This is a genomic window from Corallococcus sp. AB038B (genome assembly GCF_003668955.1).
Taxonomy (GTDB): domain Bacteria; phylum Myxococcota; class Myxococcia; order Myxococcales; family Myxococcaceae; genus Corallococcus; species Corallococcus exiguus.
Map to the genome: position 1 here is coordinate 264,006 of NZ_RAWO01000012.1, position 40,525 is coordinate 304,530.

A 40,525-nucleotide genomic window follows, 5' to 3' on the forward strand; every position below is an offset into this window, starting at 1 on the left:
CATGCTTCTCGTCGAAGCGGAAGCGCTGGCCCATGACGATGGCCGCGTCCGCGAGGCTGTGGTCCTCGCGCGTTTCGTCCTGGCGGTAGAGCAGGTCCACCAGCAGGCCGTCGCGCAGGCCGCGGTTGACGACGCTGACGGACTCCACGCCCAGGTGGCGCGCGACGCCCTCCAGGATGACGGCGCCAGAGACGATGATGTCCGCTCGGCGCGGGTCGAAGCGCTTGCGGCGGCGCTCCGGCGGCATCTTCGCCAGGGCCTCCACGGTCTGGGTGAGCTGTCGCACGGTGGCATTGCCTCCGTTCTCCGCGGCGGCGAAGCCGACCACGGCGCCAATGGTGCCGGACGAGCCCAGCGCCACGCGGGGCAGGGCGGGGAGCTTCTCCGGGAGCGTCTTGTGGAGCGTCTCCTCCACGAAGCTGCGCATCAGCCGCAGCTGCTTGGGCGTCACGGCGCGCGCGGTGTCGAACACCTCCGTGAGGCGCACGGAGCCCAGGGAGAGGCTCCAGAGCTCGTCGGGCTTCTCGCCGGTGGCGATGGCCACCTCCGTGCTGCCTCCGCCGATGTCCACGAGGAGCGAGCGGGTGTTGGCGGGCTTCCTGTGCAGCACGCCCAGGCAGATGAGGCGGGCCTCCTCCTTGCCGCTGACGACCTCCAGCTCCAGGCCGGCCTCCTCGTGCACGCGGCGCACGATGTCCTGCTGGTTGCGGGCCTCGCGCAGGGCGCTGGTGGCGACGGCGCGCACCTGGGCCTTGTGACGGCGGCAGAGGGCGGCGTAGCGGCGCAGGGTGGACAGGAGGCGGTCGGCCGTCTCCGGGGGCATCTCGCCGGTGGTGAAGACGCCTTCGCCGGGGCGGATGGGGTCTCGCTCCTGGTGGAGGGTTTCAAGCGAGCCCTCGGCGTCCGGGCGGGCCAGCTCCAGGCGCACGGCGTTGGTGCCCACATCGATGGCGGCGAGGACGGGAGTCGGGGAGGGACGGGCGGGAAGGGCCATGGGCTCGCGGGCGAAAACGCCTGAAGGGGCACGGTCCTTCCGGGCCGTGCCCCTCAAGGTGGGGGCGGTTCCTAGCGTAGCCGTGTGACAACCGCGTGGCGTTGATGAAGATGGGGTTTCAGGGGGGCGAGGCGCCGGATTCATCCAGGGCGCCGTCGGCGCGGATGCGGCGGGAGCGCTCCTGGAGCTCGCGCCAGTTGGCCTCGTACTGATCGCGGGCCGTCTTCCAGACATGCCCGCGCGCGTTGCGCAGGTTCTTGAGCAGCTCGCCGGAGTTCTTCAGGCCGCGCGTGATGAAGTCGAGCTCCTCGCGGGTGAGGAGCGAGTCCTCGGCCCGGCTGCGCTTGTGGGCGGCGACCCAGCCGTCCATCTGCGCGCCCAGCTCCTTCAGCTCGGCTTCGCGCTGGCGGCTGTAGCCTTCGCGGAGCCCTGCCCACCGGGTGCTGGCGTGGTCCAGGTGCTCACGGAAGCGGCTGTGGGCCTTCTCCGCGCCGGCCTTGACGCGGTCCCAGTCGCGCTGGTCCGCGCGTCGGAGCGCCTGGATCTCGCGGTTGACGTTGTCGTTGAAGGCGCGGGCTCCGGTGAGGACATCGAGCGAGTCCTCACTGTCGGCCAGGTCCGCCTGGGCTTCGATTTCACGGAAGCGAGCGGTCGCCTCTCGCTGCTCGGCCTCCATCTTCTGGATGTATGCGTCCTGTTCCGTCATGGCGTCCTCCCAGGCACTTGGATGGAAGAAGCATGGGAACGTTCACGGGACGATGCAGGGCGGAGGGGAACGGGAGGCGGGGCGCTCAGTCGAGGAATCGGCGCTGCCAGCGGCGCGTCATGGTGAAGAAGTCGGAGTCCTCTGACCTGGCCTCCTGGTACAGCCAGGGTTCGAGCACGCGCGCGAGTTCCCGGTAGGCAGGCAATGTCTGACCCTGTTCGGTGTCACCGGCCTCTGGCCAGGGGCCCAGCGTGACGACAGCCCGGTCTGGACCCAGTGCTTGCACAGTGGTGTCCGGCGCGTGCAGCCGGGAGCGCAGGCCTTCCACTCCACCCAGTTCATGGAGGACCGGTGGACCCAGGAAGTTCATCCATGCCGGGGCGCGCACGCGGGTGCCCAGGTCCCGGGCCACGTCATCCAGGTTGGGCACATCCATGGCTGGATGGCGGAAGCTCAGTGCCTTCACCTCATCGCGGACGACAGATGCCAGAGGCTCGCCGTTGAATGAAAGGCCCGCCTGGCCCGAGCCGAAGGGCAGGACACCGGCAATCTCAATCGCCAGTGCTCGGAAGCGCTCGGGCCCCTGGGCTTCCAGGAACTCCGTGGGAAAGGTCAGTCGCAGTGCGCTGACAGCGTTCGGCCAGTAGAGGTCTTCGGGGGGAAGGTCGAGCGCGTACCCTACATAATGGAACTCGTACCGATGGCTTTCCGAGTAAACGTCGGAGGTGACAGCGCCCAGCACGTGAAGATGGCAGACATCTCCATCGTGAAGCCAGTGATGGATGAGCCGCCAGCCCTCCGTGTCGAGTGTCTGCCATTGACCGTCGAGATCTCCATATTGGCCCAGGGCGTCCTTCCCAATGGCCTCCTGATACAGATCGAGCGCCCGCTGTATCCGAGGCTTCAAGGCGTTGTGCGCGTGCGGCAAGAAGAGACACAACTGGAGGCCGTCGTTCACGGCGAGGAAGTCCGGCTCGAAGGCACTCTTGATGTAGACCCGAACGCGAGGGGTGCTTGTCATTCGAGGACTCCCCACCTGGGAATGACGCGAAGCACCTGGCCAGGGGCTAGATTGAAGGCGTCCATATAGGTGTTTTTCTGTGTCGGTTCAGTGGGCGAAGGATTCTTTGAAAGGGGCCGCCACCCGGGCGCTCTACTCGTGGCGGCGTTCGAACAGAAGAACTTGAAATCGTAGACCGCGCTGACCCGGATGGAGTCACCGGTGTGGATGACAACGTCCGGTGAGAGCGTCCCCTTCAGTTCGTACAGGAAGCGGGGTTGCCTGAGCAGCTCGACCTCCTCGTCACCCAGAGGGGTGAGGGTGTTATCGCGTGGATTGAAGCGGTAGGTCGGCTCAAGGCTGAAGCGCCCTGGAATCACGGCCTCCAGGCCCTCTGCGGCACACGCCAGCGCCACGGCGTGCATCTGTTCCCCCAGCCAGATGGCGCGGGACACGGTCTCACCCCGAGCATTGCGAACCAGCTCGTTGCACTGCTCGACCGTAGGATCCTTCCCGTCGTGGTACCGGAGCATCACCTCCGACCGTGCATCATCCGCGCATTTCTTCAGCACGGACTCCACCGCCTGTTTCGCCTCCGCGTCCAGGGCCAGCTTCGCCCCCGCCATCAGCGTGGCCACCTGCGCCGCGTGTGGGACGGGCATCACCGACTCCGGCCCGGTGCACAGCGCCGGCTGGGTCCGGCAGGTGTTCGACACCGAGTCCATGCCCTGCTGCGCATACGTGCGCGGACGTGGCCCCGCGCAGCCGCCCAGCCCCACCGCCACGAACACCCACAGCCAATCCGTCCGGCGTCCCAGTCCCATGTCTCCCTCCTGCCAATCCCCGCGCCACAGGTAGGCCCCCTGGCGTGAGACAGCGACACCGCGCCTTTCCACCACACCTGTGCGAATCCACCTCGCCAGGGAGGGCCCATCGACGCATGAGACGTGAATCGATACCCTGCGACCCGTGACCGTCGCCGCCGCAGAGAAGAGTGAGAGGATCCGTCACCGCAAGATTGGCGCCTGCCGCGTACTCGGCGAGCTGGGCCGCGGCGGTATGGCGCTGGTGTATCGCGGCCTGCACGAGCTGCTTCAGCGAGAGGTCGCCATCAAGGAGCTGCTCCCGGAAGGCCAGCGCGACCAGGAGGCCCTGTCGCGCTTCCGCCGCGAGGCGCTGGCGCTCGCCGCCTTCCGCCACCAGAACATCGTCACGCTCTATGACCTGGTGGACAAGAACGACAGCCTCTTCATGGTCATGGAGTACGTGGACGGTCCCACCCTCCACGGCCTCATCAAGGACGGCCCGCTGCCCCCGGACGTCGCCGCCGTCATTGGCGCGCGCATCGCCAGCGCGCTCGACCACGCCCACTTCCGCCGCATCATCCACCGCGACCTCAAGCCCGCGAACGTCATGCTCACCAAGTCCGGTGAGGTGAAGCTCATGGACTTCGGCATCGCCAAGGACGTCAGCCTCGAATCCCTCACCCAGCAGGGCATGGCCGTGGGCACGCCGTCGTACATGTCACCGGAGCAGGTCACCGGCGCGCCCATCGACGCGAGGACCGACATCTTCTCCCTGGGCGTGCTCCTCTATGAGGCCCTCTCCGGCACCCGCCCCTTCGTGGGCAAGACGGCCGGAGAAGTCTTTGCCCGCATCCGCGACGGCAAGTTCACGCCGCTCCAGAAGGTGGCTCCGAACGTGCCGCCGCCGCTCGCGCGCATCGTGAAGCGCGCGCTGTCGGTGAAGCCGGAGGCCCGCTTCCCGGACGCCGCGGCCATGCGCCGCGAACTGGACCTGTTCCTCGCCCACGAGGTGCGCGTGTCCCACCCCGCGCTGCTCGTGGCCTTCCTGCGCTACCGCGAGAAGCTCACGGAGACGGAGGCCCTGGCCCACCTCACCCAGCAGGAGCTGGGCGTGCTGGACGTCTTCGCCACGAAGAAGCCCAAGCGCGCGCCGAGCAAGTTCAAGTGGGTGCTGGCCGCGCTCACCGCCGGCATCGCGGCGGCGGGCACCGGCCTCTACCTGTCCCAGTCCCAGTGGGCGCCGCTCCTGGAGCAGCTCACCCGCTGAGAGGCACCGCTCAGGCCTGCTGCTTCTTGTCGTGCGTGACGGTGACGATGGTCCCGATGCCGCCGCGCACGAAGAAGTCGCCCACCACCGTGAGCTTGCGCGGCTGGATGGCCTTGATGATGTCGTCCGCGATGGTGTTGGTCACCTTCTCGTGGAAGGCGCCCTCGTTGCGGTAGGACCACATGTAGAGCTTCAGGCTCTTGAGCTCCACGCACAGCTGATCCGGCACGTACTTGATGGTGAAGCGCGCGAAGTCCGGCTGGCCCGTCAGGGGGCACAGGCAGGTGAACTCCGGCACGTCGAAGGCGATCTCGTAGTCGCGATCGGCGGCGGGGTTGGGGAAGGTCTGGATTTCTTTGGACGGCTTGGAGGACATGCGCTGTCGTGTAGCACACGTTCGGCGCGTGTCACCGCCCTGCACAACGTCGCCTCCCTGGCTGCCAGGTGACGGCTCTGTTCGGGTTCCAACGTGCCGCGACCCTCCAGGACAGGAGAACGTCCCGGGGTGGTTGGCGATCATGCTCGGGGATTCCTATCTCCCTCCGGCGACCCCTGTAGCGAGCGCGTCCCGCCCCTCATGCTGCCACCCAATGACGTCGAGGATGTCCTCTCGTGCCTGCCCCAAGCGCTCCTGCGCGTGGGGTCCGACCTGCGCGTCCAATGGTGCGAGGAGGGCTTCGCGGCCAAGACGGGCGTGACGCTCTCTCCGGGCGGCACCCTGCTGGAGGCCCTGGAGCCCGGCCGCAGCCTGGATGCCCTGGAGCGCGCCATCCGCGAGCACCGGGCCCACTCCGGCCATGTCATCACCCGCACGCTCCGGCAGGTGCGTGTGCAGGTGAAGCCCACCCACACGAACGGCACGCCCGGGGCGTGGTTGGTGATGGAGCCGTCCGGCGTGGACGACGAGGGCGCGTTTTCACAGGCCGTGCGGGAGATTGCCCGTGCGGTGGGTGAGTCGCTGGAGGTCGACCGAGTCTGCTCGGCCGCCGTGGTGTCGCTGGTGCGGTGCGCCCAGGTGCGGCGCGCGGAGGTGTTCCTCTACGAAGAGGACGACGCGACGCTCAAGCGCATGGCGGTGTCGGACCTGGAGGGCCTGGACGCGCCCCAGGACGCGTTCGACCCGTCCGAGGACCCCTACCGTCAGGCCCTGGCCCTGCGTCAGCCGCAGCTGGGCATCCAGCGTGGCTACGGCGACGCGGTGGGCTCCGTGTTCGCGGCGGTGCCGTTGTGCGCGCCGCGCCGCACGGTGGGGCTGCTGCTCATCTACAAGGAACAGGGCGCGTCCTTCTCCGTGCGCGAGCTGGAGATGTGGAGCGCGGCGGCCAGCCAGCTGGCGGTGGCGGTGGAGAACGCGCGGCTCTTGCGCGAAGCCCAGTCCGCCCTGCGCGTGCGCGAGGAGTTCATGTCCATCGCGTCGCACGAGCTGAAGACGCCGCTCACGCCGCTGAAGCTGGGCCTGTACTCCATGGAGCGCCGCATCGCCGCGGGGCAGCCGGTGGCGCTCTCGAGCGTGCTCAAGTCCAAACGTCAGGTGGACCGGCTCGCGGGGCTGGTGGAGGACCTGCTGGACGCAAGCCGCCTGGAGCTGGGCCGGCTGGCGCTGGACTCGTCTCCGCTGGAGGTGGGGCAGCTGGTGGCGGAGGTGGTGGACCACTTCCGGCACGCCTTCGAGCGCCCCTTCACGGTGGACGTGCCGCACGACGGCGTCTGGGTTTTGGGCGATAGAGACAGGCTGGAGCAGGTGCTGGTGAACCTGCTGGAGAACGCGCACAAGTACAGCCCGGCGGGGGCGCCCATCGCGGTGCGGGTGGGGCGCACGGGCGAGTCCGCGCGCATCCAGGTGCAGGACCACGGCATCGGGATTCCGGGCGCGGATCAGGCGCTGGTGTTCCAGCGCTTCTACCGGGCGCGCAACGTGTCGCACCGCAACTTCGGCGGGCTGGGCCTGGGCCTGTTCATCAGCCACTCCATCGTGAAGATGCACGGCGGCGCGCTGGCGCTCCGCAGTCGTGAGGGCGAAGGCTCCACGTTCCTGCTGGACCTGCCGCGCATGTCCGCGCACGAGGTGCGCAGACTGCCCCGGCGCGTGCTGGTGCTGGACGAGGACTCGAGCCAGGAGGCCACGGCGGAGCGCACCCTGCGGGCGGAGGGCTTCGAGGTCTTCACCGCGCAGAGCGGCGCGGAGGCCCTGCGCAAGGCGACGCACCTGCCGGTGGACCTCATCGTCCTGTCCACGAGCGCCACGCAGTCGTCAGTGGGCAGCTTCCTGGAGACCTTCGCCACGCTGCCTCGCGCGCGGCCGGTGCCCATCCTGCTGGCGGGGGATGCGCGGCCGTGGTGGGCGCAGGAGAACGCCGCGCTGTGTCGCCGGCCGTACCGTCCGGAGGAGCTGCTCGCGGGCGTGCGCACCGTGCTGACGCGCGAGAAGCGCCGGACGCTGACGCCGGTGGAGTCGGAGCTTCCGCTCGTCACTCCCGCGTGAAGCGGCCCGCTCGGAGGACGCTGCCGCCGGTGGAGTCGGAGCTGCCGCTTGTCACGCCCGCGTGAGTGGGGCCTCGTGCAGGACGCGGTAGTCCGTGGGGCGCACTCCCGCTTGTTCCAGGGCCGTGCGCGAGTGGGCATCCACGAAGGTGGCCCGCTCCACTTCTCGCTGCGCGGCGTAGCGGGTGGTGACGAGCTCGGGCAGGTGGCCCGGGTGACACATCCACTCCGTGACGCCTTCTGCGGGCAGCGCCGCCAGGGACTGGGCGAAGCGCTCCGGAGTCCAGTACGCCGTCGCACCGGACTCGCCCACGAAATGGTCGTTCGTGGCCACGCCCCGGGCCTGCAGTGCGCCGCGCATGTCCGCGTCGATGGAGCGCACCGGGAGGCCCGCGCGCCTCGCGACGCGTGACAGTCCCTCCAGGACTTCAGGATGCCGGTGCAGGTGCTTGTGCACGTCCAGGTGCGTGGCGGCCTGGCCCAGCAGCCGTTCCAGCCGCTCCAGTTGCGCGAGCGCCTCCGCCTCCACCACGTCCGCGGAAAGCCCATCCACGCGGCTGCCGTCGAGGCCTCCGTCCACTGTGCGCCACTCGCGTGGGAAGCCTTGGGCCACGGGCGCGCCCCGGTCCAGGTTCAGGTGCAACCCGATGGCGAGCCCCTGGGCCTGCCTCGCGGCGGACTCGGAGTCCGGTGCGTTCACCAGCAGGGTGGCGGAGGAGACGACGCCCTCGCGCAGTGCCTGGAGGATGCCCCGGGTGATGCCCGGGTCGTAGCCCAGGTCATCGGCGTTGATGATGAGTGCGCGGGGCGGCGTGGCCTGGCCTCCTTCAGGGGCGGGGCCGTGCCTGGAAGAAGCGCCACATCTGCAGGGACGCGTCCAGGTCCGGCGTGCCGCCATTGTAGAAGGGCTGGCCGGGCCATGCATGCTTGCCGCCGGTGACGGTGCACAGGCTCGCGGTGGCGCTCTCCGGCTTGCACCCCGTATACGCCACGCAGGTGCTGTTGCCCTGCTGATACGTCTGCTGCTGGGGCCCGGTGCAGCCGTTGAACTCCGCGAAGCGCCGCACGGACTCCTGGGCGGACGGGTAGGGCCTGCCGCCGACGACGGTGAGGTTCTCGCCTCCGTCGTAGTAGATGGATTCGTCAGCGGTGCCGTGGAAGTGGAGCACGGGCACGGGGCGGGACGGGCGGCAGTCCGGCAGTCCCACCATGCCCGCGACGGGAGCGATGGCGGCGATGCGCTGGGCGCGCTCGCAGGCCAGCCGGTAGGAGAAGAAGGCACCGTTGGAGAAGCCGTTGGCGAAGACGCGGCGCGGGTCGGTGCACACGCGGGTGTCCAGGTCCGCGAGCAACGCGTCCACGAAGCCCACGTCATCCACTTGGGCAATCTGCGCCGGGCCACAGCAGGCCTCGCCGTTCCAGCCGCGCGTGTCCGCTTCGCCCCGGTTGTAGATCTCCGGGAAGTTGAGGCCGCGGGGGTACACCGCGATGAAGCCCTCCGCGTCGGCCAGGGTGGAGAACCCGGTCAGCGCCTCCTGCTCCTGCTCGGTGGATCCGAAGCCGTGGAAGCTGAGGACGACGGGCGTAAGCTTCGTGGCGTCGTAGCCGGTGGGGACGTGGACGCGGAAGGCGCGGGTATGGCCGTCGTGCTCGACCGTCCAGTCGTACGTGCCGGGCGTCACGATGAGGCCCGTGCAGGCCGTGCGGTCCGCGGGGGGCACGTCCCCGGCCGAGGTGCCCGGAAGGTCCGTTTCTTCGTCGGGCGGGGTGCTGGAGTCGTCCGTGGAGCCGCACGCCGTGGCGGTCAGCAGCAGGCTGGACGCGGCGAGGGCGAGGAGGCGAAGGCGCATGGGGAGGAAGCTAGTTCCCCGTGCCGCACTCCGCCGCGAGCGCCTGCGCCCGGTCCGGGAACTTTTCCGCCAGCGTACGTTTCACCTCGGCCACCCGGGCGGTGTCGCCTTCGTGGACGTGCAGTTGGCAACGCGCGGTGAGGGCGCGGGGATCGTCCGGGGCCAGACGCTCGGCCTCCCGGTATTCGCGCTCGGCGCCGCGCAGGTCGCCCTGCCGGAAGAGGACGGCCCCCAGGTAGGAATGGGCCACCGCGAGCGTGGGGGCCTTGCGCTGCGCGCGCTTGAGCAGGGTGACGGCGTCGTCCAGCTTCTCCTGGCGGAAGCGCACGAAGCCCAGCTCCGCCAGGGACGCGGCATCGTCGTGCTGGCGTGTCCAGGCGGACAGCACGGTGGAGGCCTCGTCCAACCGGCCTCCTTGCGACAGGAGCTGGCCGTAGCGGGGAGCGACCTTCGCGGAGCCCGGCGCCTGCGCGTACGCCTTCGCGAGCGCGGTCAGCGCACCCGGCACATCCCCCTGGAGGGCCCGCAGGTCGGCCAGGGCCAGCGGTGCGCGGACGTCCTTGGGGGCCAGGGCGGTGGCCTCGTCGATGGCGCGTTCCGCGCGCTTGCCCATGCGCAGCTCGGTGGCGGCGCGCGCGGCGAGCAGGTGCGCCTCCGCCTCCTTCGGGAAGCGCGAGGTATAGGCCTCCGCCAGCGCCAGCGCCTGTGGGTGGGCGCCCGCGTTGAGCAGCAGCGTGCCCGCGCGAGCCAGCTCCTCGGCCGTGGCGCGCACGTCCTTGCCCAGCCCGTCCAGCGCGGACACCTTCGCCTCCGCCGTGGTGGCGGCTTCGGCGGCGGCGATCCTCGCGGGGGGCGGCATGTCCGGGCGCCGCAGGTACCACGTGGCCCCCGCGCCCAGTCCGCCCAGCGCGAGCACGCCCGCGACGATGGCCAGGGCCTTGCGCGACCGGGGAGCGCCACGCGAAGCCGGAGCTTCGCCGCGCCCCTTGCTACCGGACGCCGGTAAGGCCACTCCGTGCGCGGCCCCCTCCGTCGGGTTGCCCGAGGTCGCGACGGGGATCTCCACCGTCACGGGCCGGGTCGAACCGCGAATCGACACGGTGTGGGTGCCCAGGGGCGGCAGGGGACGCGAAGCCGTCGGAGCGGAGACCGGCGGAGGCACGGGCCACGACGGAATGCCCTGCACGCCGAACGGCGGGAGCACGTCCATGCCGGGGGTTCCATCCGCGCCTGAATTGGATGGATCCGCGAGCCTCGCGTTGCGCAGCGCCAGCCGCTTGGGGTCCCGGTCCGGCGGAAACAACGTGTCCAGGTACGCGGCCACCTGCGCCGGCGCGGCGACCTCCGCGGGCCCGCCCAGCATCTCGATGGCGGCGATGAACGTCTGCAGGCTGTCGAAGCGCGCCTCCGGGTCCTTCGCGAGCGCCTTGAGACACACCGTCTCCAGCGCCTGCGGCACGGACGGGTCGAACGCGGTGGGCGGCTTCGGCCTTCCTTCCGAGATGCGCGTGAGCACCTCGTCGGTGGACATGCCGGTGAAGGGCCGCCGGCCGCACAGCTGCTCGTAGAGCATCACCCCCGCGGCGAACAGGTCCGCGCGGTGGTCCACGCTGCGGCCGGCGATCATCTCCGGCGACATGTAGAAGAACTTCCCCTTCAGCGTCCCGGGCTCCGTCCCCGACCCCAGCGCGTCCGCCTTCGCGATGCCGAAGTCGATGACCTTCACCGCGCCGTTCGCCCCGACGTGGATGTTGTCCGGCGTGAAGTCGCGGTGGACGATGCGCAGCGGCCGGCCCGCCTCGTCCACGGCGCGGTGCGCGGCGTCCAGCCCCCGGCACGCATCCACCAGCACGCGCAGGGTGATGCCCAACGGAACACGCTGGCCGCGCTCGGCGGCCTCCTGCCGCACCTCCGCGAACGAGCGCCCCTCCAACAGCTCCATGGCGATGAAGGGCTCCCCGGCCTCCATGCCCAGCTCCAGGATGGACACCACGTTGGGGTGGCGCACCTGCGCGGTGATGCGCGCCTCGTTGAGGAACATCTGCACGATGCGCCGGTCCGCGACCAGGTGCGGCATCAGCCGCTTCACCGCCACGGCCGGGCCGCGCTGCCCCTCCAGGCTGATGGCGCGCGCCAGATACACCTCCGCCATGCCGCCTGTCGCGATGCGCGCGCTCAAGCGGTAGCGGCCTGCCCATGAAACGCCGGGTTCCGACACCAAGGTATCGGCAGTCTACGGGCCCGAGCCCCCGACGCCCAACGTCATGACGCGCCGCCTGCCTGCCTGGCCCCGGCCAGCCCGGACATGCCCACCGTATTGGACCGGCCGGGACGACGGGTGTGGGTGCAGGGATGTGTGGAGCCGATGACGGAGGACCGGCCGGGAGTGCTAACGTCCCCCGCCTCAAGCGTGACCCCTAAGGGGAGGGGGCCGCCTTCACGAACCTCGCGAACCGTCGCGGATGCAGGGAGGGATGTTGGGCACCGTCCTCAAGGGTGGTTTCGTCGTCGAGCTGGAACCTGCGTCGGTAGAGCGGGTGGACCTGCGCATCGAGGGTGAGCGCATCGTGGCGCGAGGCGAGGACCTCGTGCCCGGCCCCGACGACGAGGTGGTCGCGCTGTCCGGCAAGCTCGTCTTCCCGGGGCTCGTCAACGCCCACCACCGGCTGGCGAGCGTGCTGGCGCGCGGCCTGGTCCGGCCGACGCCCACGTCCTACCAGGCCCTGCTGGAGCAGGTGCGCTGGCCCTTCGAGAACGCGCTGGACCTGGACGCGGTGCAGGTGGCCGCCACGGCGGGCGGCCTGGAGTCCATCCAGTGCGGCACCACCACCCTGTTTGATTTGCACGCCTCGCCCAAGGCGGTGACGGGCTCGCTGCTGCGTTCGGCGCGCGGCCTCCATGAGGTGGGCGTGCGCGGCGTGCTGTCCTACGCGGTGACGGACCGCATGGGCGCGGTGGGCCGCGAAGAGGGGTTGGAAGAGACGGTCAGCTTCGCGCGCAAGGCCCGGGGCCGCTTCCGCGGACAGGTGGGCGCGGGCCCCTGCTTCACGCTCGGCGACGACGCGCTCCAGGGGCTGGGCGAGGCGCTCAACACCACCGGCACCGGGCTGCACTTCCCGCTCGCGGAGGATCCGCTGGACGAGCGGCTGTCCACCGAGCGTCACGGCAACCCGCCGGTGACCCGGCTGCTCACCAGCAACCTGCTGTCGCCCCGCGCCATGGCGGCGCACGCGGGCCACCTGGCGTGGGCGGACCTGGCACAGGTGCTGGCCACGGGGACGTGGTTCCTGCACACGCCGCGCTCCAACCAGGGACAGGAGGTAGGCTACGCACCCGCGCTGAAGTTCGGGGCGCGCGCGTCGCTGGGGACGGACGGCACGTCGCCGGACCTGTTCGCGGAGGCGCAGGCGGCGTACCTGCGCTCGCGCGAGGCGGGGCAGCCCATCGACGTGCTGCGCTACCTGGCCAACGGCCACCGGCTGGCGTCGCAGGTGTTCGAGGCGGCCATCGGCCCCATGCGCGAGGGCGCGCTCGCGGACCTGCTGGTGCTGGACTACCTGTCGCCCACGCCGCTGACCGCGGAGACGCTGGCGTGGCACGTGGTGCACGGGCTGGGCAGCCGCCACGTGGAGGCGGTGATGGTGGACGGCGTGTGGCGCGTGTGGGCGCGCAGGCCGCTGTCGGTGAACCCCACCGTGGTGGCCGAGCAGTCGCGCGAGGCCGCCGCCGCCGTATGGGCCCGCATGTCCTCGTCGTAGAGCCTGGGGGCGCCCGGGGGCTCGGGGACTTGTCGTGGTGTCCGGGGCCCGTTAAGTCCCGGGCATGCTCAACTCCCTGCTCGTCGTCGGATGGCTCAGCGCAGCGATTCCCCAGGTGGGTGACACCGCCCCGGACTTCACGGTGAAGGACACCGCGGGGACGACCCACACGCTGTCGGAGATGGTGAAGAAGGGGCCCGTCATCGTGGCCTTCTTCCCCAAGGCATTCACCGGCGGCTGCACGAAGGAGCTGACCGCGTACCGCGACCGCTACAAGGACATCGAGCAGGCGCAGGGCCAGGTTCTGGCCTTCTCCACGGACGACGCGGAGACGCTGACGCGCTTCAAGACGGAGCTGAAGGCGCCCTTCCTGTTCATCCCGGATCCGGACGGCAAGGTGGTGGGCGCGTACGACGTGAAGATGCCGGTGTTGACGGTGTCCAAGCGCTACACGTTCGTCGTGGGTGAGGACCGCAAGGTGCTCAATGTGAGCGAGGGCAAGGACGCCATCGACGTCTCGGGCGCCATCGCCGCGTGTCCCCTGCGCAAGGGTGGCGCCGCGAAGCCCGCGGCGGCCCCGGCGGGAACCACGCCGCCCACCCAGGCCGCGCCCGCGACGAAGTAGACCCAGGCGCTCCGGCTTTCGGGGCAAGGGCACGGTCCACTCGAGGACGTCCTCCTGGCACGCGCGGGCCGGACGCCGGCCGTGCCGTTGAGGAGTTCACGCGGCACGAGGCCTGCTGGCTTGTCCGCCCCAGGCGCGGAGCGATAGCCCTGGGGCATGCCGCGCGCGGGGCGTCCTCCGTCCGCCGGGCTGGGGGCGTGAGGAGGCCCGAGTGGATGGACATCGTCTTCCTGGGACCCGTGTGCCGGGCCACCGCCGAGGCACAGGCGGCCACGGCCCCAAGACAGCTCGCGCAGGCGCTCCGGCGTCGCGGACACGCGGTCCTCTTCCTGGAGCGCACGGCGTCCGGTGCAAGCGGGGAGGAGGCCTCCGCCGTCGCGCCGTACGTGGACCTGGCGGACCTCCACGCGCGCTTCCATTCACGGGTGCGCCGCGCGGACCTGGTGCTGGTGGACGCGGACGTGCCGCAGGTCGCGGACGTGAGCCGCTGGACCGCGAACACGGCGAGGGGGCTCACCGTCTTCTGGGACCGGGACACGCCCCGGACGCTGGCGCGGCACGCCCTGCGAGAGGATCCCGCCTGCATGACGCCGGACCTGTTCACGGGCTACCGGCTCTATCTCTGCTCCAGTGGAGGCCCGGTGCCCCGTCAACTGGAGCGCGAGTGGGGCGTGGCCCGCGCGCGTGCGTTCCTGCCGGGCGTGGACGCGGAGCACTTCGCGCCCGGAAGCGGACGGACGCGCTGGGACCTGGGGTACGCGGGGCCGTCGTCGCCAGAGCGGCGGGGGCTCTTGAAGCAATGGCTGCTGGGAACCGCGCGCGGTTGGGCCGAGGGGCGCTTCGTCCTCGCGGGCACGCTGTCGGCGGTGGATGACGCCTGGCCCGCCAACGTGGCGAGGCAGGCGGCCCCGTCCCTCCAGGAGCACGCGGGCTTCATCGGTGCGCAGCGCTTCACGCTGGTCCTCTCCCAGGCCGAGCACACGCCAGGGGTGAACCTGTTCGAGGCCGCGGCCTGTGGAGCGGCGCTCATCTGTGACCCGTGGCCCGGCCTGGAGGACGTGTTTTCGCTGGGCGAGGAGGTGATGGTCGCCCGCACGGAGCAGGACGTGCTGCGCTACCTGCTCGCGATGCCGGAAGCGGACCGGCGCCAGCTGGGCATGCGAGCCCGGGCGAGAGTCCTGGCCGAACACACCGTGGCCCACCGGGCGCTGCAACTGGAGCAATACGCGAGCGAGGCGGAGCGAGGAGCCGCGTGGATGGCCCCGGTCCGCTCGCTGAACTGAGCGTCCGGAGCCTGGGAAGACGGACGTGTCGCCCTGCCGGCGGCGCAGCGCACAAACCTGTCCGACAGTCGGACAAGTTCTGGAGCACCGCGACCCGAGGGGCCGCCGCACCCGCGAGGCCGAGAAACTCTGTCCGACAGTCGGACAAGTTCTGGAACACCGCGGCCCGAGGGCCCCCGCACCCGCGAGTCCGCAGAACCCTGTCCGACAGCCGGACAGGTTTTGGAGCACCGAGATGAGAGGGGCTCATTCCCTGGCCAAGCTGCGGAAACTTGTCCGACAGTCGGACAAGTTCTGGAGCACCGCGCCCCGAGGGGCTCACGCCCTGGCCAGGCCGCGGAACCCTGTCCGACTGTCGGACAGGGTTTGGAACACCGCGCCGGGGGCCTACGCCTCTTCCGGGGCCTTCACCATCTCCCGGGGCGGGAACACGAACTGTGCGGCGCCGGCCACGAGCGGTGCGGCATCGCGCTGGAACGCGGTGAGCTTCTCCATCCGCTCCTCCGTCCATCCGCGCCCATCCCCCGCGTCGCGCACCAGGCAGTGCAGGGCCAGCCGCCGCGCCTCCGGGCTGGAGCTCCGAGCCAGGCGCCGGCCGACGTCGTCCATCGTCTCCACCGGCAGGTTCGACACCGCCACCTGGGCCGCCATCAGCGCGTCCGCGTGGAGCCAGCCCTCCTGTCCCATCGTGTCCAGGTGGCTCGCGAAGGCCGGCGGCGCCAGGGCCACCGCCGCGCAGCGCACGCGCAGTGTCGCCAGACACGGGTCCTTCGTGAGCAGCCCCGTCACCAGTCCCTGCACGGCATGCAACGGCACAGGCCGCATCCGATCCCGCGGCTGGAGCAGGGCATCCATCGCCACGCTCAGCGCGCGCCGGTCCCGCACCACCGCCTCCAGCATCCGCTCGAACAGCGTCACGTCGCGCTCGTCGGCCCGGTACACCAGCGCGCCCATCGCCGCGCGCACCTCGTCATCATAGGGCGAGGCCAGCCGCGCGCCACAGGCGGAGAGGAACACGCGCTCCCGGTCCTTCACGGACAGCCAGGCCGCGCGCCGCAGCAGGTCGATGCGCGCATCCGGCTCCGGCCGAGCCAGCACCTTCGCGAGCAGCCCGGACAGCCGCGCATCCAGCGCCTCCGTCAGCCGGTCCGCCGGGATGTCCCCCACGCGCGACGCCATGATGGCGTCCTCGCCGGTGACGGCGCGCTCGAACACCGCCCACGTGGGCTCGCGGTCCAGGTGGTCCCACAGCGCGCGCAGGAGCGCGATGCGCACGTCGCGGTGCAGCGGCTTCGCGTCCAGCTCCAGCAGCCGCTCGTAGCCCGCGTCCGAGCGCAGCTCGCCCAACAGGCGCACCACCTCCTTGGCCACCGTGACCTTGGTCAGCGGCACCTCCGCCAGCAGCGACAGCACCCGCGTGACGGGCATGCCGTTGAACGCACGGCGCAGGCCGTAGATGGCGATGCGCGCGCGTGAATCCTCCAGGGCTCCCAACAGCGTGGGCACGCCCTGGCCCTGGTCGCACCGGGCCATCACCCTCAGGGCCCGCTCCTGCACCGCGGGCCGCTTGTCGTTCGCCAGCGCCAGGAGCGCGTCCATGGGCGCCCAGTCCAGCGCCGCCATCCGCGTCACCGCCGCCAGCAGCGAGGGCGTGTCCCGCTCCATGTCCGAGCACAGCCTCTCGAGCGCGCGCGAATACGCCCGGTTCTGCTCCACCGTCCACCGGAAGAACCCCGAGTCGAACGGCAACAGCCAGTGCGTCGCCCCCGTGGCGAACTGGCCGGTGATGACCGGCGCGTTCAGGTACGGCCCCAGCAGGTCCTGCCGCCGCCGGTGCAGGAACTCGCGCACGACGGGGATGGCGATGGCGCTCTCGTCCCGCTTGAGCAGCGCGGGCAGCATCCGGTCGAAGTCCTTCACCGCGCGGTAGCGCAGCACCCACAGCGCGTTCCCGGACGGCTTGCCCAGCCGCAGCGCCACCCGCTCCAGTTCCTCCACCAGCTCCCGGTGCAGCGGAAGCCCGGGCTTCTCCGCCCCCGCCAGCGCCACCACCTCGTCATCCCAGCCCCGGTCCCGCCAGCGCCGCAAGGTGGCCGCGAGGGTCGACTCGAAGCGCGGCCGGTCCTCCCGAGACAGCCACGCGCTCAACGCCAGCGCCAGCCGGTTGTCGGGCGCCGTGTCGCGCACGGAGACGAGCCAGTCCGACAGGCCAGGCACCAGCGCCGCGCGCTTGCCCAGGCTCGCCGCCAGTTGGAGCAGGGGACCGCCGCGCTCGCGCTCCGCCCAGCTCTTCGCCAGCGCCAGCAGGTACGGCGCGGCCCGGCGCACCTCGTCGTCCGTCAACCGGTGACCCAGGCCTCCGTCCAGGATGCGGCCACGCTCCTTGAGGAAGGTGCCCAGCCACTGCGCGGCCCACGCCGGGTCCGCGCTGAAGGCCCGCACCAGCAGCCGCTCCGCCGACTGCGCCGTCCCCATGGACAGGTCCGCCGCGTCCAGCGCGTCGCGCAGCATCCGCCCCAGGGCCTCGGTGTGCTCGGCGCGCCACATCCGGCGGGGCCACTCGACCAGCGCCTGGAGCATCACCCCGCGCACCGGATCCTGTTCGTTCTTCCGGGCCAGCACCATCGCCAGCGCGGGGGCCACCCACGCGGGCTCGTCCGGGCGCAGGCCGGGCAGCGCCAGCAGCGCGCTCAGCGCCACTCCGCGCATCGCCGCGTCCGGGTGCCCCAGCGTGCCCCGGAGCGCGCCCAGCGCTTCATCCCAGGGCAGGAAGCGCGCATAGGAGAACCGCGCCTCGGCGCGCGTGCCCAGCGCCACCACCTCGTTCAGGTGCCGACGCGCCTCCCTCTCACGCAGTTCCACCGGCAGGTGCCGCACGTACTCCGGCGCGATGACGCCATCCCGCGTGCGAGCGCCCACGGTCCAGCGCGCGTAGACGCCCTCGCGCAGGGCCGGGTCCACGATGCGCGCGATGAGCGGCGTGCCCCACGCGGGGGCCCGCTCCACGGACGCGGCCCAGGCCTCGGTGAGCGTCGCGTGCAGCGGCTCCGGCAGCTCCTTCAGCACGTCCTCCGCGCGGCCCAGCAGCGTCGGGTCGCGCTGGACAATCCAGGTCAGGGACTCGGCGTCCAGCGACGCCAGGGACTTCGCGAACAGCAGGTGCGGGAGGAACGCCGGAGAACGTCGGCGCAGGAGCGCCACCATGCGCACGGGGCGATGCTTCACCAGCGTCCGCACGGCGTGCTCGTCCGGCGGGATGCCTCGCTCCAGCAGCAGCGCCAGCAGCGTCTCCGCCACGTCGGGCGTCCGCTCCGCCAGCCACGCCATGCCCCATCCCAGGTGCTGCCGGGTGACCGGGTCGGGCTCGCCCGATACTGCATTCAGCCGCTCCAGCAGCACCTGTCCCAGCACGGACGGCGCATGCCGAGCCAGCCGCGCCCAGAACCGGTAGCTGGGCCGCTCCAGGGCCCGTGCCAGGTGCTTGCGCAGGACCGCCTCGGACGCCAGCGGCACCGTGTCCGCGAAGGTGACGTGCTCGCCCCGCTCCGCCAGCCCGTCCAGGAACGCGTCGATGACGGCGTGCCGCTTGCGCTTGCGCAGCTGGTGGATGACGGCCTGCTCGCGGCGCATCCCGTGCGCCATGCGCAGTGCCTCCAGCGCCTGGGCATCGTCACAGGCCAGTGACACCAGCTCGAACGCCAGCGCGCGCACGCGGAAGGACGCGTCCGACGTGGCCTTCAGCACCGCCTCGCCGTCGCGGCGCGTGAACTGGGCCGCCAGGGCCAGTCGCCGCTCGAAGGCGTCCCCCCGAGCCAGCGCGTCCAGCAGCGCCTGCGCCTCCGGGTCCGTCCGGGCCTTGCGCCCCAGGGCCACCATGTGGCGCACCCGGGCATCATGGAAGGTGGAGGACAGCTCTGCGCGCAGGGTGGACAGGGCGGGTTCGGACATGGCGCCCAAGGATGCCTGCTCCCCTGGTTTCCTGACAGACCCGCCCGGGTCGCGGCCTTCCTCCTCCTTGGTCAGACAACTCCGTCAAGAATCGAATTGGGGGTTTTGAGGGTTTAGGATTGCCATTCCAATGAATGGCATGTTAGCCCGTCGTTCGCCCTCGCCGGAAAGCCAGACCATGGCCTGGGAGGGCCTACCCCAGACAATGGAGCGCCTCACATGCCGCGCCACGGAGTGAAGTACCTGGCCGTTTCTGCCCTGGTGGGCGCCTCGTTGCTGGCCGCTGTGTCCGCTTCCGCCGAGGAGCCGGGGGACTTCGACTCGCAGCGGATGGCCCAGGAGTTCGTGGCCAGCCAGGGGCAGCCTCTCCCGGTTCCGTCGCGTGACCTGTCCGGTTCGAAGAGGCTCGTGTACGTCACCGAGACCTTCCACATCGTCAACGGCACCGGCTCGACTCTCTATAAGAACGGGACTGCCCTGAGCGGACACGTCATCGTGCAGCAGCCAGCGACAATCGCGGGATTGGGCTTTGCTCAGACGGAGGTTCCGCCCGCGATGAATTGGAGTCAGGGCTTCTCCTATACGACGAACCCGGCGGACCCGTGGGGCGCGGCCAAGGCGTGCGTCTTCTCGGTCTTCGTCACCTACTCGGGCGGCGTCTGTTCAGCGTCTGTCGTCACCTATCCCAAGGGGAACCAGGGCGTGGTGTGCACCTACTCTCCGCCGTCGTCCGCCATCGACCCCGTGACGTGCGAGCTTGAGCTGACATTGGGGATTGATTAGCCGTCCGCGATACGTTGGAGGGCGCTCGCACGGCGGGAGTGGGATGCGCTCCCGTCGTGGGTGTCTGCCCTGGCGGCAATCCCCGGAGCCGGCCGGCCCGCCGGTCTCCGATGCTCAGTGCGCCGCCTCGGAGGGGGTGACGGGGTAGTTCCCCGTCGAGTGCTCGCGCGCGTGCTGCGCGAAGAGGAAGCGCCGGACGGCGGCGCGGGTGAGGAGCCCGCACGGAGCCAGTCCCAGCACGGGCGCCACCGGCAACGCGTCCACGTCCTCCTGGTCCATCACCTGGAGCGCATGCGCCAGGTCCGAGTCCGGCGCCAGCGCGGGCAGCTTGCGCGCCAGGTCGCTGGCCACGAGCAGCGGGTACATGGACTCGTCGCGCCACACCTCGCGCAGCTGCTCCACCTGCACCGTGCCGTAGAGGTTTCCCTCGGTGTCCAGCACCGGCAGCGTGCCGGCCTCGGACGTGAGCAGCTGGTCCGTCAGCGCGCGCAGCGGCGTGCCCGCGGTCACCGCCGGCACCTCCGTCATCAGGGCCCGCACGTGCGTGGCCACCAGCAGGTCCTCGTCGCTCTGCACCTTGGGCGCCGTGCGCTCCGTGAGGAAGTGGCACACCGCGGACGCGATGGTGCACGTCACCATCAGCGGCAGGATGATTTCGTGGCTGCCGCTCAGCTCGTACAGCATCATCATGCCGGTGAGCGGACCGCGCGTGAGGGCCGCCACCGCGCCGCCCATGCCCACGATGGCGTACGCGCCGCTGGGCCCCGTGGCGTGCGGGAAGAAATAGTGCACCAGCGTGCCGAACGCGCCGCCCGCCATGGCGCCGATGAGCGCCGACGGGAAGAACGTGCCGCCGGAGCCGCCTGAACCAATGGTGAGCGCCGTGGCCACGAGCTTCAGCACGCACGCCGTCACCAGGAAGAAGAAGGGCAGCTGTCCGGCCGCCGCCATGTTGATGAAGTCGTTCCCGCTGCCCCAGACCGTGGGGCTCAGGAACACGAGCACGCCCGTGCACAGGCCGCCCAGCGCGGCGCGCACCGGCAGCGGCTTCTTCCCCAGCCACGGCGACAGCTTCCCGCCCATGCGGCCTTGGAAGAAGTGCTCCACGCCGTGCAGCATCTTCACGAACGCGAACGAGAGCAGCCCGCACCCGATGCCCAGCGCCGCGTAGGCGAAGACTTCCGAGCCACTGACCAGCTCGTAGTTCACCCGGTTGAGCAGGGGCGCTTCGTCCAGCACGCCGCGGCTCACCAGCGTGCCCGCCACGCTCGCCAGGATGATGGGGGAGAACACGCGCAGCTCGAACTCGCGCAGGATGATCTCCATCGCGAACACCGCGCCCGCGATGGGGGCGTTGAAGGACGCGGAGATGCCCGCGCCCGCGCCGCACGCCAGCAGGATGGACAGCTCCTTGCGGCTGAAGCCCAGCACGCGCCCCACGCTGGACGCGAACGCCGCGCCTCCGTAGACGATGGGGCCCTCTCGGCCCGCGGAGCCGCCGCTGCCAATGGTGATGGCGGACGCGATGAGCTTGAGCAGCCCGCGGTCCGCCGGCACCACGTTGGCGCCGCTCTTCACCGCGCGCACCACCTCCGGAAGGCCGTGGCCGTGCGTCTCCGGCCGGTCGCGCAGAAGCCGCCCCACCGCCAGGCCGCCCACCGTGGGCGCGAGCAGCATCAGCCACCAGGGCAGGTGCGGAATCGCCGCGGCCAGGTTGTGCGCGTGGCCGAACACGGCGTTCACGGCCGCCAGGCCCACCAGCGGGTAGTAGAGCGACAGCGCGCCCAGCGTCAGCAGCGCGAGCAGGCGCAGGCGGCGCTTCACTTCATCGCGAGGGCCGCCGGGCTCAATCACCCGCGCCAGCAAGAGCGCGCCGAGCGCCAGCGGCACGCCCACCAGCGCGTATTCCAGGTGCCAGCGCGCGGAGGAGAGCGACTCCATCAACGTGCGCAGCCGCTGCGGCTTCAGCGTCGCCGTCAGCTCCGCGGCGCTGAACGTGATGCCGCTCATCACGCCAATGAGGTTGGAGAAGATGCCCGCGGCCAGTCCGCTGTAGAGCCCCACCACTGCGCCCGCGATGGGCAACACCGAAGGGGTCGGCAGGCGGATGCGGTTGGACGCGCCCAGCAGGAAATAGATGAGGCGTGAGAGGTTCTGTCGCGCCCAGAGGGTGAGCGCGGCCATCCGCTGCATTTCGGCAGGCGGAGGTTCGTCGGAGGTGTTCATTTGGTGCACCTACTAAACGGAGGAGGCCGGTGGGTTTCAAGCCTCTTGATGCCCCCCGTGCTCCGGCGCCGTCCGCCTGCACTCCACTCCACACATCACCCGAGCGGTGCCCGGCTCCCTGCCCCCGGAGCGTGTTACGACGCCCCCGGTTTCCACCCCATGAAGGAGGCATCGCACATGCTCAAGCAGGGAGACGTGGCCCCGGAGTTCACCGTGCAGGACTCGACGGGGAAGACGCACCGGCTGTCGGACTACCGGGGCAAGAACGTGGTGCTCTGGTTCTACCCGAAGGCGGACACCCCGGGATGCACCGCGGAGGGCTGCTCCTTCCGCGACCACAAGACCCAGTACGAGGCGAAGGGCACCGCCATCCTGGGCATCAGCTTCGACACGCCGGAGGAGAACCAGGCCTTCGCCCAGAAGTTCGGCTTCAACTTCCCGCTCCTGTGCGACGTGGATCGCAAGGTGGGGCTGGCCTACGGGGCCGCGGATGACGCCTCGGCCCCCAACGCGCGCCGGGTGGGCGTCGTCATCGGGCCGGACGGCCGTATCAAGGAGTGGCACGCGAAGGTGGACGCGCGAGCCTTCCCCCAGGAAGCGCTGTCGCGGCTCCAGTAGGACTCCCAGTGCCCCTCAGGGCGCGAACGAGCGGGACGGCAGGCGCGAGCGGATGAACACCGCCACGCCCGCCAGCACGAACCACGGCAGCACGTGGCCCAGCATCAGGTGGCCCGCGCTGCCGTCCGGGCAGTGCACGTGAAGTATCAGCAGGCTCACACCCGCGGAGGACAGGCCCGCCGCCAGCGCCCGCACGGGCTGGAAGGCGGAGCGGCACAGCAGGACGAGCGCCAGGGCCAGCGGCACCACGGACAGCACCACCTCCGCGCCCATGCACCCCAGGGTACCCGCGAGGAACGGCCGCACCTGGACGCCCGAGCGCCCGCTCAGCTGTGCCAGCGCCACGACGAGCGCGCCCACGGCCACGAGCGTGAAGGGCCAGGCGCGCTGCCTCGGAGCCATGGCCACCATCGCGCCGCCGCCCACGCCCACGACGATGAGCAGCGCCACGAGCACCACCGCCAGCGGCGACGCGGAGTTGAGCATCATCCCGTGCCGGCCCACCCAGAGCAGCCCCAACACACCCACGCCCAGATAGGCGGCGAGCAGCACCGCCACCTCCTTCCACCACGGCGTGGGCTTGGGGTGCGCCGCCAGCTCCGTCAGCGACTGACGCCGCGTCTGTTCGAGCCTCGCATCATTAATAAGGACAGGGGGCGGAGCGGAGGCGGGGGGCGCCAGCACCTGGAAGCCCTCCAGCAGGGCTCGGCAGTCCGCGCACCCGGCCGCGTGTGACGCCAGGTCCGGAGGCAACGGGCCGTCCAGTTGGTCGAGGACGCGTTCGCACTCGGGCGTCATCGTGAAGTCTCCTGCTGAAGAGGGGCGAGCAGCTCGCGCAGGCGCGCGTAGCCCCGGTGGGCGCGGACCTTCACCGCGCTCTCGGTGAGGCCCAGGGCCTCGGCGATTTCGGCGAAGCCCATGCCCTCGAAGCGGTGCATGAGGATGGGCAGCCGCTGGCCTTCGGGAAGCTGCGCCAGGGCGCGTTGCACCGCGCGCTCCAGGCCCGCGTCGCGAGGCTCCGGCGTATCCGCCACGGCGGTGAGGGGCAATTCCCCCTCGGGAGTGAGGTCCTCCGGGCGGCGGTGGCGGCGCGCATGGTCGCGCGCGGCGTTGGTGGCGATGGCGTACAGCCAGGGCCGGACGCGGGCGCCGGCCTGATAGCGGCCCCGCGCGCGCACCAGGGACAGGAAGGTGAGCTGGGCCAGGTCCTCGGCGGTGGCGGGGCTGCCGGTGAGGCGCGCCAGGTAGCCCTGGACGGGGCGCGCGTAGCGCTGGAAGAGCGCGTCGAACGCCTGCGCGTCCCCCTGGCAGAACCGCTCCATCAACACCTCGTCCGAGTCGCCGGAAGCTCCCGGAGATGCCGGCATGTCTCCGGTACGCACGGGCTCGGCACCAGGTTTCACGGGAGGGGACGGAGGGCTCACGGGACGGGCGCGGACTTTAGGGCCCGGAAGGCGCCGAGCGGGAGAAAGTCGCCCCCGTCAGGACGAGGCGGCCTGCCGCAGCCGCGCCAGCCACTCCTCGAAGGCGGGGTGGCCGTGCAGGTGCGCCAGGTCCTCATCTGAGGAGGCGTAGGCCGCGTCCTTGAAGCCCAGGCCTTCCGCCCGCTGGAGCAGCCGCACCGCGTCCGCCACGTTGCCCGCGCGCGCGAAGGCGCAGGCCGCGTCGTACGCGATGCCCGGGTCCGGCACGTGCTTCAGCGCCGCCTCGCCCACCGCCGCGGCCTCCGAATAGGCGCCCCGGATGAACAGCGCCCGCTCCGCGCACCGGAACGCGGCCGCCGGGTCCACGCCGGGTAGCCGCAGCGCCTCGTTCACCTGGCCCAGCCGGATGAGCGCGCCCGCGTACTCGTGCATCACGGTGCGGTCCTGCGACTCGCCCCACGCCTGCTTCCAGTAGCCCACCGCCCGAGCGTCATCCCCCACCAGCGAGAACGCCGCCGCCACCGCGTGCATCTCCACCGGCTGGCCCTGCACCTGGGAGAAGTGGTCCAGCGCGGGCCGCCCGTGGCCCTGCTTCAGCGCCACCCAGCCCAGCAGGTAATGGGTCCGGCTGGTGAGCCCCGGGGACAGCCCCTCCGTCTCCAGCACCCGGTTGCCCTGCCGCCACGCGTCGTCCAGCCGGTCCTCGCGCAGCGCCTGCTGCGCCTCGCGCAGGGCCTGGGCGTTGGGACCTTCCTCTTCCTTCGCCTCGTTGCGCACGCGCATCACGTCCGTCAGCACGCGGAACGCCTGGAAGCCGAACATGGCGAAGAGGACGCCCATGAACAGGGCCCCGCTCTTGATGCTCAGCAGCACCAGGCCCACGCACAGGCCCAGCGCCAGCACGTGCGACACGATGAAGCCCCGCCGCCCGAACATCCGCGTCGCCAGCGCCGTGCTGATGTGCCCGCCATCCAAGGGAGGCACCGGCAGCAGGTTCAGCACCGCCCACACCATGTTGGCGAAGAAGAAGTTGCTCAGGAAGAAGTCCGCCACCTCCGAGCGGCCCCGCACCTGCATCAGCACTGCCCAGCACAGGACGCCCAGCGCCAGCCCCGCCAGCGGACCCGCGAAGCTGCTCACCACGTCCTTGTGCCAGGGCAGGGGCGCGTCCGTGTTGGGCCGCGTCACGCCGCCCATGAACACCAGGTCCACGCTCGGCTGGTATCCGAAGTAGCGGAAGGCCACCGCGTGCCCCAGCTCATGGACGAGCACGGACACGAAGACGATGAACATCCACGCCAGCACGTAGGTCACCACCGCGCCCATGTGCCCGGGCGACGCGGCGTCGGCCAGCTGGTCCCCCAGCCACCCGGCACCCGAGTGCCGGCCCGGCAGGGGCAGGGACTGGTAGGCGAACACCGCGGAGAAGAGCAGGTGACTCGTGTGGACGTGGACGGGGACGCTCCCGAGCCGAAAACGGAACATGGAGGGGGACCTTAATCGTTGGCCCCCACTCGCGCAGGGCCGTTCTCATGGCCCGCGCGCTTCTGTTCCCCTCCGGGTTATAGGGTGTCTTCCGCCATGCTGAAGCTGGGTCCCTACACGCTCCCCAACCCCTACATCCTCGCGCCCATGGCCGGCGTGAGCGAGCGCCCCTTCCGCGTCATCGCCTTCCGGCTGGGCGCGGCCCTCTGCCCCACGGAGCTGGTCAGCGCGCAGGGCCTGATGCGCCAGAACCAGCGCACGCTCAAGTACCTGCGCTACGACCCCGACGTGGAGAAGCCCTACTCGCTCCAGATTTTCGGAGGCGAGCCGGAGGCCATGGCCCAGGCCGCGCAGGTGGGCAAGGCCGCGGGCGCGCAGGTCATCGACATCAACATGGGCTGCCCGGTGAAGAAGGTGGTGCGCAACGGCGCCGGCAGCGGCCTCTTGTGCGACGTGCCCCGCGCCGCCGACATCGTCCGCTCCATCCGTGAAGCCACCGGCCTGCCCGTCACCTGTAAAATCCGCTCGGGCTGGGACGCGCGCACGCTCAACTATCTGAAGGTGGCGGAGGCGCTGCAGGAGGCGGGGTGCGCGGGGCTCGCCCTGCACCCTCGCACGCGCGAGCAGGGCTACTCGGGGCAGGCGAACTGGGACCACATCGCCGACCTGAAGCGCCACTTCCCGGAGCTGCCCATCATGGGCAACGGGGACGTGAAGACGGTGGCGGACGCCCACCGCATGCTGGACAGCACCGGCTGCGACTTCGTGATGATTGGCCGGGGCGCCCTGGGCAACCCGTGGCTCTTCCGCGAACTGCGGGGCGGCCCGCCCGCCACGCCCGAGGAGCGCTGCGAGCTGGTGCTGGAGCACGTCCGGGCCCACGCGGAGTTCGTCGGGGAGCCCTTGAGCGCGGTGCGCTCCTTCCGCCGGCACCTGGCCTGGTACGCCCACGGCCTCAAGGGCGCGGCGCACTTCCGCTCGGAGGTGAACGGGCTGGACTCGCCGGAGGCGGTGGAGGACAGCGTGCGCCGCTTCTTCGCGGGCGCGGACACGGACCCCACGGCACCTCTAGAGGAGCCGGAGGTGGACTACCGCGCGGCGCTGGGCTGAGCCGTGGGCGGCACCAGCACGCGCCCGGTGGCGACGGCGCGGAAGTAGTCGCAGGCCGGGGTGGGGCGGCGCTCCAGCGTGTCGAAGTCGACGTGGTAGAGGCCGAAGCGCGGGCCCCAACCCTCCAGCCACTCGAAGTTGTCCAGCAGGCTCCAATAAAGGTAGCCCTGCACGTCCACGCCCGCCTCGCGCGCGGCCAGCACCTGGCGCAGGTGCGCGTGGAGGTACTCCGGCCGCACCGTCCCCTTGCGGTCGTCGATGCCGTTCTCCGTGACCCACACCGGCTTGCCGTAGCGCTTCACCTCCTGAAGGAGCTGGAGGAAGCCCTCGGGCCGCTGCTCCCACCCGATGTCGGTGAGCCCGCGCCCGTCCGGGTCGCGGTACTTGAAGTCGATGAAGGGTGGGCGCGGCATGAAGCGCAGGTGCGCGCGCGTGTAGTAGTTGACGCCCACGAACTCCACGGAGTCGCGCGCCCCCTCGATGCGCACGTCCGTGGACGCCACGCCCGGCATGAACACGCGCAGGTGGCCGGACGACAGCGCCTCGTGGAACGCGTGGTTGTAGGCCGGGGCCGCCAGCCTCACCAGCGAGCGGTCCAGGGGATGCCACCAGCGGTCCGGCGCGAACGCGAGCATGTTCTGGGAGATGCCCAGCTCCACCCGGCCCAGGTGCTGGCCCAGCTCTTCCCGAGCGATGACGTGCGCGCGCACCATGTTCCCGAGCGCGGCCATCGTCTTCGCCCCGTCCGCGATGCCCGGCGGCATCAGGCCCTGGAGGTAGCCGCCCAACAAGAGGACCATCGGTTCGTTGAAGGAGATGACGAGCGCGTCCAGCCCCTCCAACAGGGGCGCGCACCGGCGCACGTACTGGCGGAAGGCCTCCAGGCTCTCCGGAAGGTGCCAGGGCGTGGACGCGTGGAACCACGTGGGGTGGGTGAAGTGATGGAGCGTCACCACCGGCCGCAGGCCCATCGCGCGCAGCTTCAAGAGCCGCTCGCGGTAGCCCTCCAGCACCGCACCATCGAACCGGCCGCGCTCGGGTTCGATGCGCGCCCACTCCAGCGACAGCCGGAACGCCGTGGCCCCCACCGCCTTCGCCAGGGCGTAGTCCTCCGCGTAGCGGCGCCAGTGGTCCACCGCGATGCCGCATCTCGCATGGGGCTCCTTCAACTTCCCCAGCCGCTCCCACTCGGCCCAGTCGTTCTCGATGCCGCCCTCCACCTGGTACGCGGAAGTGGCGACGCCGAAGGTGAAGGACGAGGGGAAGGTCAGCGCGGCGGAGCTCATTCGGGCGCGCACCGTAGGCCGCCGCCTCCACGACGGGAAGCGATGCGATGCGCGCGCGCCGGATGCACGGCAGCGGACATCCAGCCCCGTTGCGCGGACCCTCGAAGTGCATCCGGAGCCGGAAATTCGGCCTCGCGCGCGACGCGTCGGACCCCCGAAATGACCGCCACGAACGGTTCGACGCGCCCGGAGGCCAAAAATCGGCCTCGCCGCGCACTGCAATACATCACCATGCGTTGACACACTGGCATGTCGCCCGTACCATTCATTTCAAGCACTCACGTTCAGTTCGAAGTGGGTGCAGGGCTCGCGTCCTCGCGGGCCTCAACACTGAACGGAGGATTCCGATGGCCGCGAAGAAGAAGACCGCGAAGAAGGCCGCGTCGAAGAAGACCGCGACGAAGAAGACCGCCCGCAAGGCCCCTGCCGCCAAGCGCGGTACGGCCAAGAAGGCCGCCGCGAAGAAGCCGGTCGCGAAGAAGGCCGCGAAGAAGAAGACCGCTTCCCGCCGGAAGGCCGCGACCCCCGCGGCCCCGTCGACCCCGGAAGCCTGAAGTAACGGCGTCATTTCGGACGTCGGTTGACGTCCGGTGAACGGCTCGGCGAAACCCGCCGGGCCGTTTTTCTTTTGCGGGCCAGGGGTTTACGTCTCCTCGTGTGTCCGCCCGGGAGGGGCCCATGTCGCTGCGTCCGGTGGAGTTCGGTGAGGTCGTGGCGGAGGCCGCGGCCCGGCTGGTGGGCGCGGTGGCCCAGAAGGCGTGGTGCCCGCTTCCCCGCCTGGCCTACGTGGAGCTGCGCGTCCCGGGCAGATCGGTCGTGCTGTGCCTCTGCGCCGAAGGCGAGCTGTCGCGCCTGTCCGTCGCGGAGGACCGCTTCCCCACGCCAGGCGAGCCCGCTCCCTTCCAGCGCTGGCTGCGCCAGGAGCTCACCGGCTTCAAGCTCCAGGCCGCGCGCTACCTGGAGGAGAGCCGCGCCATCGTCCTGGAGTTCGATCGCGAAGGCGTGCGCCGCCGGCTGGTGATGGAGGTGGGCGCGCCCGGGGGCCTGTTGCTCCTCAGCGACAACAACCGGGTGCTGATGCTCTCCGGCGAAGGCTTCGGCCCCAGGCGCAACCTCTATCCCGGAGCGCAGTGGTCGCCACCGGAGCCCGTGTCCGCGGAGGCGCTGGCGAAGGGCCGCGCGCAGCCTTCACGTCTGGAGCCGAAGGAAGACGACACGCTGCCCAGGCTGCAGGCCGCCGAGCGGGTGCTCGGACAGAAGGACCGCACCAGCCGCGCGGACACCATCCGCCGCCGGCTCGCGCAGCCGTACCGGGCAAGGCTGAAGCGCTCCTCGCGCACATTGGAGAAGGTGCGCGCGGAAACCCAGCGCGGCCCGGAGGCGGAGAAGCACCGCGAGGTGGGCGAACTGCTCGCGCAGAACCTGCACCGGCTCAAGCGAGGCGCGTCCCAGGTGACGCTCACCTCCTATACGGAGGCGGGCGTGGAGGAGGTCCAGGTGAAGCTGGACCCGAAGCGCACCCCGAAGGAGGAGGCGGACTGGCACTTCCACCAGTACCGGCGCCTGCTGCGCGGCGTGGAGCAGGCCCGCCACCGCGAAGCGGAGCTCGCGCGAGAGGTCGCCCACGCGCAGACGGCGCTCAGCCAGATTGAAGCCATGGATGACGCCGCGCTGCTCGCGCAGGTGGAAGTGCTCCAGGTGACCCAGGGGGAAGAGGGTCCGAAGGGAGGCCTCCCCTTCAAGGAATACGTGGGGCATGGCGGCGCGCGCATCTGGGTGGGGCGCGGCGCGGAGGACAACGACCAGCTCACCTTCAAGGTGGCCCGTCCGTGGCACCTGTGGCTGCACGCGCGGGGCCTGCCGGGCAGCCACGTGGTGGTGCCGGTGGAGAAGAATGCGGAGGTGGCGCAGGAGGTGCTCCTGGACGCGGCGCACCTCGCGCTGCACCACTCCGGTGCGAAGGGCGAACCTCGCGGCGAGGTGAGCTACATGCCGGTGAAGTTCGTGCGCAAGCTGAAGGGCGCGGCCCCCGGGCAGGTGACATATGCCCGGGAGAAGACCTTCGTGGTGCGCATGGAGCCGGAGCGGCTGGAGCGGCTGCTCAAGTCGCGCCATGGCGACCCGGGCAGCCTGTCCTGAAGGACAATGCCTCTGGGACGAATTCAACCCGGGGTGTCACGCGCGGCGTGTGGGCCCGGTCGACAGGCGGACGGGCATCCAGCCCCTGGCCTTGAGGTTCGGGAAGTGCCGGGTACGATGCCCCCCGCGTGACGCCCGAAGCCTTCCGCCAGATGTCCCTGTTCCCCCGTGGCTCTTCCGCGGAACGCGCCGCCGCTTCCGCGCAGCGCGTGCCGGAAGGTCCCGCGCCGCTGCCGCCGCGCAACCGCGTGGCGGAGGAGGCACCGCGCGTCCTCACCGCGTCGCGTGAGGAACTCTGGTCGCGCGCGGAGTCGCTCGCGTGGCGGTTGAGCGCGAACCTGGGCATGCCGGTGCGCCTGGCCGTGACGGACAACCGCTCCACCATGGTGTCCTTCCGCCGCGGCTCGCAGGTGCTCCAGCTGCGGCTGCACCACATGTTCCTGGACGCGCCCGAAGTCATCGTGCGCGCGGTGGCGGACTACGCGGGCCGCGGGCACCGCGCCGCGGGCGTCCTCCTGGACGAGTACATCCGGGGCCAGCAGCCGCTCATCCGCCAGCTGCGCCGGGAATCCGACGCGGAGTTGAATCCGCTCGGCCGCTGCTTCGACCTGCGCGCGCTCTACAACGGCGTCAACGAGGCATATTTCCAGAACGCCATCCAGGCCCGCATCGGCTGGGGCCGCATGCCGCCGCGCCGCCGCCGCAAGTCCATCCGCCTGGGCGTCTACGACCACCAGACGCGCGAGATTCGCATCCACCCCGCGCTGGACAAGCCGGACGTGCCCGCCTTCTTCGTGGAGTTCATCGTCTTCCACGAGATGCTCCACCAGCTGTTCCCCAGCAGCAACCGCACCGGGCGCCGCGTGCACCACCCGCGCGCCTTCCGCGAGCGCGAGCGCACGTACCCGCACTACGCCGCCGCGCTGCGTTGGGAGCGAGAGAACCTGGGCACGCTGCTGCGCGGTTGAGCGCACGCCGAGCGGCCTGGACATTTACTGGTTTACCTGCTCGGTCGCGCGCTGTGACTCCTTGACCGAAACGCGCTGGGGCCGGATGTTCGGCCTCATATGCGACGAGCAAAGATTGTCTGCACCCTCGGTCCCGCCAGTCAGACCCCGGAGATGTTGGAAGCGCTGCTGGAGTCCGGCATGGACGTGGCCCGGCTCAACTTCTCCCACGGCAGCCACGAGCAGCATCAGGCGAACATCGACATGCTGCGCGCGGCCTCGCTGAAGGTGCGCAAGGCGGTGGGCATCCTGGGCGACCTGCAGGGCCCCAAGATTCGCACCGGCCGCTTCGTCACGGGCAGCACGGAGCTGAAGCACGGCGCCACCTTCCACATCACCACCGACGAGACGGTGAAGGGCACGGACGAAATCGTGTCCACCACGTACCCGCACCTGGCGGCGGACGTGAACCCGGGCGACCGCATCCTCCTGGATGACGGCCTCCTGGAGCTGCGCGTCGTGGAGACGGACAAGAAGCAGCTCATCAAGACGGAAGTGATTCACGGCGGCATCCTGAAGAACAACAAGGGCATCAACCTGCCCGGCGTGGCGGTGCGCGCGGACGCGCTCACGCCCAAGGACCGCGAGGACCTCATCTTCGGCCTCAAGGCGGGCGTGGACTACATCGCGCTGTCCTTCGTGCGTCAGCCGTCCGACCTGGACTCCGCGCGCCAGGCCATGGCGGAGGTGGGCCGCACGGTGCCCATCATCTCCAAGCTGGAGAAGCCGGAGGCCATCGCGCGCCTGGACGCCATCCTCGACAAGACGGACGGCGTGATGGTGGCCCGAGGCGACCTGGGCGTGGAGATTCCCCCGGAAGAAGTGCCCGCCGTCCAGAAGGACATCATCCGGCGCTCCAACCTGCGAGGCCTGCCCGTCATCGTGGCCACGCAGATGCTCAACTCGATGATCGACAACCCGCGCCCCACGCGCGCGGAGGCCAGCGACGTGGCCAACGCCGTGTACGACGGCGCGGACGCGCTGATGCTCTCGGGTGAGACGGCGAGCGGCAAGTTCCCCCTGGACTCCGTACAGATGATGGAGCGCATCATCCTGGCGGCCGAGTCCTCCTCCCGCGCGCAGCTCCTGCCGCGCCAGATTGAGGCCCCGCTGGGCCTGCCGCTGCACTTCCCGGACGTCATCGCGCGTGTGGCGTGCGAGGCGGCCAAGGCCAGCGGCGCCACGCTCATCGCGGCCTTCACGCTGTCCGGCGTGACGGCGCGGCTGCTCGCGCACTACCGGCCCACGGTGCCGATTGTCGCGTTCAGCCCCAACCAGGAGGTGCGCCGCCGCCTGTCGCTGCTCTGGGGCGTGGTGCCGCGCGTGCTGGAGCCCATCCAGGAGACGGAGACCATGCTCCGCCGCGTGGAGGAGGAGCTGGTGTCGCGGGGCCTCGCTCGCAGGGGCGACCGCATCGTGGTGGTGTTCGGCGCGCCGGTGGGCCAGCCGGGGAAGATCAACAGCCTCCGGCTGCACACCATCAGCGCCTGATGCAGGGCCCTACGCCGGGCTCTTCTTGAGAGCCCGGCGGGGAATCTCCGCCTCGACGAAGATGGTGAAGAGGTCCTTGTCGAGCTGTCCGGACCCCGCCTCCTTCTTGAGGATGTCCAACGCGAGCGTGTGAGGCACGGCCTTCTTGTAGGGCCGGTCGCTCGCGGTGAGGGCGTCGTAGATGTCGCAGATGGACATCATCCGGGACTGCACCGGAATCTCCGGGACGGCGCGAGGGTAGCCCGTGCCATCCAGCTTCTCGTGGTGCGCGTACGCAATCTCCGGCACGCGGCGCAGCGCGCGAGTCCACGGAATCTGCGACAGGAAGCGGTACGTGTGGTCGACGTGGCTCTCGATTTCGCGGCGCTCCTCCGGGGAGAGGGTGCCGCGGGTGATGGAGAGGGATTGGATTTCCTGGGGTAGCAGCAGCGGCTTCCCATGGTCATGTGCATCGGTGAACGTGAGCTTGCCCAGCTCTAGGAGCCGCTCGAAGTTGCCCTGCGCGAGCACCGTGGGCTTGTTGCAGGTGAGCAGGAAGCCCATCACCTCATCCAACTGGGCCAGCTCCTGGCCGAGCCGCGCGTCCTCCTCCTGATGGATGGAGGGCAGGGCGGACAGGCCGCGGACCTCCGCGGAGGCCAGCCGGCGCCGGGAGCTCTGCAGCTGCAAATCCTTGCGAGCCAGTTGGAAGCGGGCACTCAGCGCCTCCAGCTCATGCGGATACAGCTTCTCCGCCTTGACGAGCACGTTCTCGCGCACGCCCACCTTGCCAAAGTCGTGCAGCAGCGACGCGTACCGCAGCTCCTGCAGCTCCACGGCGGTGAAGCGCGTCTGGGCATAGGGGCCGGTGGCGCGGTGCTCCAGCGCCTGGGCCAGGGACACGGTGAGGTCCGCGACGCGGCCGGAGTGGCCCGCGGTGGAGGGGTCGCGCGCTTCGATGGCGACCACGGACGCGGAGACGAAGCCCTCGAAGAGGCGGTTGATTTCCTCGTGGAGGAGGGCGTTCTCGATCGCGCCGGCGGCCTGGGCGCCCAGGGCGAGCAGCAGCTCCTCGTCCTCCTCGTCGAACACCTGCCCGCCGCGCTTGTTGAGGGCCTGGATGACGCCCGTCACCTCTCCATTGGCGTCGCGCATGGGGACGCAGAGGATGGTGTGGGTGCGGTAGCCGCTGGAGATGTCGAAGCTGCTGTTGAAGCGGGCGTCGGCGTAGGCGTCGGGGATGTTGATGACGGCGCCGGTATGGGCGACCTGGCCGGCGATGCCGCTGCCCATGGGGAGACGGATTTCGTTCTTGGAGCCCTGGGCCACCTTGCTCCAGAGCTCCTCGCGCTCGCGGTCCAGGATGAAGAGCGAGCAGCGGTCCGACTCCACGACCTTGGTGGCCTCATAGAGGATGAGGGGCAGCAGCAGGTCGAGGTCGCGCTCGGCGCTCATCGCCTTGGCGACATCCAGGATGGACGTCAGCTTCGCGAGCCGGCGGGACAGGTTGGGGGAGGCGGGCACGGACTGGGGAAGCACCGAGGCGGGCTCCGTGGGATGCGGCGGATGGCCGCGGGCGCGCCAAGTTGTAGCACGCAGGATGTGTCGGCCGCCCGGCCCCCCCACCTGTCAGGTCCACCTGTGTCCGCAAGCACCCTGTCCTGCCGGGCGAAGGTACCAGGGCCCACTGGAAGCGGTTATGAAGCGCCGCCATGACCCGCCCTGTCCGCATCTCTCCGTCGCTGCTCTCCTGTGACTTCAGCCGCCTGGGTGAAGAGGTCCGCGCCATCGAGGCCGCCGGCGCGGATTGGATTCACGTGGATGTCATGGATGGCAGGTTTGTGCCCAACCTCACGTTGGGGCCGGTCATCGTGGAGGCCATCAAGCGGGTGGCGACGAAGCCGCTGGACGTGCACCTGATGATTGTCGAGCCGGAGAAGTACGTGGACGCGTTCGTGAAGGCGGGCGCGGACGTGCTGACGGTGCACCAGGAGGCGAGCCCGCATCTACACCGCACGCTGCAATCCATCCGTCAGGCGGGGGCGAAGCCGGCGGTGGTGTTGAACCCGGGCACGTCGCTGTCGGCGATTGAAGAGGTGCTGGGGGACGTGGACATGGTGCTCTTGATGAGCGTGAACCCGGGGTTCGGCGGGCAGTCGTTCATCGAGTCCACGGTGGACAAGGTCCGCCGGCTGCGCGCGATGCTGGACGCGCGGGGGCTGAAGGACGTGGACATCGAGGTGGACGGCGGCATCAACGCGCAGACGGCGAAGCGCGTGGTGGACGCGGGGGCGACGGTGTTGGTGGCGGGCAGCTACGTGTTTGGCGCGAAGGACTACGCGCAGGCCATCCGTTCGCTGCGGCCGTCGTGAGTCAGGCGGCTTCGGGCGAAGCGGGAGGGCGCACGGCGGCGGCGGCCATGCGGGCGATGCGGGTCATGAAGGTGGGGTCGCACGGCTTCACTTCGTAGTCGTCGGCGCCCAACTCGAAGCACACGTGGCGGGTGAATTGATCCTCCACGCCACTGAGCATGATGACCTTGCAGTCGCGGGTGACGGGGTCCTTCTTCAGCTGCGCGAGCAGGTCCCGTCCGTCCTGGTGCTGATTGATGTCCAGGATGATGACCGCGGGCCGGTGTTTGCGGGCCAGCTCCAGCACATGTTCGGAGGTGGTGTCGGACACGCAGACGAGGCCGGAGCGCTTGGCCTCCCGGGCGAGTGCGGACACGACAAGGGGCTCATCATCCGAGATGAGGACAGTGGGAGCAGTCATGGTCCTCTGTGGGGGAACAGGGGCGGATCAACGTGCAACATCTTGGAAGTACAGGAAGGCCCGGATCTTGTGAAGAGGGTGAACATTGTCCCGTCCTGAAGGGTAGGTAGGACAACAGTCGGGGGAGCGAGGGGGTTGGTGAGGGGGAGGGAAGGGGGAGGCAAAAGAGTCCGTTGACTGAAGGAAGCGGCTCGGATAGATCCGCCCTCGCTTCGCCGGGCCCGAGGGCAGTTCCTGGCGCAGCATCGGATATCGGGGAGTGGCTCAGCCTGGTAGAGCACTTGGTTCGGGACCAAGGGGTCGCAGGTTCAAATCCTGTCTCCCCGACCAAACGATGAAGCGGGCTGGAGGCCGAAAGGTCTCCAGCCCGTTTTCGTTTGCTCGCGCTGACCCTTGCCTCACTTGCGAGGCGAAAAGACGACGATGGATGCCGGGGTGACCAGCCGGTCATCCTCGTCGGAGGGGTCGACCTTGCCCGAGCGTGGGAGGAGCTCCACATCCAGGCGGTCCTGGGACAGGCCACAGATCTCCTTGATGGTCTTCACCGTCACGGGTGTCGGCCTGCCCCCGGTGGTCACCGCGAAGATCTCCGTGGCGCCATCGGCATTCCTGACGTCGACCCAGACCTTCATCATGTCCGAGGAGAGGATTTCGCCCACGGGGAGCTTTCCTGCCACCACCGGGAACCAGACTCCCGGCGAGAAGACGTACAGCTCGACCAGTTGGAGGCGCGAGTCCGGATGCCGGGTAAAGAAGTGGCGCACTCCAGCGAGCGTCTGGATGAACGGATGGATGGGCGTCCATAGGCGGTACTGTCCTGACGCCACCGGACCGATGTGCACATGCGTGAAGCCCGCCCGGTCCGCCATGAGCAGGGCTTCGGATACTGCATCCATGATGATGCCCAGGTCCCGGCTGTCCTCGGGGTCGTCCGGATGCGAGGGCGGCAGCGGCGTCGGATGGTCGATGCGGGCCGCGACGGCGAAGATGGGCGCCCTGCCGAACCGGTAGGCCAGTGGAGGTGTGGAGCCACCGCGCAATGCCTCCCAGTTGCTCGGTGTCGTGCTCTTGATGAGTCCGGCGCTGCGTGCCTTCGCGAGGAGCCCCTTGGCCTGGCTTCCATGGATGGGCCGCTTGCGCTTGACGGTACGCCCGACGCTGACGATGACGCACTCGCCTTGCGTCGTGGGAACCGGCAGCGGGGCATACCGGAGTCGAAGCCTGCGAGGAGCCACGGCCGGGCTGGCCCTGGCGCCCCTGGAGCGGCTGCCGCTCCCCTTGTCAGCCGTGGGAACCTGCTTGTTGAGCCCATCGACCAGGCTGAAGCCCAACTCGTCCGGCATCCAGGAGATGGGTTTGGCTCCCCCCGGGACGGAGCCACTTGGCCGCTTGCCCACGGCCTCCGCCAGCCGGTTGAGCAGTTCCGGCAGCTCCGCATAGGTGTCGTAGACCACAGGGGTGATACCCAACCGCATCTGGAAGAAGCGGGGATCGGGCGGGTCTCTCTTGTACCTGTCCGCGACAGGATCCTTCCCGGTCTTGAACGACTGCCTGCAGAAGAGCGCGAAGTGGGGATGAGGGCCGGGGCCGTAGTGGTGCGCAATCTCTCCGAAGAGGTTGACGAGGTAGTCCTCAAGAATGCCGGACCCCAGGAAGAGCAGCGAGCGTCGGGAGAAGACCTCGGCGAAGGAACGTCGGAAGTGGGGCTGGGCGTTGATGGCCTGCTGGTACTGCTGGTGGCCTACGACCACCTGTCTGGCCAACTCGAGATGTCGTGGCTTGTCGAGGACGCGCGTTCTGTAGAGGGCGTCAAGCTTCGCGGCTTGCCCTCCGATGAATCCCTGAAGGGCCCAGAGGATGGGGCGGCTCGGCGAATCCAGGGAGCGAATCACCTTGTGGCAGTCCTCCACGCTGCGTCCGAGCACTTCAGGGATATCCGTCTCCGCGAGCTCGTTCTCCTCGTCTCGCGCGGAGGATCCGGTGCGAGCCGTGGTGGCCATCTCCGCCGGATCGGACTGGCGCATGCGGCTCACGACGTACAGGTCGTCGTAGTTGGTACTCAAGACGAGCGGCCAGTAGCACTGAGCCAGTGCCATCGTCTGGAGGGGGATGTTGCACCTGCCGGGTGGCTTGCCACCTACGTTGAGGGCCGCGCGGTAGGCCTTGATGCGCTCTCCCATTGCAATGGCGCTCAGCCCCAGGACTGCCTTATCGGCGAGGCGGTACAATGACGCGCTATCCATGTCTTCGGGGGCGGAGGACGTTGAGCGTGGCACGCCGGCTTTGACCACCAGCCCCTCGACGAATTCCCCCCAGTTCGTGCAGGCCCCCACGCTCATCCCCGACCCGGTGAAAGGCACCAGATTGCTCCGCCGGTAGGCACTGGCGAGGTATGGCAGGACATCATCGAAGCGCAGGTAGCTGAAGCTCACGCCGTCTCCTCCGCACCCGTAGGGCGCATGTAGGAAGTGTCGCGGAAGGACTTTTACTGCTCAAGCTCCTAGCCGCGCGCCGGCAGTTTTTACGAAAGGGGGCAGCCGCAGCTATCGTCTCCTGACACCGCCTCATGCGCATTGCGTGTCAGCAGGGGCGCGAAGTAAAACTCCAGTCGATGTCACTTGTCTGGTGACGTGGTGGGCTGTGCCCGGCGGGCAGCCCAGTGAGAGGCTGCCATGGCTCTTCTGGATTTTCTGATCCTGCTGCCGCTTGACGAGGAGTTTCGCAACGTGGCGCGGCTCCTTCAATCTGGGAGATCGCCATGCTCCCGGCGGGTGGGGGACTCGTACCATGACGTCTGGGTTGCCGAGGAGGACTCCTTCAAGAGGGGGCGCGTACTCCATCTCTGCGCTGCGGCAGCGATGGGACGAATGGGCCAGGACGAGTCTGCAGCCTTCGCGAAGGCTGCCTGCTCCTACTGGCAACCCGCCCATGTCATCCTCCTGGGAATCGCTGGCAGCATTAGCCCTGAGGTCAACCTTGGAGATGTGGTCATTCCAGGAGAGGCGGTCGGCTACGTCGTGGCTTCTGTCGTTGGCGACCCGCCGCGCTTCGAGTTCCGACACACGGGCCATGAGGCGTTGGGAGTATTACAGGGCCGCGCGCGGTACATCCGGAACAATGATCGCCTCTACTCCGAGTGGCAGGAGGCGTGTCTTGCCGCCGCTCACAAGGATCCTTACCTGAAGACGCGGATTACCCGGCCCCCTGAGGCACACGCCGAGAAAATCGCACTTGCTTCGGGGAACAATGTTGTCAAGGCGAGAGGATTCGCGGAGCAACTACGAGAGCAGCTCAAATCCAACGTTCATGCAGTCGAGATGGAATCAAAGGGGCTCTTCGTTGCGCTCCGAGGCATCCAGAGTAAGCCGGAGCCTTTGTTGATTCGTGGAATCTCCGATTTGGCGGACGAGCGGAAGGCAGAAATCGATGAATCATCCGGAGGGGCGTACCGGACTTGGGCGGCTCAGAACGCGGCTCGTTTTCTCCAGTGCGTCTTGCGGGAGCCGGATCTCTCCGCGAGCCTGCCGGAACTACGGCTCGACGCGACCCCTTCTAAAAGCCAGTACCGCGTCAGGAAGGAGGGGCTCTTTCTTCGGGAGAACCAGAATATAGCGTTCGACAACATCCTCGGAGGCGGGCCTCGGCAGGAGTGTGTGTTCACGGTCGAAGTGACGCGTGCGGAGTATGTTGCTCCTCTGATGCCTCAAGACCAAATCAAATGCCTTCTGCATACCGCCCAGCACATCAAGCAGATTCCACCCCGGGCCTCCTCTGAGACTTCTTCATTCATCTTGGAGGCCAGTGAAACTCAAGAGCGGCTTGAAGTGCTTCTCTCGCTATGTACACCGAAGGTCGAGGCTATCACCTTTCGAATCAAGAATGACTTCGGGCAGACCCAAACGGCGTGTTGGACGCCAAAGAGCTGATGCATGGCATTCGATGTGTTTGTCTACGACGCTCGGCTTCGGCCGTTGGTGCTCCCTTCCGTTTATCTCTGGGCCACCGATTCTTCTTTTGCCACTCTGGATGACGGGTACAGCAGGAGCTTTCCATCGGGTGAATGCGGTACGAAGCTGACCTTTGCGGCCGGTGTCATTTACAGCTTACATGCGGATGCGCCAGGTTTTGGTCCAGTGACTTTGGGGGAGTTCAATTCGACGCCCGGAGGTCGCTTCGACCTTGTAATGAATCGTCTCCCTCCGGGCGGTGGACCTCCGCGGTACGCAGAGCCACAGTCCTTCGCGGAGATTCCTCCATTTATCAAGAAGCAATGGTGGTCCGAAGAACAGCAGGCCGCCGTTACCAGTCTGGTACAGGCGTTGAGCCTCGTGCCCGAGGCATCTGACTTCATGGACCGGATTGAGCGATGGAAGGAAGAACTCCAGGAACGGGGGATTCCTCCGAAATTGGTACGAGCCCAGCGTTTCCGCACGCTGGGGGCTTGAACTAGGGGCTGTCCCTGATCTCGTGTTCGAGAGTCGACCCGGCGTGCCGGCTATCTGGCACGTTGGGGCAGGGCCTCAATCGGAGTTGCTGCCTGGCGCCAGGTATGGTCAACGCGGGCTGTGCGCCGACATGAACTGAGCGATGCCGAGTGGAGCCGCATCGAACCCCTGCTGGGCTCCAGGAGCGGCCCTCGCTCGAAGCGAGGGGACCGTGACTTCATCAACGCAGTGGTGTGGCGCGTGAAGACCGGGGTGCAGTGGCGGGACTTGCCCGAGCGGTTCGGTCACTGGAAGACGGTCTACAATCGCTTCCACCGCTGGGCGAAGACTGGGCGCTGGGAAGCCATCTTCAAGGCGCTGCGGCTCGATGTGGATGAGCTTGGCTCCCTTGCTGACGCATCGGTCGTCCGGGCGCATCAGGACGCCGCAGGCGGAAAAGGGGGATCCGAAGCAATGCTTTGGGGCGTTCTCGAGGAGGTTTTTCAACGAAAGTTCACGCCGTCACTACGACGGGCGGTAAGCCGCTCCACGTCGCGCTGACGCCCGGCCAGCAGCACGAGTCCACAATGGCCGAAGAACTTCTGGTGCACGCCGAGGGCGCCGCTTTCATCGCGGATACCGGCTATGACGCCGACCGCATTCGCGCCAACGTTCGAAAGCTCAGGATGAAGCCTGTCATCCATTCGAACCCGAGCCGCAAGCGGGCGTTGCCGTTAGACCGCACCCTGTACCGGCTGCGCTACCGGGTGGAGTGCTTCTTCCACGACCTCAACCGCTTTCGGGCTGTCGCCACCCGCTATGACAAGACGGCGACCAGCTACCTCTCCGTCCTCCACGTCGCATCCATGCTTCTTTGGCTGCGCTAATCAGCGACAGCCCCTACAACGGTGATCACGGCGGTTGAGGCGGGTAGCCGCAGTAGGCGAACCAGGCCGCTGCGTCCTGTGGCCTCACGGATGCAAGTGCCTCTCGCATTGCTTCGCGGAGGGCCACATGCGTGCGGGCGCCGATGGCCCGCATGCGCGTCTTGACCTTCAGCCAG

General features: G+C 69.5%; 32 protein-coding genes, 1 tRNA gene and 1 pseudogene (1 of these 34 running past the window's edge). 17 read left to right on the forward strand and 17 right to left on the reverse strand.

The genetic code is table 11. The annotated features are described in order from the left end of the window. The 4 genes from D7Y04_RS34345 to D7Y04_RS34360 all read right to left on the reverse strand — a co-directional run. On the reverse strand, positions 1-994 hold the 5' portion of the coding sequence (locus tag D7Y04_RS34345; RefSeq protein ID WP_121762034.1) for a Ppx/GppA phosphatase family protein. It extends 527 nt beyond the left edge of the window; the window shows 994 of its 1,521 coding nt (coding positions 1-994); its start codon is at positions 992-994; its stop codon lies off the left edge, out of view. A 118-nt stretch (positions 995-1,112) separates the two neighbouring features. Further along, the gene (locus D7Y04_RS34350) at positions 1,113-1,700 is read right to left on the reverse strand and encodes a hypothetical protein (RefSeq protein WP_121762035.1); all 588 of its coding nucleotides are present in this window, start codon (positions 1,698-1,700) and stop codon (positions 1,113-1,115) included. An 85-nt stretch (positions 1,701-1,785) separates the two neighbouring features. Continuing rightward, the gene (locus D7Y04_RS34355; protein WP_233601711.1) at positions 1,786-2,658 is read right to left on the reverse strand and encodes a DUF3396 domain-containing protein; all 873 of its coding nucleotides are present in this window, start codon (positions 2,656-2,658) and stop codon (positions 1,786-1,788) included. Positions 2,659-2,717: 59 nt separating this feature from the next. Next, positions 2,718-3,524: a hypothetical protein gene (locus tag D7Y04_RS34360; protein WP_120596061.1), complete on the reverse strand. Its 807-nt coding sequence runs from the start codon at positions 3,522-3,524 to the stop codon at positions 2,718-2,720. A 235-nt stretch (positions 3,525-3,759) separates the two neighbouring features. Here D7Y04_RS34360 and D7Y04_RS34365 point away from each other — a divergent pair, with 235 nt between their 5' ends. Continuing rightward, positions 3,760-4,773, forward strand: coding sequence for a serine/threonine-protein kinase (locus D7Y04_RS34365; protein WP_233601715.1), 1,014 nt, complete (start codon positions 3,760-3,762; stop codon positions 4,771-4,773). Positions 4,774-4,783: 10 nt separating this feature from the next. Here D7Y04_RS34365 and queF read toward each other — a convergent pair whose 3' ends face one another. Next, the gene (gene queF, locus D7Y04_RS34370; RefSeq protein WP_120577584.1) at positions 4,784-5,149 is read right to left on the reverse strand and encodes a preQ(1) synthase; all 366 of its coding nucleotides are present in this window, start codon (positions 5,147-5,149) and stop codon (positions 4,784-4,786) included. Between the two features lie 201 nt (positions 5,150-5,350). Between queF and D7Y04_RS34375 the strand changes: the two genes are divergently transcribed. Continuing rightward, complete coding sequence (locus D7Y04_RS34375) at positions 5,351-7,255, forward strand: ATP-binding protein (protein WP_121762037.1); 1,905 nt, start codon at positions 5,351-5,353, stop codon at positions 7,253-7,255. Between the two features lie 51 nt (positions 7,256-7,306). Here the strand turns inward: D7Y04_RS34375 and D7Y04_RS34380 are convergent, their stop codons facing one another. The 3 genes from D7Y04_RS34380 to D7Y04_RS34390 are packed head-to-tail and all read right to left on the reverse strand — an operon-like array spanning position 7,307 to position 11,256. Then, positions 7,307-8,152 (reverse strand): carbohydrate deacetylase, encoded by an 846-nt coding sequence (locus tag D7Y04_RS34380; protein WP_233601712.1) that lies wholly within the window; start codon positions 8,150-8,152, stop codon positions 7,307-7,309. Then, positions 8,082-9,104 carry a PHB depolymerase family esterase gene (locus tag D7Y04_RS34385; protein ID WP_121762038.1) on the reverse strand — a complete coding sequence of 341 codons (1,023 nt, stop codon included), beginning with the start codon at positions 9,102-9,104 and terminating at the stop codon, positions 8,082-8,084. Before D7Y04_RS34385 ends, D7Y04_RS34380 begins: the two co-directional genes overlap by 71 nt. 10 nt (positions 9,105-9,114) lie before the next feature. Further along, positions 9,115-11,256 (reverse strand): serine/threonine-protein kinase, encoded by a 2,142-nt coding sequence (locus tag D7Y04_RS34390; protein ID WP_233601716.1) that lies wholly within the window; start codon positions 11,254-11,256, stop codon positions 9,115-9,117. 325 nt (positions 11,257-11,581) lie between these two features. Here D7Y04_RS34390 and D7Y04_RS34395 point away from each other — a divergent pair, with 325 nt between their 5' ends. From D7Y04_RS34395 to D7Y04_RS34405, 3 genes are all read left to right on the forward strand, one after another. Further along, positions 11,582-12,862, forward strand: a complete 1,281-nt coding sequence (locus tag D7Y04_RS34395; protein ID WP_121762074.1) for an amidohydrolase family protein — start codon at positions 11,582-11,584, stop codon at positions 12,860-12,862. Between the two features lie 64 nt (positions 12,863-12,926). Then, positions 12,927-13,487 (forward strand): redoxin domain-containing protein, encoded by a 561-nt coding sequence (locus tag D7Y04_RS34400; RefSeq protein WP_120596066.1) that lies wholly within the window; start codon positions 12,927-12,929, stop codon positions 13,485-13,487. 215 nt (positions 13,488-13,702) lie between these two features. Beyond that, on the forward strand, positions 13,703-14,770 hold the full coding sequence (locus tag D7Y04_RS34405) for a glycosyltransferase (RefSeq protein WP_121762040.1): 1,068 nt from the start codon (positions 13,703-13,705) through the stop codon (positions 14,768-14,770). Positions 14,771-15,157: 387 nt separating this feature from the next. Here D7Y04_RS34405 and D7Y04_RS34410 read toward each other — a convergent pair whose 3' ends face one another. Continuing rightward, positions 15,158-18,718: a hypothetical protein gene (locus D7Y04_RS34410; protein ID WP_121762041.1), complete on the reverse strand. Its 3,561-nt coding sequence runs from the start codon at positions 18,716-18,718 to the stop codon at positions 15,158-15,160. Positions 18,719-18,937: 219 nt separating this feature from the next. On the opposite strand from D7Y04_RS34410, the gene D7Y04_RS34415 reads away from it, so the two are divergent. Continuing rightward, entirely contained in the window at positions 18,938-19,501 is a 564-nt protein-coding gene (locus D7Y04_RS34415; RefSeq protein ID WP_121762042.1) for a hypothetical protein, read from the forward strand. Between the two features lie 114 nt (positions 19,502-19,615). On the opposite strand, the gene D7Y04_RS34420 is transcribed toward D7Y04_RS34415, so the two are convergent. Next, entirely contained in the window at positions 19,616-21,727 is a 2,112-nt protein-coding gene (locus tag D7Y04_RS34420; RefSeq protein ID WP_233601713.1) for a chloride channel protein, read from the reverse strand. A gap of 177 nt (positions 21,728-21,904) precedes the next feature. Between D7Y04_RS34420 and D7Y04_RS34425 the strand changes: the two genes are divergently transcribed. Beyond that, positions 21,905-22,345 carry a peroxiredoxin gene (locus D7Y04_RS34425; RefSeq protein ID WP_120577592.1) on the forward strand — a complete coding sequence of 147 codons (441 nt, stop codon included), beginning with the start codon at positions 21,905-21,907 and terminating at the stop codon, positions 22,343-22,345. 15 nt (positions 22,346-22,360) lie between these two features. Here the strand turns inward: D7Y04_RS34425 and D7Y04_RS34430 are convergent, their stop codons facing one another. The 3 genes from D7Y04_RS34430 to D7Y04_RS34440 all read right to left on the reverse strand — a co-directional run bounded on the left by D7Y04_RS34430 (position 22,361) and on the right by D7Y04_RS34440 (position 25,254). After that, a complete protein-coding gene (locus D7Y04_RS34430; RefSeq protein WP_121762043.1) occupies positions 22,361-23,143 on the reverse strand; it encodes an NrsF family protein in 783 nt (260 codons plus the stop codon). After that, a complete protein-coding gene (locus tag D7Y04_RS34435; RefSeq protein ID WP_167548695.1) occupies positions 23,140-23,712 on the reverse strand; it encodes an RNA polymerase sigma factor in 573 nt (190 codons plus the stop codon). The genes D7Y04_RS34430 and D7Y04_RS34435 overlap by 4 nt, the downstream gene beginning before the upstream one ends. A 114-nt stretch (positions 23,713-23,826) precedes the next feature. After that, positions 23,827-25,254: a site-2 protease family protein gene (locus D7Y04_RS34440; protein WP_120596071.1), complete on the reverse strand. Its 1,428-nt coding sequence runs from the start codon at positions 25,252-25,254 to the stop codon at positions 23,827-23,829. Positions 25,255-25,350: 96 nt separating this feature from the next. Between D7Y04_RS34440 and dusB the strand changes: the two genes are divergently transcribed. Next, positions 25,351-26,364, forward strand: coding sequence for a tRNA dihydrouridine synthase DusB (gene dusB, locus D7Y04_RS34445; RefSeq protein WP_120596072.1), 1,014 nt, complete (start codon positions 25,351-25,353; stop codon positions 26,362-26,364). On the opposite strand, the gene D7Y04_RS34450 is transcribed toward dusB, so the two are convergent. After that, a complete protein-coding gene (locus tag D7Y04_RS34450; protein WP_120577596.1) occupies positions 26,343-27,650 on the reverse strand; it encodes a glycoside hydrolase family 1 protein in 1,308 nt (435 codons plus the stop codon). The genes dusB and D7Y04_RS34450 overlap by 22 nt on opposite strands. 347 nt (positions 27,651-27,997) lie before the next feature. Here D7Y04_RS34450 and D7Y04_RS34455 point away from each other — a divergent pair, with 347 nt between their 5' ends. The 4 genes from D7Y04_RS34455 to pyk all read left to right on the forward strand — a co-directional run bounded on the left by D7Y04_RS34455 (position 27,998) and on the right by pyk (position 32,287). Further along, positions 27,998-28,204 (forward strand): excinuclease ABC subunit A, encoded by a 207-nt coding sequence (locus D7Y04_RS34455; protein WP_120561418.1) that lies wholly within the window; start codon positions 27,998-28,000, stop codon positions 28,202-28,204. Positions 28,205-28,328: 124 nt separating this feature from the next. Then, a complete protein-coding gene (locus tag D7Y04_RS34460; RefSeq protein ID WP_120596073.1) occupies positions 28,329-29,789 on the forward strand; it encodes an NFACT RNA binding domain-containing protein in 1,461 nt (486 codons plus the stop codon). Positions 29,790-29,941: 152 nt separating this feature from the next. Next, the gene (locus tag D7Y04_RS34465) at positions 29,942-30,757 is read left to right on the forward strand and encodes a hypothetical protein (RefSeq protein ID WP_120596080.1); all 816 of its coding nucleotides are present in this window, start codon (positions 29,942-29,944) and stop codon (positions 30,755-30,757) included. A gap of 99 nt (positions 30,758-30,856) precedes the next feature. Then, positions 30,857-32,287, forward strand: a complete 1,431-nt coding sequence (gene pyk / locus D7Y04_RS34470) for a pyruvate kinase (RefSeq protein WP_120596074.1) — start codon at positions 30,857-30,859, stop codon at positions 32,285-32,287. Between the two features lie 9 nt (positions 32,288-32,296). Here pyk and D7Y04_RS34475 read toward each other — a convergent pair whose 3' ends face one another. Further along, entirely contained in the window at positions 32,297-33,805 is a 1,509-nt protein-coding gene (locus D7Y04_RS34475; protein WP_121762044.1) for an HD family phosphohydrolase, read from the reverse strand. Positions 33,806-33,978: 173 nt separating this feature from the next. Between D7Y04_RS34475 and rpe the strand changes: the two genes are divergently transcribed. Continuing rightward, positions 33,979-34,638 (forward strand): ribulose-phosphate 3-epimerase, encoded by a 660-nt coding sequence (gene rpe, locus D7Y04_RS34480; RefSeq protein WP_120596075.1) that lies wholly within the window; start codon positions 33,979-33,981, stop codon positions 34,636-34,638. A 1-nt stretch (position 34,639) separates the two neighbouring features. On the opposite strand, the gene D7Y04_RS34485 is transcribed toward rpe, so the two are convergent. After that, positions 34,640-35,038 (reverse strand): two-component system response regulator, encoded by a 399-nt coding sequence (locus D7Y04_RS34485; protein ID WP_120577602.1) that lies wholly within the window; start codon positions 35,036-35,038, stop codon positions 34,640-34,642. A 253-nt stretch (positions 35,039-35,291) separates the two neighbouring features. Between D7Y04_RS34485 and D7Y04_RS34490 the strand changes: the two genes are divergently transcribed. After that, a tRNA-Pro gene (locus tag D7Y04_RS34490) sits at positions 35,292-35,368 on the forward strand. A gap of 68 nt (positions 35,369-35,436) precedes the next feature. Here D7Y04_RS34490 and D7Y04_RS34495 read toward each other — a convergent pair. After that, complete coding sequence (locus D7Y04_RS34495) at positions 35,437-37,218, reverse strand: SIR2 family protein (protein WP_158627634.1); 1,782 nt, start codon at positions 37,216-37,218, stop codon at positions 35,437-35,439. Positions 37,219-37,710: 492 nt separating this feature from the next. Here D7Y04_RS34495 and D7Y04_RS34500 point away from each other — a divergent pair, with 492 nt between their 5' ends. The 3 genes and pseudogenes from D7Y04_RS34500 to D7Y04_RS45970 all read left to right on the forward strand — a co-directional run. Next, complete coding sequence (locus D7Y04_RS34500; RefSeq protein ID WP_121762046.1) at positions 37,711-38,964, forward strand: hypothetical protein; 1,254 nt, start codon at positions 37,711-37,713, stop codon at positions 38,962-38,964. Positions 38,965-38,967: 3 nt separating this feature from the next. Continuing rightward, on the forward strand, positions 38,968-39,483 hold the full coding sequence (locus tag D7Y04_RS44170; protein WP_147477256.1) for a hypothetical protein: 516 nt from the start codon (positions 38,968-38,970) through the stop codon (positions 39,481-39,483). Between the two features lie 147 nt (positions 39,484-39,630). Next, positions 39,631-40,349: pseudogene (locus D7Y04_RS45970) on the forward strand (IS5 family transposase); the annotation flags it as partial. Positions 40,350-40,525 lie beyond the last annotated feature (176 nt).

Coding starts and splice junctions, on each gene's coding strand:
- D7Y04_RS34350 (WP_121762035.1), bottom strand. CDS start 1,700: ATGACGGAACAGGACGCATACATCCAGAAGATGGAGGCCGAGCAGCGA.
- D7Y04_RS34360 (WP_120596061.1), bottom strand. CDS start 3,524: ATGGGACTGGGACGCCGGACGGATTGGCTGTGGGTGTTCGTGGCGGTG.
- D7Y04_RS34365 (WP_233601715.1), top strand. CDS start 3,760: ATGGCGCTGGTGTATCGCGGCCTGCACGAGCTGCTTCAGCGAGAGGTC.
- queF (WP_120577584.1), bottom strand. CDS start 5,149: ATGTCCTCCAAGCCGTCCAAAGAAATCCAGACCTTCCCCAACCCCGCC.
- D7Y04_RS34375 (WP_121762037.1), top strand. CDS start 5,351: ATGCTGCCACCCAATGACGTCGAGGATGTCCTCTCGTGCCTGCCCCAA.
- D7Y04_RS34380 (WP_233601712.1), bottom strand. CDS start 8,152: ATGGCGGCACGCCGGACCTGGACGCGTCCCTGCAGATGTGGCGCTTCT.
- D7Y04_RS34385 (WP_121762038.1), bottom strand. CDS start 9,104: ATGCGCCTTCGCCTCCTCGCCCTCGCCGCGTCCAGCCTGCTGCTGACC.
- D7Y04_RS34390 (WP_233601716.1), bottom strand. CDS start 11,256: ATGGCGGAGGTGTATCTGGCGCGCGCCATCAGCCTGGAGGGGCAGCGC.
- D7Y04_RS34400 (WP_120596066.1), top strand. CDS start 12,927: ATGCTCAACTCCCTGCTCGTCGTCGGATGGCTCAGCGCAGCGATTCCC.
- D7Y04_RS34405 (WP_121762040.1), top strand. CDS start 13,703: ATGGACATCGTCTTCCTGGGACCCGTGTGCCGGGCCACCGCCGAGGCA.
- D7Y04_RS34410 (WP_121762041.1), bottom strand. CDS start 18,718: ATGTCCGAACCCGCCCTGTCCACCCTGCGCGCAGAGCTGTCCTCCACC.
- D7Y04_RS34415 (WP_121762042.1), top strand. CDS start 18,938: ATGCCGCGCCACGGAGTGAAGTACCTGGCCGTTTCTGCCCTGGTGGGC.
- D7Y04_RS34420 (WP_233601713.1), bottom strand. CDS start 21,727: ATGAACACCTCCGACGAACCTCCGCCTGCCGAAATGCAGCGGATGGCC.
- D7Y04_RS34425 (WP_120577592.1), top strand. CDS start 21,905: ATGCTCAAGCAGGGAGACGTGGCCCCGGAGTTCACCGTGCAGGACTCG.
- D7Y04_RS34430 (WP_121762043.1), bottom strand. CDS start 23,143: ATGACGCCCGAGTGCGAACGCGTCCTCGACCAACTGGACGGCCCGTTG.
- D7Y04_RS34435 (WP_167548695.1), bottom strand. CDS start 23,712: ATGCCGGCATCTCCGGGAGCTTCCGGCGACTCGGACGAGGTGTTGATG.
- D7Y04_RS34440 (WP_120596071.1), bottom strand. CDS start 25,254: ATGTTCCGTTTTCGGCTCGGGAGCGTCCCCGTCCACGTCCACACGAGT.
- dusB (WP_120596072.1), top strand. CDS start 25,351: ATGCTGAAGCTGGGTCCCTACACGCTCCCCAACCCCTACATCCTCGCG.
- D7Y04_RS34450 (WP_120577596.1), bottom strand. CDS start 27,650: ATGAGCTCCGCCGCGCTGACCTTCCCCTCGTCCTTCACCTTCGGCGTC.
- D7Y04_RS34455 (WP_120561418.1), top strand. CDS start 27,998: ATGGCCGCGAAGAAGAAGACCGCGAAGAAGGCCGCGTCGAAGAAGACC.
- D7Y04_RS34460 (WP_120596073.1), top strand. CDS start 28,329: ATGTCGCTGCGTCCGGTGGAGTTCGGTGAGGTCGTGGCGGAGGCCGCG.
- D7Y04_RS34465 (WP_120596080.1), top strand. CDS start 29,942: ATGTCCCTGTTCCCCCGTGGCTCTTCCGCGGAACGCGCCGCCGCTTCC.
- pyk (WP_120596074.1), top strand. CDS start 30,857: ATGCGACGAGCAAAGATTGTCTGCACCCTCGGTCCCGCCAGTCAGACC.
- rpe (WP_120596075.1), top strand. CDS start 33,979: ATGACCCGCCCTGTCCGCATCTCTCCGTCGCTGCTCTCCTGTGACTTC.
- D7Y04_RS34485 (WP_120577602.1), bottom strand. CDS start 35,038: ATGACTGCTCCCACTGTCCTCATCTCGGATGATGAGCCCCTTGTCGTG.
- D7Y04_RS34495 (WP_158627634.1), bottom strand. CDS start 37,218: ATGGGAGAGCGCATCAAGGCCTACCGCGCGGCCCTCAACGTAGGTGGC.
- D7Y04_RS34500 (WP_121762046.1), top strand. CDS start 37,711: ATGGCTCTTCTGGATTTTCTGATCCTGCTGCCGCTTGACGAGGAGTTT.
- D7Y04_RS44170 (WP_147477256.1), top strand. CDS start 38,968: ATGGCATTCGATGTGTTTGTCTACGACGCTCGGCTTCGGCCGTTGGTG.